Below are 55,510 nucleotides of genomic sequence, written 5' to 3' on the forward strand. Positions count from 1 at the left end.
CGTCGACGCCGAGCTGCGCGGCCAGCTCGCCGGGAGTGAGCATCTTGGGACGCTTGTGAGGGCCGGTCACTGGCACGATTCGCACCCCGTCTCCTCGGCCGGATCGACCGGCACCAGGTAGCCGTCGACCGCTGCGACGTCGGCCGCGCTCTGCTGCTGGCCGGGCATCAGTCGGCGTCCTTGGTGAGGGTGTCGACGACGGTCACCAGCTGATCCCGCTCCGCCACGTTGCGAAGTAGCCGCGGCCGATCCTCGTCCCTCGACGGGAGCGTGGTCGTGATCGTCGTGAAAGAAACCAGAGTGCTCATCGTGACGTCCTCTCCTTTGTGTGTGTCCGTCCGAAAGTGGGAAGTTCGGCGCATGCGCCGAGCTGCCTGCTTTCGGCGGAACACTTGCCGCCTTGCACGCAGTGGAGAGGCGGTCAAGGGGAGCCCGCAGGGCTCTCCCGGAGGGACGCGAAGCGCCCTTGACGGGCTCGGAGCGGAGTGCAACCCCGCATCGCGGGGGAACGCAACAGGCCCCGCACCGGAAGCCAGTAGCGGGGCCTGAGAGACGAACGAATCAGCCGACCGGCACAGCCTCCTCGGTCGACGTCTCGGCAGGCTCGGGCGTCGCCCTCGGAGCCGCAGGCTTACGCGCTGCGCGTCGCTTCACGCGCGCCTTTTTCTCGGGCTCGGGCAGGCCGATCTTGCGAAGCTCGTCGACACTCCACCCGGCGCTCTGCGCGGCGTTGTACGCGCGCACGTCGTCGCGCTCGGCATCCGCGATCCGATCTGCGATCCGTGCTTGCAGATCGGCCAGCTCGCGGGCCGTCTCCTCCTGCACATCGACGAGACGCTGTCGCGCCTCCGCGACCGCCCGAACCGCATTCAGCCGATCATCCTGTAGACGACGGGCGCGCTCGATTGCTTCCTCTGGTGTCAGTTGCGTAGCCATGCGTCCATCGTACGAATCACACACGTTCCCGTCGATCGTCACTGTCATCGAAAGAACTGGCCGCGGCGAAGCCGCGACCACTCCCGTCTGTCGACGTGAGCGATCCTGAGAGGCGTCTCACATGGAGCAAGCTATACAATCAGGTGCCCTGATTGGCTTGACCGTCTCGACAGGGGTCGGAGGGTGCGGCACACTAGACGTGTGGTCCCCGGTGATCCGGGGTCGCTGCGCTGGGCAGAGAGAGGGTGACGAGATGGCGGACGCGGAGGCCGATGGCGGCACGTCTCGCGACGGCCAGAAGCGTCGGCGCCGTGTCGCGGGTGGGCGTCAGCACCGTCACGTTGTGAAGGTGACGCCCGAGGAGGAAGGGCAGCTCTACTCTCTGGCGTTGCAGTACAAGGTGAGCGTTCCCAAGCTCCTCGTCGATTCGGCGCTCGCGGGCGGAGCGGCCGAGGCTGCGACGAACGCGAGCGTGCGGCACGAGGTCATCGCTCAGATGTTCTCGACGTATCGCCTGCTGGCGACGATCGCGAACAACGTGAACCAGATGGCGAAGGCCACGAACGCGACCGGAGAGACGCAGGCGGAGATAGTGGCGACGCTGCGCAAGGTGCGCGAGGTTGCCGACCGGATCGACGCTTTCGTCGACGAGCTGAGCGGTGCTAGCTCGTGATGCCGAACGTGACCCGCGGCGATCGCATGTCGGGTCTACTGACCTACCTCGCCGGTCCTGGCCGGTCGAACGAGCACGCCGAGCCGCACCTGGTCGCGGGCGACTCTGCGGTGATGGCGTGGCACGATGACGCCGAGCTGGGACGTGACGCTGCGCTGTCGATCGCGCGGCACCTCGACAAGCCGCGCGCGGCGTTCGGCGTCGACGTTCCGGGCGGCCCCGTGTGGCATTGCTCACTCTCTCTGCGCGCTGAGGAAGGGCTGCGCACGGACGAGGAGTGGCGCGATATCGCGAACGATTTCGTCAAGGCAATGGAGTTCGACGACCCGGACAACCCGCGTGCCCCGTGCCGGTGGGTTGCGATCCGGCACGGTGTGTCGACGAACGGGAACGACCACATTCACATCGCCGTGAACCTCGTGCGCGAGGACGGCACGAAGGCATCCGTTCACAATGACTTCCACCGCGCCCAGGTCGCCGCCCGCGCGCTCGAAGTCAAGTACGGGTTGGAGCAGTTGGAGTCGTCGCAGGCCGAACGTTCGACGCGCGGTTACGACCCCGCTGAGCGTGAGGCTCAGGCGCGCTCCCGCGCTCGCGCGAAGTACGAGCGCGACCGCACCACGGCGTCGTCGACGGCGCCCGCGTGGGAGCTGCTGGACGGCGCGGATCGGCAGGCGCGCATCGCGTCCGAGCTGCGCGCGGATCAGCCTCGCCAGATGCTCGCCGTGAAGGTCCGTGGGTGCGCGACCGCCGCGAGCGACGAGGGCGAGTTCGTACGCCGGATGCGCCGCTCGGGGTTGCTGGTGCGGCCCCGGTTCGCGGACGGCCGCACGGACGTCATCACCGGCTACTCGGTGGCAGAGCGCCCCCAGGCCGGCGAGCGTCCCATCTGGTACGGCGGCGGTCATCTCGGCCGTGACCTGACCCTCCCGCGACTGCGGGACGGGTGGCCGGATACACCCACAGGAGCGAGCGACGCGGCCGCCGAGTGGAACGCAGCGAAGCGCGGCCGGCGGGTCGTGGCACCCGGCCAGGAGGCACACGAGCCCGACCCCGAGCTGTGGTCACGGCGCAACGACGAGCTGCGCGAGCTGGTCGACCGGATGCGCTCAGTCCCGGTCGACGATAGGGACACGTGGGCGACAGTCGCACGACAAACGGCCGGCGCGTTCGCGGCATGGTCGAATGCGACCGAGGAGACGCCCGGCGACCTCGCCGCAGCGTCGGAGGCGCTGTCTCGTTCCGCTCAGACCTACGGCCGCACCGTGCGCCCGCATCAGGCACGCACGACCGCCATCTCCGATGCGGCGATGCTGCTGGCCAGCGCTGCCCGAGGCGGTCAGGGAACGGTCGCGCAGGCGGCGATGATTCGTCAGCTCCTCCGACTCGCCCAGGCCGTCTACGAGGCGTCTGTGGCCGCTCAGCAAGCCCGGCAGGCTCGCCTCCTTGCGGAGGACGTCCGGCCACGTCTGACGCGCGTGAGGGACGCTCTGCCGGCGCCGGCAACAGCGGGCGCCGTGGCCACGGCCGAGCGAACGCGGACGCTGGACCCGGAGACTCAGGCGATGTTGGATCGGCTGCAAGCAGGCCAGGCGAAGCCGGCGGCGGAGGCGGGCTCGCCGCTGCCGAATCCGATCGAGCCGGCACGGCCACGAGAGACGACAGGACCGGGCGCAGATCGCGGCCCGGAGCGATAGAGGAAGGGGCCGATGATGGTCGACGACACAGACGGGATCGAGGAAGCGATCACCGGGCAGATTCGCGTCGCGGTAACCGCGGCCGCGCAGGTTGGCCAGGCGATCGCACGCGCCCGAGAGGAAGCGCTGCGCAAGGCCGCCGCGGCCGACGAGCGTCAGGCGCGCGAGCTGCGCTCCCGGCTGGACGCTGAGCGCGGGGCGGCACGCGCGGAGGTCGCCCAGGTGAACCGCTCGGAGTGGTGGGACAACTCGACCCCTGAGCAGATCGGGCACACCTATCAGGTGGCCCGCGCCTGGCGCGGAGAGGATTCGGAGATCTCCCGCGCCGAGCAGCGCATGAACGACGAGCTGCGATCGCGCTACGGGATCGACCCGGAGGACACCGGGGCGAACGCTCAGGACGTGAGCCGGCTGATCCGCCTGCGGCCGGGGTCCTCAAACGCACGATCACGTTCTACGCGCGCCTGGGCGTGAGGGTCGAACGGGTCATCAGCGACAACGCGTTCGCCTACCGCCACTCCGCCGCGTTCAAAGCCGTGATCGACACGCACGCCATCAAGCAGCGCTTCATCAAGCCGCACTGCCCCTGGACCAACGGGAAAATGGAACGCCTGAACCGCACTCTCGCCACCGAGTGGGCCTACGCCCGCCCCTGGACCTCCAACGACGACCGCAGAGCAGGCTTGACGACCTGGCTCGACCACTACAACCTAGACAGAGCCCACCTCGGCATCGGCGGCAAGACCCCCATCGACCGAATCAACAACGGTCGAGGCCAGTACACCTAGCCGCGGCGGCCGGCCCGGCCGGGGCTAGCGTGGGAGGCATGGAGCACCGCCCGGGTCTCGACCCCGCCACCGCCGAGATCCGCCGCGCCGTGCGCGCGGCGCTGCAGAGCGTCGGCGGACCGGTGCTCGTCGGGCTGTCCGGGGGCGCCGACTCCCTCGCGCTCGCCGCCGCGGTCGCGTTCGAGGCGCCGAAGGCGGGCATCGCGGCGCACGCGGTCGTGATCGACCACGGCCTGCAGGAGGGCTCCGACCGGGTCGCGGCGCGCGCCGTCGGCACGGCGCAGCAGCTCGGGCTCAACGCCCATGCCGTGCGCGTCGAGGTCGCCGCACCCGAGGGCAACGGCGGCCCCGAGGCATCCGCCCGCGACGCCCGCCGCGCGGCACTGCTCGACGCCGCGCGCGCGGCAGGCGCCGTCGCGGTGCTCCTCGCCCACACCCTCGACGACCAGGCCGAGACCGTGCTCATCGGCCTCGCCCGCGGATCGGGGGCGGCGAGCCTCGGCGCCATGGCGCCGGAGCGGGAAGAAGAGGGCATCCGCATCCTGCGCCCCCTCCTCGACCTCCGCCGCACGCAGACCCGTTCGTCCTGCGCCGCGCTCGGCCTTCCGGTCTGGGAAGACCCGCACAACCTCGACCGCCGCTTCCTCCGGGTGCGGGTGCGGCAGGACGTCATGCCCGTGCTCGAGGCCGAACTCGGCCCGGGCGTCGCCGACGCCCTCGCCCGCACGGCGGAGCAGCTGCGCGAGGATGCCGCGGCGTTCGCCGACATGATCGACGAGACCATCGAAGACATCGTCGAGCACGCCGAAGCCGGCATCGCCGTGTCGGTGCCGGCGCTGGCAGCGAACCCGCCGGCCCTTCGTCACCGCATCATCCGGCACGTCGTGGCGAGCGAATTCGGCGTCTCGCTCACCCGCAGCCAGACCCTCGAGGTCGCGCGCCTGGTCACCGACTGGCGCGGGCAGGGCCCGATCGACCTGCCCGGCTGCCGCGCGGCGCGCGAAGGCACGCGCCTCGTCTTCACCACCCGGATGCCCGTCTGAAGCGCCGCGGCACGACCTCTGGCATCCGTCGCCTAAAATCGTGGAATGCGCGCGGCCGACATCGCTGACCAGCTGACCACCGTCCTCGTCACCGAGGAGGAGATCCACGCGAAGCTCGAAGAGCTCGCCCGCCGGGTCGAAGCCGACTACGCGGGCAAGGATCTGCTGCTGATCGGGGTGCTCAAGGGCGCGGTCATGGTCATGAGCGACTTCGCGCGCATGCTCACCCGCGACATCACGATGGACTGGATGGCCGTGTCGTCGTACGGCGCCGGCACCAAGTCGAGCGGCGTCGTGCAGATCCGCAAAGACCTCGACACCGACCTCACCGGCAAGCACGTGCTCATCGTCGAGGACATCATCGACTCGGGGCTCACCCTCTCGTGGCTGCTCGAGAACTTCGCCTCCCGCGGGGCGGCCTCGATCGAGATCCTGGCCCTCCTTCGCAAGCCCGCCGCCGCCAAGGTCGAGATCGACAGCCGCTACGTCGGCTTCGACATCCCGACCGACTTCGTCGTGGGCTACGGCCTCGACTTCGACGAGCGCTACCGCAACCTCCGCGACGTCGCGGTGCTCGCGCCGCACGTCTACAGCTGAGCCGCCCGCCCGCAGGCGCCCTCGCCCCCGCCCCGCTCGCGGTTCGCCTGTGGCGAATGCACAGACGCGCCATAGTCGGGCCGGGGTAGCCTGATCGCACCATGGATTTCAAGAAGCTCACGCGCAACCCGTTCGTCTACGTGTTGCTGATCGGCGCGCTGCTGCTCGCCGGCATGACGCTTATCTCGTCGCTGACGGGCGCGAAGCAGATCACCACCCAGGAGGGTCTGACGCTGCTGAAGGGCGGCACCGTCACCGAGGTGACCAACACCGATGGCGACCAGCGCGTGGACATGACGCTCTCGAGCGAGTACGAGGGCGCCACGCAGGTGCAGTTCTACTACGTCGGCGCGCGCTCCGATGAGGTCGTGGCGGCGATCGACGCCGCCGACCCGTCCGACGGCTTCAACGACGTGGTGCCGCGCACGACGTTCTTCGAGAGCATGATCTCGCTCCTGCTGCCACTGCTGCTGCTGGGCCTGCTGTTCTGGTTCTTCTTCTCGGCCGCGCAGGGCGGCAACAGCAAGGTCATGCAGTTCGGCAAGTCGCGCGCGAAGCTCGTGACCAAGGAGACGCCGACGGTCACCTTCGCCGACGTCGCCGGTGCCGACGAGGCGATCGAAGAGATGCAGGAGATCAAGGACTTCCTGAAGGACCCGTCGAAGTTCCAGGCGGTCGGGGCGCGCATTCCGAAGGGCGTGCTGCTGTATGGCCCTCCCGGAACGGGCAAGACCCTGCTCGCGCGGGCCGTCGCCGGCGAGGCGGGTGTGCCGTTCTACTCGATCTCGGGCTCTGACTTCGTCGAGATGTTCGTGGGTGTCGGCGCGAGCCGCGTGCGCGACCTGTTCAACCAGGCGAAAGAGAACTCGCCCGCCATCATCTTCATCGACGAGATCGACGCCGTCGGCCGCCACCGCGGCGCCGGCATGGGCGGCGGTCACGACGAGCGCGAGCAGACCCTCAACCAGATGCTCGTCGAGATGGACGGCTTCGACCCGAAGGTCAACGTGATCGTCATCGCGGCGACCAACCGCCCCGACATCCTCGACCCGGCCCTGCTGCGCCCCGGCCGCTTCGACCGTCAGATCGGTGTGGATGCCCCGGATCTCAAGGGCCGTCAGAAGATCCTCGAGGTGCACGGCCGCGGCAAGCCGCTGTCGCCCTCGGTCGACCTCTCGGTCATCGCCCGGAAGACACCCGGGTTCACCGGCGCCGACCTCGCCAACGTGCTGAACGAAGCGGCGCTCCTCACGGCGCGTTCGAACGCGCAGCTGATCGACATGCGCGCCCTCGACGAGGCGATCGACCGCGTCATCGCCGGCCCGCAGCGCCGCACCCGCGTGATGAAGGACCGCGAGAAGCTCATCACCGCCTACCACGAGGGCGGTCACGCGCTCGCGGCCGCGGCGATGAACAACACCGACCCGGTCACGAAGGTCACGATCCTGCCGCGCGGCAAGGCGCTCGGCTACACGATGGTTCTGCCGCTCGAGGACAAGTACTCGGTGACGCGCAACGAGCTGCAGGACCAGCTCGCCTATGCGATGGGCGGCCGCGTCGCCGAAGAGGTCGTCTTCCACGATCCGACCACCGGGGCATCCAACGACATCGAGAAGGCCACGGGTATCGCCCGCAAGATGGTCACCGAGTACGGCATGACCACCGAGGTCGGCCCCGTCAAGCTCGGCTCGTCGTCGGGCGAGGTGTTCATGGGCCGCGACATGGGTCACGGCCGCGACTTCTCCGAGCGCATCGCCGAGCGGGTCGATCAGCAGGTGCGCCTGCTGATCGAGCAGGCGCACAACGAGGCGTACGAGGTCATCAACGCGAACCGCGACGTGCTCGATCGCCTCGCCCTCGCGCTCCTCGAGAAGGAGACCCTCGACCACCTCGAGCTCGCCGAGATCTTCACCGACGTCAAGAAGCTGCCGCCCCGTCCGCAGTGGCTTTCGAGCAGCGACCGCCCCGTCTCGACCCTGCCGCCGGTCGAGGTGCCGCGCCGGCAGGACGAGGCCGGGCTCGCCGCCTCGGCCGCCGCCGTTCCCGAGCAGGTCGCCGGCACGGCTCCCGCGCGCCATCAGGCGGGCCAGGCGAGACCGGCGACCGCCTAAGCCGCCGTGGCCGTCGACCGTGAGCGTGTCGCCGCCGCCGTGCGGGAGATCCTCGCGGCGATCGGCGAGGATCCCGGCCGTCCGGGGCTGAAGGCGACCCCGCAGCGCGTCGCCGACGCCTACGCGGAGTTCTTCGCCGGCGTCGGTGAGGATGCCGCGGCCCCCCTCGCCCACACCATCTCGGTGTCTCGGGGGCCGGCTCCTGACACCCTTCCCTCCGGGGCGGTGGTGCTCCGCGACATCCGGTTCCGCTCGGTGTGCGAGCACCATCTGCTGCCGTTCGCCGGTCGCGCGCACATCGCCTACCTGCCCGGCGAGCAGGTGGTGGGACTCGGGGCGCTGCCGAAGGTCGTCGACGTGCTGTCCGCACGCCCGCAGGTGCAGGAGCGTCTCGGCGAGCAGATCGCCGACACCATCGCGGGGGCTCTCGACGCGCGCGGCGTGCTCGTCGTGCTGAGCGCCCACCACGAGTGCGTCACGATGCGCGGGGGCCGCCAGCCCGACGCGGCGACCGTCACGATCGCCGCGCGCGGAGAGCTCGCCGAGCCCGCGGCGCGCGCCGAGATCATGCTGCTGATCAGCGTCGGCGACGGCGCCGAGAGCGCCGCCGACGACTCCCGCGACGGTGGGACGGGCGGCTGAGATGACCGTCATCATGGGGATCGTCAACGTCACGCCCGACTCGTTCAGCGACGGCGGTCGCTACCTCGACTCCGACGCGGCGATCGCGCACGGACTCGCCTTGCGCGCCGCGGGCGCCGGCGTGCTCGATGTCGGCGGAGAGTCGACCCGGCCGGGCGCCGAGCCCGTCGACGCCGCGCTCGAGCAGGAGCGGATTCTCCCCGTCGTCGCGGGGCTCGTCGCGGCCGGCGCCGTCGTCAGCATCGACACGATGCACGCGTCGACCGCGCTCGCCGCCGTCGCCGCGGGGGCGAGCATCGTCAACGACGTGTCGGGCGGTCTCGCCGACCCCGACATGCTGCCCGCCGTCGCGTCGACGGGGGCCGACATCGTGCTGCAGCACTGGCGGGGGCCGTCGACCGACATGTACGCGCGCGCCGGCTACGCCGACCTCGCCGCCGAGCTGACCGGCGAACTCGAAGCGCGCCTGCGCGCGGCCGCGACCGCGGGAATCTCGCCCGACCGAGTGATCCTCGACCCGGGCATCGGGTTCGGCAAGCGCGGCGCGCAGAACTGGCAGGCCCTCCGCGCGCTCGACCGTGTGATCGCGCTCGGCCCGCGCGTGCTCGTCGGCACGAGCCGCAAGCGCTTCCTCGCCGAAGTGCTGACGGATGCTGAGGCCACCGCGACGGCGGCTGCCGGGGCCCCGGGCGATGCGCCCTCCGCCGATGCCGCGCCGGTCGATGCCGCACGGCTCGATGCCGCTCGGCTCGACCTCGCGACCGCGGTGACGAGCGTGCTCGCCGCACAGGCCGGGGTCTGGGCGGTGCGGGTGCACGACGTGGCCGCGACCCGCGACTCGCTCGCCGTCGCGCACGCGTGGAACGCGGGTGTTCCAGCGGAGACGACGGACGCTCGGGCGCGCACGGCCGACGCGCGGGGCGGCATGAGATGACCGGCGAACGACAGAACACAGGAGGAGACGTGGACGTCATCGACGAGATCACGCTGACGGGGGTGCGCGCGTTCGGCCGGCACGGCGTCTATGCCGAGGAGCGCGAGCGCGGGCAGGACTTCGTGGTCGATGCGACTCTGTTCGTCCAGACCGCGCGCGCCGCGGCATCCGATGACGTCACCGACACGATCCACTACGGCGAGGCGGCCGAGCGGATCGCCGAGATCGTCGCGGGGGAGCCCGTGAACCTGCTCGAGACGCTCGCCGGGCGCATCGCGGGCGACCTGCTCGCGCGGCCCGGCGTCGAGCGCGTGGCCGTGACGGTGCACAAGCCGCAGGCGCCGATCCCGGTGCCGTTCGCCGACGTCGCGGTCACGATCCGCCGGTCGAAGCCGGTGGATGCCGCGCCGCTGTCGCCGACGGAGGTGGCGCGGTGAACCGCCGGCTCGCGCAGGGCTATCAGGGCGATGCCCCCGCCCGCCCGTCCGACGAGACCATCGCCGTCGTCGCGCTCGGCGCGAATCTCGGCGACCGCGCCGCCACGATCGACGAGGCGCTGCGCGACCTCGCCCGGCTGCCGCTGACCACGGAGGTCGTCGCCGCCGCGCCGATCGAGTCGGTCGCGCTCACGCCGGAGGGGCCGGATGCCTCGGCTCCCGCCTACCTCAACACGGTCGCGCTCCTCACCACCCGTCTCGCGCCGAGCGTGCTGCTCGGGTATCTGCACGCGATCGAAGCGCGCCACGGGCGTCCTGCCCGCACCGCCGACCAGCCGCGCTGGCAGGATCGCACGCTCGACCTCGACCTCATCGCGTACGGGGACGTGCGGAGCGCCGACCCCGCGCTGACCCTGCCGCATCCGCGGGCCGCGGAGCGCGACTTCGTGCTCGCGCCGTGGCTGACGGTCGACCCCGATGCGGTGCTGCCGGGTGTCGGCCGGGTCGACGACCTGCTCGCGAGGCTCCGGGCCTCCGACTCGGCGGACGGCGCATGAGGCGCACGAGCGCGGGAGCGCTGATCGTCGCGGCCCTCATCGGCGGCGTCGTCGGATTCGGCATCGACCAGCTGTTGACCGGCGCGGGGCGGGCGACCTTCACGCCGTCGCTGCTGCTGCCGGTGCTGCTCGTGCTGCTGGGCGCGGCGACCGTCGCCTTCGCGCTGCCGATCCGCCGCGCGATCACGGGCCGGAGCGCCGAACCGATCGACCCGTTCCGCGCCGTGCGCGTGGCGATGCTGGCCAAGGCATCCAGCGTCGTGGGCGCGGTGATCGCAGGTCTCGCGGCCGGACTGCTCGTGTTCCTGCTCACCCGGCCCGTCGCCCCCGTAGGCTCGACGGTGGCGGTGATCGCGACGCTCGTCGGCGCGCTCGTGCTGCTCGCGGCGGCACTCGTGGCCGAGCACCTGTGCACCATCCGGAAGGACGACGATGACGAACGACCCGGACCAGACGAGCCCGGACTCGGTCTCTCCCACCACGACTGACGCGCTCGACGCGGGCACGCCTGCGGCGTCGGACTCGCGCGCGACGGACGCGCTCGACGCGGGCACGTACGACCGCGTACTCGAACCGCGGAGCGAGAACCGGCTGCCGCTCGGCGACGGCGTCTGGCATCAGATCTCGCGGCGCTACATCGCGGTGCAGCTGATCTCGACGGGCGCGTTCCTCGCGCTCGTCGTCGCGGCCGCGCTCGTGTTCTGGCTCGTGCTCGGGCAGGTATGGATCCTCATCCCCGCCGCGATCGTGATCGTGATCACCCTCTGGACGCTCGCGATCCTGCCGCGGCAGGCCCGCGCGTACGGCTATCAGCTGCGCGCCGACGACCTCGTGTTCCGCCGGGGCATCCTCTGGCAGCGGATGGTCGCCGTGCCCTACGGCCGCATGCAGCTCGTCGACATCACCCACGGGCCGCTCGACCGCGCCTTCGGTATCGCGCAGCTGAAGCTCGTCACGGCCGCCGCCGCGACCGGCGTCACCATTCCGGGGCTCAGTCAGCAGGGCGCCGAGCAGCTGCGCGACACCCTCATCGCCGTCGCCGAGACCCGCCGGACCGGCCTGTGAGCGATCCTTCGGCAGACGGGGGCGCCGCTCCCGCATCGGGCGCGGCGGCGGGTTCCGGCGCGCCGGCGCCCGGGCCCGGGCTCGGCCCGGGGTCCGACCTCGGGCACGGGCTCGGCCCGGGGCGCGACCTCGACATCGACGCCGAGCGGGGCGTCGACGGGCACCTGGCGCCGTCGGCCGTCGCCGAAGTGCGCTCGCCGCTCAGCGACGGGCAGTGGCACCGGCTGCATCCGCTCACTCCGGTGCTGCGCGGCGGGCTCTTCCTGATCGTCGTGATGGGCATCGTCATCACGAACCTCCGCGACCGGATCGTCGTGTGGCTGCTGCCCGGCCTCGCCGAGTGGGAGCGGTACGAGGGCGGCGACCCGGTCGACTACGTGTGGCAGAACAACCTGTGGCTCGCGGCCGGGCTCGGTGTGCTCGGGGTGCTGCTGATCCTCCTCGGCATCTTCTGGCTGTCGTGGCGCTTCCACACCTTCCGCATCACCGGCGACGACGTCGAGGTGAGAAGCGGGGTGCTCTTCCGCACGCAGCGCCGCGCGCCGCTCGACCGCGTGCAGGGCGTCAACCTCACCCGTCCGATGGTCGCGCGCCTGCTGGGCGCGGCGAAGCTCGAGGTCGTCGGGGCGGGCATGGATGCCAACGTCAAGCTCGAGTACCTGTCCACCGCCAATGCCGAAGCCGTCCGCGCCGACATCCTGCGCCTCGCGTCGGGTCGGAGGCTCGCGGCCGCGCAGACGGCCGAACGCCGCGGCGTCCCGATCACGCGCGCGGCAGCGGGCGCCGTCAGCGCGGGGATCACGGGGCTGATCGACGGCGTCGACGCCGATGCTGTCGAACCGGCATCCGTCGTGCACATCCCCACCGGGCGTCTGATCGCCTCGCACCTGCTCTCGGGGGCGACGATCTGGCTGCTCGCGCTGATCGCCGCGGTGGTCGTCGGATCGATCGTCGGCACGCCGTGGGTGCTGTTCACCCTCGTGCCGACGATGATCGGATTCGGCGCGTACTGGTTCCGGTCGATCACGCGGTCGCTGCGCTACTCGATCGCGCCGACTTCGGCGGGGGTCCGCATCACGTTCGGGTTGTTCACGACGATCACCGAGACGCTGCCGCCGGGGCGCGTGCACGCGTTCGAGGTGCATCAGCCGCTGCTCTGGCGCCCGTTCGGGTGGTGGTCGATCCGCGTGAACCGGCTGTCGGGCCGAGCGGCGAGCGACACCCAGTCGCAGCTGTTCGCCGACGTGCTGCCGGTGGGCAGCACCGACGACGTGGAGCGCGTGCTGCGCCTGTTCCTCCCCGACCTGACCCACGACGAGGCCGCCGCGCTCATCGCCGACGGGATGCAGGGCACGGGGCGGGCGGGGGAGTCGGGGGAGTCGGGTCGCGACGGGGTGCGGGGCGATGCCGACGTCGCCCCCGGCGGTGTCGACGGTGCGTCGGGCGATGTCGACGCCGGCGCACGCGACCCGTACACGACCACGCCGCGCCGCGCCTGGTGGCTGCGCCCGCTGTCGTGGCGCCGCAACGGCCTGCTGCTCGCGCGCGGCGCGCTGCTGCTGCGGCGGGGCGTGCTGCGGCGGGCGCTGATCATCCTGCCGCTCGCCCGCCTGCAGTCGGTGCGCATCTCGCAGGGTCCGGTCGATCGCGCGCTGCGCGTCGCGAACCTCACCGGCCACACCGTGCTCGGGCAGGTGTCGGGCGCGATCGGCATCATCGACCGCGACGACGCGCTCCTCGCGTGGCAGCAGGTCGAGGCGGCGGCGATCGCCGAGGCCGCCTCCGACCGGTCGCACCGGTGGGACGAGGCGGCCGCCTTCGTGGATGCGGCGGAAGATCGCCTCATCCAGGGCGACCAGATGCAGGCGGGCGGCGTGCAAGCCCGGGAGGAGGAGCGGTGAATCAGGCGAGCAGACTCGGCGTCGGGATCATCGGCGCGGGCCGGGTCGGTCCCGTGATCGGGGCGGCGCTGGCCGGGGCGGGGCACGCGCTGACGGGCATCACCGCGAGCTCCGATCCCGATCGCGTCGAGGCGATCCTGCCGGGAGTGCCGGTGCTGCCCGCCGACGAGGTGGCACGGCGGAGCGAACTCGTGATCGTCGCCGTGCCGGGCGCCGAGCTCGCCGCAGTCGTCGCCGGTCTCGCCGAGGTCGGCGCGTGGCAGCCCGGGCAGCTCGTGCTGCACACAGATCCGGCGCACGGCGCGGGGGTGCTCGCGCCCGCGGCATCCCGCGGCGCCATTCCGCTCGCCGTGCACCCGGCCATCGCGTTCACCGGTACGACGATCGACCTCCGGCAGCTGCGCGAGGCGTTCGCCGCCGTCACCGCGCCGGCCGCCGTGCTGCCCATCGCGCAGGCGCTCGCCGTCGAGCTCGGCTGCGAGCCCGTCGTCGTCGCCGAGGAAGACCGTGCCGCCTACGGCGAGGCGATCGCGACGGCGACCGAGTTCTCGGCATCCATCGTCCGGCAGGCGGCGCGTCTGCTCGAGGATGCCGGGGTTCCCGCCCCCGGTCGCTACCTCGCGCCGCTCGTGCACTCGACGGCCGAGCGCGCCCTCGTCGAGGCGGGCGACGGCGCCCCCGCCGACGACGACCTGCCGTAGCCGCGGCGGCGGTGCGCCGCATCCCGCCGACTTGTGGACACTCGTGGCGGGGTCGACGCGGCCCAGGCCGCCACACGTGGCCAGGAGTCGCTCGAACGGGGGTTCTTCCTCGCCTCGCTCTCGTATGCGGCCGTCGAGCGGGCCCGCGACACGCCACCGCGCGGCCGCGCCGCGGCGGACGGTGCGAGCGGATACCGGCCTGGTGATGTCGCCGACGGGCCGCGTCGCGTATGCCGTGCTCGTCAACTGGCCTTCGGGTGCTCCCGCGCGCGACGAAGCGCTCGCCGTCATGCGCACGGCCGGTGATGTCCTGCGGAGCTGGCTTCGGGGCTGAGTAGTGCACTGCCGCGGACACGTCGGGCGGGCCGACCTCGCGAGGCGGCCCCGGTAGGATCGGAGGCGACTTTCGAGGAGCCCCACCCATGACCGATGCGCCCGCATCCGCGCCCAGCGACGTCCCCGCCGACGACGACGTTCACGAGCAGAAGGCGGTGCGGCTCGGCAAGCGTGATCGGCTGATCGCCGAGCGGGTGGATGCCGCGGGCGGCGCCTATCCCGTCGCCGTGCCCGTCACCGACACGATCCCGGCGCTGCGCGCCCGGTTCGCCGAGCTCGAAGCGGGCGACGAGACCGGCGTGACCGCGTCGGTCGCCGGACGGGTGGTCTTCAGTCGCAACACCGGCAAGCTGTGCTTCGCGTCGCTGCAGTCGGGCGACGGCTCGCGCATCCAGGCGATGGTCTCGCTCGCCGAGGTGGGCGAGGAGTCGCTGCAGGCGTGGAAGGAGCTCGTCGACCTCGGCGACCACGTCTCTGTCACCGGTCAGGTGATCTCGAGCCGCCGCGGCGAGCTGTCGATCATGGTGTCGGACTGGGCGATCGCCTCGAAGGCGCTTCTGCCGCTGCCGAACCTGCACACCGAGCTCTCCGAGGAGGGCCGGGTGCGCTCGCGCTTCCTCGACCTGATCGTCCGCGACCAGGCGCGCGACAGCGTCATCGCGCGGGCGAAGGCGAACGCCTCGCTGCGTCGCACGTTCGACGAGCACGGCTTCCTCGAGGTCGAGACGCCGATGCTGCAGATCCAGCACGGCGGCGCCGCGGCACGGCCGTTCGTCACCCGCTCCAACGCGTTCGACGCCGATCTCTACCTGCGGATCGCCCCCGAGCTCTTCCTCAAGCGCGCCGTCGTGGGCGGCATCGACCGCGTGTTCGAGATCAACCGCAACTTCCGCAACGAGGGCGCCGACTCGACCCACAGCCCCGAGTTCGCGATGCTCGAGGCCTACCAGGCCTACAGCGATTACAACGGCATCGCCGACCTCACGCAGGAGCTCATCCAGAACGCCGCCGTCGCGGTTGCCGGCTCCACCACCGTGACCTGGGCCGACGGCACCGAGTTCGACCTCGGCGGGCAGTGGGAGCGCCTCTCGATGTACGGCTCGCTGTCCGAGGCATCCGGCCGCACGATCACCCCCGAGACCCCGCTCGACGTGCTGCGCGCGCTCGCCGCGGAGGTCGGCGTCGAGGTGCCCGAGAAGGTCGCGACGCACGGCAAGTACGTCGAGGAGCTGTGGGAGCACTTCGTCAAGGGCTCGCTCGAGCGTCCGACGTTCGTGATGGACTTCCCGCTCGACACCTCACCGCTCGTGCGTGAGCACCGCACGATCCCGGGCGTCGTGGAGAAGTGGGACCTGTACGTCCGCGGCTTCGAGCTGGCGACCGGATACTCCGAGCTCGTCGACCCCGTCATCCAGCGCGAGCGGTTCGTCGAGCAGGCGAAGCTCGCCGCGCGCGGCGACGACGAGGCGATGCGCGTCGACGAGGAGTTCCTGCGCGCCCTCGAGCATGGCATGCCGCCCACCGGGGGCATGGGCATGGGCATCGACCGGCTGCTGATGGCCCTCACGGGTCTCGGCATCCGCGAGACGATCCTCTTCCCGCTCGTCAAGTAGCGCCCGCGCGCGATGGCGGCCTCGCTCTGGCTCACGCTGCTCGTCGCGTGCATCGTGATCAGCTTCACCCCGGGTGCCGGGGCCATCAACACGATGGGCAACGCGCTGAACCATGGATTCCGGCGCGCCATCTGGGGCATCCTCGGCCAGCACGCGGCCCTGATCGTGCACATCGCGATCGTCGCGCTCGGCGTCGGCGTGCTCGTGGCCTCCTCTCCCGTGCTGTTCAACGTGATCCGCTACGCCGGCGCGGCCTACCTCGCCTACCTCGGGCTGCGGCTGCTCGTGCAGCGCCCGTCGCCTCAGGCGGAGGGCGCCGAGGCCTGGTCTGCGAGCGATGAGGTGACGGATGCCTCGGTGGGTGCGGTCTCGGTGGGTGCGGTCTCGCCGGGGGCGGTCTCGCCGGGGGCGGTGTCAACGGGGGTGCTCGCTCCTCACGCGGACGCGCGTCGCGCGGAACCGACCGGCGCCGCGCCCGTTGCCGCGCCCGTCGAGACGCGCTGGTCGATGTTCCGGCGCGGGCTGTGGGTGAATCTGCTGAACCCGAAGGCGATCGTGTTCTTCCTGGCCTTCCTCCCGCAGTTCATCCGGCCCGCCGATCCGCTGCTGCCGCAGTACGCGACCGTCACCGCCACCGCGGTAGCCGTGGACATCGCCGTGATGTGGGGCTTCTTCGCGCTCGCGGCGCAGGGCTTGCGCCGGTTCACGCGCACCCCGCGCGGGCAGCGCATCATCGACCGGGTGTTCGGCTCGCTCTTCCTCGCCGTCGCGGTGCTGCTCGCACTCGTCCACTGACCCGCGCCGGTCGGCGCCGCGCCGCAGCCGCGCGGCCCGCCACGCGCCGCTCCGCGCCCCGGATCACCGCAGCCGGAACGCCCACTCGGGCAGATGTCCCGCCCGCACGAACGAGCGCACGATGTCGGCCAGCCCGTGCCGGCGATCGATCGCGAGTGCCATCGCCGCGTAGCGGTCGGCGTGCGACGAGCGGCCGAGCGCCCACGAGATCCACGCGCACAGCGCGAGCGGGCCCGGTCGCTGCGTCTTCGGCACGAGCGCCGCGACCTCCCGCACGAGGGCCAGGGCGCGCTCGAGGCGCTCGGCGTCGGGCCGCGGACCCTCGCCCCACATCACCGAGGCGAGATCGGCGGGGTACTCGGCACCGTCCTCCCACCGGCGCTGCGCCTCCATCGCCAGGTCGCCGCCGGCGACGTCGGTCGCCCACTGCACGAGCGCGACATCCCGCAGCGACGGACGGGCCAGGCACCATCCGAGCATCGCCGTGCGCATCGGCGCGTCCGACGGATGCCACGTCAACGCGTCCTCGTACAGCGTCGGCAGGTCGTCGAGCTCGCACGCCGCCTCGAGCGCCGCCGGGTCGATGCGGGGGCTGTTCTCCGCTTTCGCCCTGCCCGTCCCCTTCGTCTCGCGCGACGAGCCGCGCGTGCTCTCCGACACCGACGGGATGCCGCAGATCGCCTCGAGCGCCGCCGACAGCGCGCCCATGCCCTGCGCCACCGCCTCTCTCATCTGCGCGTCGACCGGCGGCAGCGTCGCCCCCGACGCCTGATCGCCGTGCGGCGAGGCATCCACCCCCGCCTCATCGAGCGACGCCGCGTCGGCCGCGTGCACGCGCAGCCCGTCGAGCGGATGCCCGCCCGGCGGCAGATCGGGGTCGTCGTGCCCGCCCCACCCGTCGGTCGCCACGGTCAGCGCATCGATGACGTGGATGCCACAGGCATCCGCGTGCGCGTCGAGCGCGTCGATCAGGGCGCGGCCCGGGAGGCGGAATCCCGTCTCCGACGGGAGTCCGAACGCCGCGCCGGGTCCGCTGCCGATCGCCTCGTCGGTGTAGATGACGGCGATGACGGCCTCGGCGTCGGCGATGCGGCAGATCATGCCGATCGCGCGCGAGGCGAGGGTGTCGACGAGGTCGTCGGGCGGCAGGTCGAGGCGCATCGCGCCGAGACTTCGGCCGCGCGCCATCGGCACGAGAACGAGGCTCCGCGTCGGCGTGAAGCCGAGGAGCCGGGGGACGAGAGACAGGAACTGCGCCGCATCGGCGGCTTTCACGGTAACGGACATGCGCTCGAGCGTGCTCGCTCGCGGGGGCGGGTGGGAGCGGCGAAGACCCGATTGTGGAGGCCGAATCGACGCCTGTGGATAACTTCCGTACGATGGAGCCATGGATTCGTATTGGGCCGCCGTCGTCTGGTCGCTGCTGCCCACCGTCGTGGTGCTGGGGCTGTTCGCCTTCGTGCTCCGATCGATTCTGCGCATGGACCGGAGCGAGCGCCGCGCCTACGCGCGGATCGAAGAGGAGGAGCGCGCCAAGCGCGGCCTCCCGCCCGCAGGATCCGATCACCGGGCCGCCTGAGCCGGGCCGCCTGAGCGCGACCGACGCGCCGGGTGAAGCCCGGCCGACTCCCCGCGTGAACACTCGCCCGATACGCTGAGCAGACCATCGGGGGCAAGGAGAGCGCGTGGATCAGACCGGCTGGGCACTCGTCTGGGTGATCTTCGTCTTCGTGCTCGATACCACCGTGCGCATCCTGGCGATCATCTTCGTGCCGCGAAACCGTCGCCCCACCGCGGCGATGGCCTGGCTGCTGGCGATCTACTTCATTCCGATCGTCGGCGTGCTGCTGTTTCTGCTCATCGGCAACCCGCGCCTGCCGCGCAAGCGCCGGCGCAAGCAAGAGGTCATCAACGAGAGCATCCGGCAGATGAGCCGCGGCCTCAACCTCGGCACCCTCCGCCCGAACGCGCCCGACTGGTTCCGCTCGCTCGTGCGCCTGAACCGCAACCTCGGCGCCATGCCGATCTCGGGCGACAACGGCGCGATCCTGATCTCCGGCTACGAGGAGTCGCTCGACACGATGGCCGAGGCCATCCGGCAGGCGCAGGAGTACGTGCACGTCGAGTTCTACATCCTGCAGGCGGATGCCACGACCGAGGGCTTCTTCGCGGCGATGGAGGAGGTCTCGGCGCGCGGCGTCAAGGTGCGCGTGCTGCTCGACCACTGGGCGAACCGGGGCAAGCCGTACTACAAGCAGACCCTCCGCCGCCTGGAGGCGATGGGCGCCGACTGGCACCTGATGCTCCCCGTGCAGCCCTTCCGTGGCGCGTACACCCGCCCCGACCTGCGCAACCACCGCAAGCTCCTCGTCGTCGACGGCAAGGTCGGCTTCACCGGCTCGCAGAACGTCACCGACTCCACCTACAACCTGAAGAAGAACATCAGGCGGGGCCTGCACTGGGTCGACATGATGACCCGCGTCGACGGGCCCGTCGTGGCATCCATCAACGCCGTCTTCCTCTCCGACTGGTACAGCGAGACCGACGAGATCATCGACGACATCGAGCTGTTCGATGTGCGCACCGGCAGCGGTGATCTCGACTGCCAGGTCATCCCGTCGGGCCCCGGGTTCGAGTTCCAGAACAACCTCAAGCTGTTCATGTCGCTGCTGTTCGCGGCGCAGGACAAGATCATCATCGTCTCGCCGTACTTCGTGCCCGACGAGGGGCTGCTCCTCGCGATCCAGACCGCCTGCCAGCGCGGGGTGCACGTGGAGCTGTTCGTCTCCGAAGAGGGCGACCAGGCGATGGTCTACCACGCGCAGCGCAGCTACTACGAGGCTCTCCTGCGCGGCGGCGTGAAGATCTACATGTACAAGAAGCCGTACATCCTGCACTCCAAGTCGATGTCGGTCGACGACGAGGTCGCCGTCATCGGGTCGAGCAACATGGACATGCGCTCGTTCGGTCTCAACCTGGAGATCTCGTTGCTCGTACGGGGCGAGGAATACGTACGCCAGCTGCGCGCCGTCGAAGACCAGTACCGCGCGTCGAGCCGCGAGCTCACCCTCGACGAGTGGATGAAGCAGCCGCTCCGCTCGACCGTGCTCGACAACCTCGCCCGGCTCACCTCCGCTCTGCAGTGAATCGTGAGACGATCCGCCGCGGCCCGACACTGTAAGGGTGGATGCCGAGGCGCACGCCTCGCGCGCTGCATGCCGTTTCCGGCATCCGTTCAGCCGACCACGCGAGGATGACACCATGAACCCCGCACCCCGTTCTCTCTCGCTTCTGGCACTGCTCGGCGCGGGGGTGCTGCTGTTTGCCGGATGTGCCTCCGGCACCGCCGGGGCAGGGGCGGGCTCCGACGCGTCCGACGGGTCGGCGTCGCCGACCGGCTCCGAGCTCGAGGTCGAGGCCGGGTGGCTCGACGGCGGCCGCCAGATCGCGCTCGTCACGTGGGGATCGTCGGGCTGTGTGCCCACCGCGACGGATGCCACGGTGCAGCCCGACGGCGCGCTCGCGGTCACCATCGACGACGGGGCGGGCGACGGCGCCAAGGCGTGCACCGCCGACTATGCGCCGCGGGTGACGCTCGTCGGCGTGCCCGAGGGCGTCGACCCCTCGAAGGACCTCGACCTCGTCGTGACCGATGCGCACGGCAGCCGGGGCGACACCGACATCGACGGCGTCGCCGGGCTCGCCGCGGGCGGTGAGACCGACTACGCGCCGTCGGCCGGCTGGATCGACGACGACCTGATCGCCGTGCTCACCTGGGGCTCGTCGAGCTGCGCCCCGCAGGTCGAGACCGTCGAGGCATCCGACGCCAAGCACGTCGCGGTGACCTTCGCCGACCTCGGCGACCGCCCGTGCACGATGGACATGGCGCCCCGCGCCACGCTCGTCTCGGTTGCGGGCCTCGGTGTCGACGACGATGGCACCACGCTCACCCTCTCTGGCGGCGACGCGCAGTTCGCGACGCCGGTCGAGGTCTCGGTCATCGGCGGCTGATCCGCGCGCTGGGTTCAGCGCGCCGCGCGCTGCGGTCGGCGCGACAGCAATCGGCATCCGCTACAGGAATCTCCTGGCACGGATGCCGATTCCTGTAGCGCGAGCGCGCCGAAGCGCGGCGAGGCGCGGCTGGCGCAGAGTGGATGCCGGGGCATCCGCCCGTGGCGAACACGGGCATACCGGCATCCACCGCTCGTTAGCCTCTACGTAGGTGCCAGAAGACTGGGCACCCGGAGGAGCCAGACATGTTCGAGAGATTCACGGACCGTGCCCGTCGTGTGGTCGTCCTCGCCCAAGAAGAGGCGAAGATGCTCAACCACAACTACATCGGCACCGAGCACATCCTGCTCGGTCTCATCCACGAGGGCGAGGGCGTCGCCGCCAAGGCGCTCGAGAGCCTGGGCATCTCGCTCGACGCCGTGCGCGAGCAGGTTCAGGACATCATCGGCCAGGGGCAGCAGCAGCCGACCGGCCACATCCCCTTCACGCCGCGCGCGAAGAAGGTGCTCGAGCTGTCGTTGCGTGAAGCGCTGCAGCTGGGCCACAACTACATCGGCACCGAGCACATCCTGCTCGGCCTCATCCGCGAGGGCGAGGGCGTCGCCGCGCAGGTGCTCGTCAAGCTCGGCGCCGACCTCAACAAGGTGCGCCAGCAGGTCATCCAGCTGCTCTCGGGCTACCAGGGCAAGGAGCCCGCGGGCGTCGCGACCGGCGCCGGCGAGCAGAACCAGCAGTCCGCGCAGGGCGGCTCGGCGGTGCTCGACCAGTTCGGCCGCAACCTCACGCAGGCCGCGCGCGACAACAAGCTCGACCCCGTCATCGGGCGCGAGAAGGAGATCGAGCGCGTGATGCAGATCCTGTCGCGCCGCTCGAAGAACAACCCCGTCCTCATCGGCGAGCCCGGCGTCGGCAAGACCGCCGTCGTCGAGGGCCTCGCGCAGGCGATCGTGAAGAACGACGTCCCCGAGACGCTGAAGGACAAGCAGGTCTACTCGCTCGACCTCGGCTCGCTGATCGCCGGTTCCCGCTACCGCGGTGACTTCGAGGAGCGCCTGAAGAAGGTCACCAAGGAGATCCGCACGCGCGGCGACATCATCGTCTTCATCGACGAGATCCACACCCTCGTGGGTGCGGGCGCCGCCGAAGGCGCCATCGACGCGGCATCCATTCTGAAGCCCCTCCTCGCCCGCGGCGAGCTCCAGACGATCGGTGCCACGACCCTCGACGAGTACCGCAAGCACTTCGAGAAGGATGCCGCGCTCGAGCGCCGGTTCCAGCCGATCCAGGTGGCCGAGCCGAGCCTGCCCCACGCGATCAACATCCTGAAGGGCCTGCGCGACCGCTACGAGGCGCATCACAAGGTGCAGATCACCGACGGCGCGATCGTCGCGGCGGCGAATCTCGCCGACCGCTACATCAGCGACCGCTTCCTCCCCGACAAGGCCATCGACCTGATCGACGAGGCCGGCGCCCGCCTGCGCCTGTCGATCCTGTCGTCGCCGCCGGAGCTCCGCGAGTTCGACGAGAAGATCGCCAACGTCCGCGAGGACAAGGAGATGGCCTCCGAGGAGCAGGACTTCGAGAAGGCCGCGTCGCTGCGCGACGAGGAGAAGTCGCTGCTCGCCGAGCGGCTGCGCCTCGAGAAGCAGTGGCGTTCGGGCGACGTCGCCAGCCACGCGGTGGTCGACGAGGGTCTGATCGCCGAGGTGCTCGCGCAGGCCACCGGCATCCCCGTCTTCAAGCTCACCGAGGAGGAGACCAGCCGTCTCGTCTTCATGGAGAAGGCGCTGCACCAACGCGTCATCGGGCAGGAGGAGGCCATCGCGGCGCTCTCCCGCACGATCCGTCGCCAGCGCGCCGGCCTCAAGGACCCGAAGCGTCCCTCGGGCTCGTTCATCTTCGCCGGCCCCACCGGCGTCGGAAAGACCGAGCTCGCCAAGGCGCTCGCCGAGTTCCTCTTCGACGACGAGGGCGCGCTGATCTCGCTCGACATGAGCGAGTTCGGGGAGAAGCACACGGTCTCGCGACTGTTCGGTGCCCCTCCCGGGTTCGTCGGCTTCGAAGAGGGTGGCCAGCTCACCGAGAAGGTGCGCCGCAAGCCGTTCTCGGTCGTGCTGTTCGACGAGATCGAGAAGGCCCACCCCGACATCTTCAACTCGCTGCTGCAGATCCTCGAAGAGGGTCGCCTGACCGACGGTCAGGGCCGCGTCGTCGACTTCAAGAACACCGTCATCATCATGACGACCAACCTCGGTTCGCAGGCGATCGCCGGCGGCCCGGTCGGGTTCCAGGTCGAGGGCAACGCGCAGACGACGTACGAGCGGATGAAGGGCAAGGTCGACGAAGAGCTCAAGCGGCACTTCAAGCCCGAGTTCCTCAACCGCGTCGACGACGTGATCGTCTTCCCGCAGCTGAACAAGGAAGAGCTCCGGCAGATCGTCGGCCTGTTCACCAAGCGTCTCAGCGAGCGTCTGCTCGACCGTGACATGACGGTGGAGCTGACGGATGCCGCGAAGGACAAGCTCATCGAGATCGGCTTCGACCCGACGCTCGGCGCACGGCCCCTGCGCCGCGCGATGCAGCGCGAGGTCGAGGATCAGCTCTCGGAGCGGATCCTGCACGGCGAGCTGACCCCTGGCGACCACGTGAAGGTCGACGTCGAAGACGGCAAGTTCGCCTTCGAGCACGGCCCGCGCGGCGAGAAGGTCGCGGTCGGTGTCGGTGCGGCGACGCCCGCGATCGAGGCGACGCCCGACATCGTCGCCGGCGGCTGACCCGCTCTGCTGACCCGAAGGGGGTCGGATGCCTCGGCATCCGACCCCCTTCTTCGTGCGCGGGCGGGCGGGTGCGGGGGTGGTTGTGCGGGTGGGGGCGTACCGTTTGCAGGATCGACGAGGTCGGCACGGAGATGGATCCCCGGGATTCCGCGGGTCGGGCGGCCGGTTGGTGTGGTCTGATCCTGCAAACGGTACGCGCGCGCGGGCGTACGGCGCGGCTGGGGGCGTGGCCGCGGCCGAGGCCGGGGTCAGGGGATGTGGTAGATCCAGACCTGGGAGTCGGTGTGCTCGACGTGGAGCACGGTGGTGAGGTCGCGGTACTCGCCGTCTTCGTTGTGGCTGATGAACGACACTTTCGGGGGCCCGCCCGGCACGTACTCGACCTTCGAGACGGTCATGGTGTGGTCCATCTGGGTGTCGAGCTCCCCCCAGCTGAACAGGCCGATGTCGCCGACGCGCACCCGGTCGAGGTCGGCCTCGGTCGAGTAGCTGAGGCCGAGCGCGTCGAAGTACTCGCTCATCTGCACGGTGCCGATCCACGCCTCCGACGCCGTCCACATCTCCCCGTCGGAGTACCACGTGTCGTCGGGCTGCCAGCCGCGGGCGATCAGGCCCTAGCTGTACTGACCCAGATCGTTGTTGACGTAGGAGAGACCTCCGGGGTCGAGTTGGAGCTGTCTAAGTTCTTCAGCTCAAACGCACGGAGGTCTCTCTTGTCTCACGCTAATGCCCGGCTGACTCCGGCCGGCCGGTTGATCATGGTTCAGCGCATCCAGTCGGGGCGTGCGGTCGCGCATGTTGCCGCGGAAATGGGGATCTCCCGCACGACCGCGTGGCGGTGGTGGCGCAGGTTCCGGGAGTGCGGCCCGGCGGGCCTGATCGATCGTTCCAGCGTCGCCCGCTCCCACCCTCGCCAGACCAAAGCGTGCGTGGAGGCGAGGGTGCGGATCATGCGGCACCTCACTCGGCGTGGGCCGGTGTTCATCGCTGACAAGCTCGGCTTGCAGGCCTCAACGGTCGGTAGGGTGTTGCGCCGCCACCACGTGCCGTTGCTGCGGGAGCTGGACCCGGTCACGGGGTCCGTGATCCGCGCGACCCGCCGATCCGCGCAGCGTTACGAGCATGATCATCCCGGGTCCCTGATCCACGTTGATGTGAAGAAACTCGGCCGTATCCCCGACGGCGGCGGATGGCGTCTGCATGGCCGCGGGCAACGTCCTGCGCGCAAGCGGGGCCTGGGTTACGACTACGTGCACACCGTCATCGACGACCATTCCCGAGTTGCTTACGCGGAGATCCACGACGACGAGAAAGGCACCACCGCCGCGGGTGTGCTCGAGCGGGCGATCGCGTTCTACGCGCGCCTCGGCGTCACAGTCGAACGCGTCATCAGCGACAACGCGTTCGCTTACCGCCACTCGGCCGCGTTCAAGGCCGTGGTCGACGCGCACGGCATCCGACAGCGGTTCATCAAACCGCACTGCCCCTGGACCAACGGGAAAGTCGAACGCCTCAACCGCACCCTCGCCACCGAGTGGGCCTACGCCCGCCCCTGGAGCTCGAACGACGACCGAAAAGCAGGGTTGACGACCTGGCTCGACTACTACAACCTAGACAGGCACCACCTCGGCATCGGAGGCCGCACCCCCATCGACCGAATCAACAACGGTCGAGGTCAGTACACCTAGCTCGCGTAGTTCGTGCAGTCCCCGCCGTACGGGTTGTAGTCGCCCCACTGCGCGCTGTTGTAGTCGAAGACGTACTGGTGCAGATAGCTCATCTGGGCGGCGACGTCGCCCCCGGTCGGCTGGGTGTTCGTGGCGGCGGATGCCTCGACGAGCGAGGCCCGGTACGCCTCCGCGTCGGCGCGCACCGCGTCGGCGGCCTGAGCGGTCGCGGCGAGCGCGGCGTCGGCCTCCGCGGCGGTGGCGGTGGCGCGCAGGACCTCGGATGCCTCGTACAGCGCGTCCTCGGTGGCGCGGGCCGCGTCGGAGTAGCCCGCGAGGGTCGTCATCGCCTCATCGGCCGCGGCGGCGACGTCGAAGGTCGGCGCGTCGGCCGCCTGCGCATCCGATGCGGCGAGCCTCTGTGCGGTCGGCGCCGGCGCCGCGCGGGCGCCGCGTGGATCCTCGTCGAGCGAGCCGATGAACCCGAACACGCCGACGGTCAGCGCCCCCACGATCACCGTGGACGCGCCGCCGGCCACGACCCGGCGACGCCGGGTGAGGCGTTGGCGCCGGGCGGCGCGGGAGGACGGAGCGGGGGGCATGGCGGCCACGCTAACAAGCGCATTTATGCGTTCCTATAGAAAGCCCGCACAATCCGCCGGGTGTTCGCCGGGGCGGTTCATCCGCCGGATCGCCGTCGTCGGTCGTCGGCGCTCAGTCGTCGAGGGGTGCGACGTCGACCGAGACGCGCAGCGTGGAGCGCTTCGCCTTCGTGAAGATGATGCCCTTCACCGGCGAGACGTCGCCGTAGTCGCGGCCCCAGGCGACGGTGACGTAGCGGTCGTCGGCCCACTGGTCGTTCGTCGGGTCGATCGCGAGCCACTGGCCGCCGGCCAAGCCCTCACCGCCGGCACCGCCCGACCCCCCACCGCCCGACCCCTCAGCGCCTGATCCCTCAGCGCCCCGGGAACCCCCGTCGACACCGCCCTCCCCGACCGGCGGCAGCCACACGGCCAGCCACGCGTGCGAGGCATCCGCTCCGAAGGCGCGCTCTTTGCCGGGCGCCGGACGCGTCGCGAGGTACCCCGACACGTACCGCGCGGCGACGCCGTGCGAGCGCAGGCAGGCGAGAGCGATGTGGGCGAAGTCCTGGCACACCCCCGCGCGGGCCTGCATCGCGTCGGCGACCGTGCTCGTGACCGTCGTCGCGGTCTTGTCGTAGTCGAAGTCGCGGAAGATGCGCCGCATCAGGTCGGTCGCCGCCTCTCCGAGCGGGCGGCCGGGCGTCAGTGACTGCGCGCCGTAGGCGACCGCCTCGGGCGCGTGGCGGGCGCGCGCCGATTCGAGCGCGTACTCGGTCGCCGCCCAGGCGCCGGGAACCTCGGGGTGCATGAGCGGGCGCGCGCGCTCCCACGGCTGCGCCAGCGCGTCCGGGTCGTAGGCGGGCACGTCGACGACGACGTCGCTCGACGCCGTGATCGTGAGCTCGGAATGCGGGTCGGTGAGGTGGAAGTAGGTCGACGAGTTGCCGAAGTAGTCGCGGTCGGCGGCGAGGTCGCCGGGCATGGGGTCGACGACCACATCGGATGCCTCGAGCCGCTGCCACGGCAGGTCGCGCGGCACCAGGTGGAACTGCCCCACGCTGTCCTGCACCGGCTTCGCGTAGCTGTAGGCGGTGCGGTGCCACACCCGGTAGCGGGTCATGCGCGCGCCTCCATCACTTCGATGAGCGAGAGCTCCGACAGCGGCACCGCGGGCGGACCGCTCTCGAAGTGCAGGTGCCGCACGGCGTCGGAGAGTCGCTCGAGCTGCTCGGTCACGTGCGCGAGGTAGTCGACGAGCGCCTCGCGCCGGGCGGTGCCGCCGACGGAAGCCGCGCCGGAAGCCGCGCTGACCGCGGCGAGCGCGGTGACGTCGAGGGCGGCCACCTCGGTGTCGAGGTGGTCGAGCAGCCGCTCGGCGCGACTCGAGCCGGTCGAGGCGGGCATGGCCGCGAGGTGGGTGCGCAGCTCGGCGAGCGCGAACGTGAGCGAGCGCGGGTTGCTGCCGTCGAGGAGCAGCAGATCGAGCACGTCGGCGGCGCGCACCGACCCGCGGTAGCGGCGCCGGTAGGTGACGACGCTCTCGGATGCCAGGAGCACCGCCTCGAGCACGTCGCGCGTCGTGCGGGCGTCGTGCCGCTCGGCGAGACCGGCGGTGAGCAGTTCGCACAGCTGCAGTCCGCGCTCGAGGTAGCGGCCCGCCTCGATCATGTGCCAGCCGGTGTCGCGGATCATGTTCGCCGTGACGCCGTAGAGCGAGAGCATCGCGGCCAGCATCCGGCCGCCCGACTCGGCCGTGCGGTGCGGGTGCGCCGAACTGCGGAGGGCACGGGTCGCGCGGTCGATGTTCGCGAACACCCGCCACGTGTCGCCGGAGAGCTGGTCGCGCACCCCTTCCATCGCCTCGCGCAGCCGCGCGATCGAGTGGGCGGCGGAGCCGGGGCGGGCGGCGTCGAGCAGCAGCGAGCGGAGCTCGGCCTCCGGGTCGAGGGAGCGCATGCCCGCGAGGCGCGCGAGCGCGTCGAGCAGCACGCGCGGCGGCTCGGCGAGCGCGCCGGCGGTGTAGGCTCCGGGCTGGTCGAGCTCGGCCTGGACGGCCAGCAGCAGCCGCAGCAGGTCTTCGGTGCGTTCGGCGTAGCGACCGGTCCAGAACATGTCGGCGTGGGCGCGGGGCGCGAGCGGCGGGATCGTCCGGGCCGACGAGCCGGCGGGCAGCGGCGAGGTCTCACCGAGGTTCTGGTCGGGGTCGGCCTCCGAGGCCTTCAGCACCCAGACGTCCTTCGTGCGGGGCAGGGCGTCGGCGTTCTCGCGCACGGTCGCGAGCCCCCCGACCAGCGGCCGATAGGTCGAGCCGTAGCGCAGCGCGAACGCGCGCAGTGTCACCGGCTGCGCGGCGGCCCGCCCGGTCCGCGGCGTCGCGCTCTCCCCGGCGCCGCGGCCGGCACCCTGACCGAGGCGCGCGGGCGACCACACCGGCGTCTGCGACAGCGGCAGGTGGTCCTGCCCGACGTAGCGGTGCGGGGTCGCCCGGATGCGCGCGGCGAGCTCTGCCGGAGAGAGGTGCTCCAGCACCTTCCGCGGCTCGTCGATCGTGCGCACGATCAGCGTAGGGTCGCCCGCGTCGAGGCGGGCGAGGACGAGCTCACGGGATGCCTCGTCACCGCACCACCACGTGGGCACCGAGGGCAGCCGCAGCTGCTCGCCCAGCAGCGCCTCGCACGCCGCCGCGAGGTAGGGCATGAGCGCCGGGTTCTCGAGCACTCCGGCGCCGAGTCCGTTGACGAGCCGCACTCTGCCGCGGCGCACCGCCTCGGTGAGGCCCGCGACGCCGAGCCGAGAGTCGCCGCGCAGTTCGAGCGGGTCGCACCACGCGGCATCCACGCGGCGGATGATCACGTCGATGCGGTCCGTCGGCCGCCGCGCGGGCCAGCCGGCGGGCTTCATCCACACGAACCCGTCGCGTACGACGAGGTCGCTGCCCTGCACGAGCGGCAACCCGAGCGCGTTGGCGAGGAACGCCTGGTCGAACGCGGTCTCGCTGAGGGTGCCGGGGGAGAGGATCACGACGCGGGCGTCATCGACCGAGCCGAGCGTCGACGAGAGCAGCGCCGCGCGCAGTGCCGCGAAGTACGGGTCGAGGTGGTGGAGGCTGCTCTCCTGGAAGAGGTCGGGCATGACCTGCGAGATCACGCGCCGGTTCTCGGCGGCGAAGCCCAGCCCCGACGGCGCCTGCACGCGGTCGGCGAGGGCGTGCCATTCGCCGTCGGCGTCGCGCCCGAGATCGACCGCCGACAGCAGCAGCGGCTGCGGATCGACGGCGCTGCGACGGGCGAGCGGGCGCAGGTACCCGGAGTGACCGACGACAACCGCCGCCGGCACGATCCCCTCGCGCAGCAGACGGCGCTCGCCGTACAGGTCGACGAGGATCGCGTTGAGCAGTTCGGCGCGCTGCGCGAGCGCGACCTCGAGGGGTGCCCAGGCCGCCGCGTCGAGCACGAGCGGCACGGGGTCGAGCTGCCACGGCTGGGCACCCGCGTCGGGCCGGGCGTAGGAGACGCCGTCGTCGGCGAGGAAGCGCACGATCTCGCCGTCGACGCGGTGCAGATCGTCGGCGCTCAGCGCGAGCGCGTGCGCGGCGAGCGCCTTCCAGCCCGGCCGGAACGACCCGTCGGTCTCGACGACCTCGTCGTAGCGCGCCGGCTCGCCCGCTCCGGCGAGGGGCAGCGTCGGCTGCGACACGGTCGCGGCATAGTCGCGCAGCACACTCACGTCGGTCACCTCCCGTCGCACCGGTTTCGCGGGCGCCGGCGGCCAGCATCCCCAGGTGACCAGCGTAGGGGGCGTGGATGCCGGTGCGGCGCATCCGATCGGCAATACAGTGGGGTCGTGTCCGCCGTCACCGTCCGTCCCGCCCGCACGTCGGATGTGCGTGGCATCCTCGCCCTGCTGCAGCCGTGGGTGGAGCGCCGGATCCTGCTCGGCAAAGACGTCGTCACCGTCTACGAGGCGGTGCAGGAGTTCGTCGTCGCGGAGGTCGACGGCATCCTCGTCGGGTGCGGCGCGCTGCACGTGATGTGGGAGGACCTGGGTGAGATCCGCACGCTCATCGTCGCGGATGCCTGGCTGCACCACGGCGTCGGCGGCGCGATCGTCGACCGGCTGCAGCTCAACGCCCGCGAGCTCGGACTCTCGCGCCTGTTCTGCCTGACGTTCGAGGTCGACTTCTTCACGCGACGCGGGTTCGCGCCGATCGGCGAGCACATCGTCGACCCCGACGTGTACTCGCAGCTGCTGCGCAGCCCCGACGAGGGCGTCGCGGAGTTCCTCGACCTCGCGCACGTCAAGCCGAACACGCTCGGCAACACCCGCATGCTCAAGGAGCTGTGAGCAGGGGGCTGCGGCTTAGCCTGGACGGGTGAGCACTCCCACCCGGCGCCGCCCCTCGCCGGCCGTCTACCGCCGGCGTCGCCTCGTGGCGCTGCTGCTCGCGTTGATCGTGGTCGGCGGCATTGTGGCGCTGGTGCTCGCGCTGTGGCAGCCGTGGCGGGATGCGCCGGTGTCGCAGCCGACGCCCTCGGTCTCGACGACGGCCGCCACGCCCGGTGCGGCGACGCCCGCCGAGAGCACACCGGCAGCGGATGCCACCGACACGCCCGCCGCCGAGGAACCGGACCCCGGGGCATCCGGCACCGCCCCGGCGATCGCGGCGTGCTCGACGTCGGACATCACGGTGCTCGCCGTCACCGACAAAGACGTCTACGCCGCCGGCGAGCAGCCGCAGCTGTCGATCACACTGTCGAACAACGCGGCGACGCCGTGTCTGATCAACGTGGGCACCGCGACGCAGTCGTTCGTGATCACGAGCGGCTCCGACACGTGGTGGCGCTCGACCGACTGCCAGAGCGAGTCGAGCGATCAGGTGGTGCAGCTCGCCGCCGGCCAGACGGTCTCGAGCGTCACGCCGGTGGTGTGGGATCGCACCCGCTCGTCGGTCGACTCGTGCGGGTCGTCGCGTCCGCAGGCGCCGGCGGGGTACTTCCACCTGCAGGTCTCGATCGGGGGCATCGAGGCGGCCGACACCCGCATGTTCGAGCTGCGCTGATCGTTGATGTGGGCGTATTGCTCGTCTGAGAGAATTCTCATCCTCTGAACTACCTGCCAGGGTGCCGATGCGGCGGAGAGATGCGTACCCTTCAATACAGCTCCTGCGGTGCGTCCCCGTCGTCCCCAGCTTCGGTTTCGACGCCAACCCCAGTGGTCTCGATATTTTGGATACTGCGCCGCAGTGAGCTTTGGCTCTCTCGATTCTCCCAGTCCCCAATGGGGGGATCGAGAGGGCCCCCCTTTTCCCCAGCCCCGAGTGCTCTCGTAGTCTGGGACCATGGCCGGCAAGAAGCGCGCGCAGGCGCCCCTGGAGTTCCGCAACCCGCAGCTGGCCGACGCCCTGCAGACGCAGGACATGGCTGCGCTCGCGTTCGCGCTGCGGCACGGGCCGACCGTGGTGCCGCTGATGCGTGCCGGTCAGCGCGATGATCCACAAGACAGCGGCGAGGTGTGGACCTACCGCGACCGGAACACCGGCGACGTCGCGCTGCTGCTGTTCAGCGACGCCGCGAACAAGCCGGCGGCGCTCCCGGCCGCCGTCGGACTGCAGTCGCCGGCGTGGTTGCGCGCCTTTCTCGGGGCGCACGCCGACGAGATCACGACGGTCTTCTTCGACATCGCCGGTCCGCACGCCATGCAGGCCGCTCCCGCCGACGTGATCGCCGCGCTCGACGCCTGACGGCCGCGTCTCGACGGCGGACGGCCGCTCAGAACCCGGGTTCGTCGCCGGGTTCGACCGGATGCAGCCGCGGCAGATCGCGGAGGGCGCTGCGCAGGTCGGGCGAGGCGGTGTCGACGATCGTGCGGTAGCCGAGCCGGGTCGCCTCCGCGCGCCGCTGCTCGTGCTGCGTGACGGCGCGCACCTCGCCGGCGAGGCTCAGCTCGCCGATCGCGACGAGCTTCGCCGGGTTCGGCCGGTTCGAGACCGCGCTCGCGACGGCGAGGGCGATCGCGAGATCGGCGGCGGGCTCGGTGAGGCGCACCCCGCCGACGGTTGAGACGTAGACATCCTGGTCGGAGAGGCGGAGCCCCGCGCGCTTCTCGAGCACCGCGAGCACCATCGCGACCCGCGCCCCGTCGACACCGCTGACGATCCGCCGCGGATTCGGGCCCGAGCCGGGCAGGGTGAGCGCCTGCACTTCGACCGGCAGTGCGCGGCGGCCCTCGAGGGCGATCGTGACGCAGGTGCCCGGTTCGCGTGAGCCGTGGCCGAGGAAGAGGGCGCTCGGGTCGGGCACCTCGGCGATGCCGTGCTGGGTCTGCTCGAAGCAGCCGACCTCGTCGGTGGCGCCGAAACGGTTCTTCAGCGCGCGCACGAACCGCAGCGCGGTCTGCCGGTCGCCCTCGAAGTGGCAGACGACGTCGACGAGGTGCTCGAGGATGCGCGGCCCCGCGACCTGGCCGTCTTTCGTGACGTGCCCGACGAGGATGACCGGCAGCCCACGATCCTTCGCGACGCGGATGAGCGTGGATGCCACTTCGCGCACCTGACTCGGATGCCCGGCCGCGCCGTCGATGAGCCCCGACGAGACCGTCTGCACCGAGTCGACGATGAGGAGGCCGGGTGCCGTCTCGTCGACGTGGCCGAGGATCGTGGCCAGGTCGGTCTCGGCTGCGAGGTAGAGCTCGTCGTGCAGGGAACCGGTGCGCTCGGCTCGGAGCCGCACCTGGGCGAGCGACTCCTCGGCGCTGACGTAGAGCACGCGCCCGCCCGCGGCGGCGGTGCGCGCGGCGACCTCGAGCAGCAGGGTGGACTTTCCGACGCCGGGCTCGCCAGAGAGCAGGATCGCGGCGCCCGGCACGATGCCGCCGCCCAGCACGCGGTCGAACTCGCCGATGCCCGACGTGCGCCGCGGGGTCTCGCGGGTGTCGATCTCGGTGATCGGGCGTGCGGAGCGGCTCGGCGCGAGGGGCGTCACCGCGGGGGAGGCGATGCCGGTGGACGTCGCCGCCTCGACGACGGTGCCCCACTGCTGGCATTCACCGCAGCGACCGACCCACTTGGCGCTCGTCCACCCGCACTCCGTGCAGCGATAGGCCAGCGTGCTCGCCGCGCGTTTGGATGCCATGGAACCAGGCTATCCGTGGCATCCGACACCGCCCTCGTGCGCGCCGTGCGCCGCACCATCGATCGCGCCGCCCGCACCACAACTGCAAGGCGCAGCGCGCGACACGCCGCGGATCCTCGCCGCGCGGCGGCGTGTCGCCCGCGCGACCTTGCAGTGAGGGCGGACCCGGATCGGCGCAGACGGGATCAGCAACGCCGCGAGGACAGCGCCGCCGGGGGAGCCGCTCGCGTCAGCGGATCGAGTCGGCGACCTGGCGCAGCGCCTCGGCGGAGCGGTGGAACAGCTCGAGCTCGTGCTCGGAGAACGAGGTCTCGCGGATCGGCACGGCGCCCGCCGCCGAGACGACGGACGGCACCGAGAGGGCCACGCCGCTCACCCCGTGGAAGTCTTCGAGCACGGTCGAGACGGGCATGACGGCGTGCTCGTCCTCGAGGATCGCCTCGACGATGCGCGCTCCCGACAGGCCGATCGCGTAATTCGTCGCGCCCTTGCCCTGGATGACCTTGTAGGCGGCGTCGCGCACGTCGATCGCGATCTGGTCGAGTTCGTCGACCGTGAACTTCGGCTGTCCGTCGAGGGGCTGCCAGTCGAGGATCGGCACCGAGCCGATGGTCGCGTGCGACCAGAGCGGGAACTCGGTGTCGCCGTGCTCGCCGACGATGTAGGCGTGCACACTCGAGATCGAGACGCCGGCGCGCTGACCGAGCTTCCAGCGCAGGCGCGACGTGTCGAGCACGGTGCCCGAGCTGAACACGCGCTCGCGCGGCAGCCCGCTGACCTCCTGCGCGACGACGGCCATCACGTCGGCGGGGTTGGTCACGATGACGAAGACCGCGTCGGGCGAGCGCTCGAGCAGCGACGGCACGAGAGAGCGCAGGATGCCGGCGTTGACGCCCGCCAGGTCGGTGCGGGTCTGCCCCGGCTTCTGCGCGGCGCCCGCGGTGATCACGATGACGTGCGAGTCGTTCGTGACGTCGAGGTCGGCGCCGCCGATGATGTCGCTCGTTCCGGTGAACTGCGAGCCGTGGGCGAGGTCGAGCACCTCGGCTTCGACGCGGGCGGTGGCGATGTCGTACAGCGCCACGTGGCGCGCCGACTCGCGGATGAGGGCGGCATAGGCGACGGACGAGCCCACCGCACCAGCGCCGACGACGGTCAGTTTCGAGTTCTCGATCGCGCTCATGCGCCCAGTCTGGCAGTGCGCCCTGCGTCGCGCCACTGCCGTCGAGGACTCGCGTCACGGGCAGCATCGCCCCCGCCGTCGGTGCCGACACGGTGGGGGCATTGCCGGTGTCGGTGGGACGCGCGAGCATGGAAGGGCATCCGTTCGAAGGAGAATCGCATGGCCGTGGCATCCGCTCTTCCCCCGGTCGTCGACGCGGAGACGTGGTGGCGAGATCTCGAAGCGCTGCGCGTGCGCGAGAAGGCGGCGACGCGCGAGCTCGACGCGGTGGCGGCGCAGCGGCGGCGGATGCCGATGGTCGAGCTGCCCGAGTACACGCTCGACGGCCCCGACGGGCCGGTGACGCTCGCCGAGATATTCGGCGACAAGACGCAGCTGATCGTCTACAGCCACATGTGGTTCCCGGGGAAGACGTGGCAGTGCCCCGGCTGCACGGGGTGGACGTCGCAGTTCACGCGGCTGGAGTTCCTCGACGACTACGACGCGCGGTTCGTGATCGTCACGCAGGGGCCGATCGAGGAGGCGCTGGCCTACAAGGAGCGGGTCGGCAACGAAATGGAGTGGTACTCGACCGCGAACAGCCCGTTCGGCGCCGACATGGGTGCGCCGCCGGAGGAGGGGTTCGCGGTGAACGTGTTCCTGCGCGACGGCGACACGGTCTATCGCACCTGGCACACCGACGGGCGTGGCACCGAGCAGCTCGGGCACATGCACGGCCTCGTCGACGTGCTGCCGTACGGGCGGCAGGAGGAGTGGCAGGAGGTTCCCGACGGCTGGCCGCAGCATCCGACCTATGAGGGCGGGGCGACCTCGCAGGACATCGCCGCCGCGTACGGGCGTGCCCCGGCCGCCGCCGACCGCGAGGCCGGGCAGGAGAGCTAGACCGGCCGCGACGCAGCTACGGCCCGGTGGCCTCCGCGGTGGATGCCTCGCTCTCGCGCGGCGGGTTGCGGATGCCGAGCAGCGAGACGACGCCCCCGATGACGAGCAGGATCGCCGTCACCACGGCGGCGCGGTGGAAGCCGGCGAGGTCGAGCGCCCCGCCGGTGATGGCGCCGAGCGCCGCGATGGGCAGCAGCCCCGCGACGCGGGCGACGGCATTGTTGACGGCCGACGCGATGCCGGCCCGCTCCGAGTCGGCCGCCCCGAGGATCGCCGCGGTCAGGGGCGAGACCGTGAGCGCGAGCCCGAACCCGAACACGACCATCGCGGGGAACACCTGCCACCAGTAGTCGAAGTCGGCCGCGACGGTCAGCAGCAGCACGGCGCCGACGGCCATGATGAGCGGCCCGACGGTCATGAACAGGCGCGGCCCCCAGCGCCCGGCGAGCGCACCGGCGCGGGGGCTGAGCACGATCATGACGATCGTCGTCGGCAGGCTCGCGAGGCCCGCCAGGGTGGCGGTGAGGCTGGCGCCCTGCTGCAGGTAGACGGCGAGCACGAAACCGTTGAGGGCGAGCGCGGCGTAGACGAAGAAGGTGGCGAGGTTTCCGGCCGAGAACGTGCGGCTGCGGAACAGGTCGAGCGGGAGGATCGGGTCGGCGACGTGGCGTTGTCGCCAGACGAAGGCGACGAGCAGGGCGAGGCCGCCGACCCCGGGCAGCCAGATCCACGGCGCCGACCAGCCGGCGTTCGGCTGTTCGATGAGCGCGAAGACCGCGCCGCCGAGGCCGAACGTGCACATGAGGGCGCCGACGATGTCGACACGGGCATCCGGTCGTCTCGTCTCGCGGTGGTCGAGGCGCGTCAAGAACCAGAGCGACACTGCGATCGGCAGCACGTTCAGCAGGAACGCCCATCGCCAGGAGAGGTGGTCGACGATGAGGCCGCCCAGGAGCGGGCCGACGATCATCGCCGCCGTCGTCGAGGCGGTCCAGATGCCGATGGCGCGCGAGCGCAGGGGCTCGACCATCGTTGAGGTGATGAGGGCGAGCGAGCTCGGCACGAGGAAGGCGCCCGCCGCGCCCTGTGCGGCCCGGGCGATGACGAGGAAGACCGCGTCGGGGGCGAGTGCGACGGCGATGGATGCCACGCCGAAGGCGATGAGGCCGATGCGGAGGACGAGGATGCGGCCGAACGCGTCGCTGACCGCGCCGGCGACGAGGATGAGCGCGCTGAGGGTGATGAGGTAGGCGTCGACGGTCCACTGCTGCGTGACGAGCCCGCCGCCGAGGTCGCGCGCGATCGCGGGCAGGGCGACGTTCACGATCGTGGAGTCGAGGAACGCGACGAACGAGCCGAGGATCGCGATCGTCAGCACGAGGCGCTGCTGGCCAGTCATCCGTTCCGTCATCGCGCACCCCTCCGTGCGACACGCTACGCCGCCTCGGCGACATCAGGCTCGGGCCATGGCTTCTGTGCGCGGCGCCCACCTGGTCGGCAGCCTCACCTACCCCGACGCGGAGTCGGCGATGATCGCCGCCGCGGAGAACCTCGGCGGCCTGCTGCGGCGCATCCCCGACGGCGAGCCGGGCGACCGGTTCCACTGGATCATGTTCCAGCCCGACGTGCTCGCGCGGGCGGAGGGCATCGAGCGGGTGGGCGATGAGCCGATCATGATCGGACACCTCGACGGGCGGCCGCTGCGCATCGCCGACGGGGTGGATGCCGCGGACATCCGTCTTCCCGAGCTCGGCTACGCGCGGGCGGCAGCGGAGTCGTACGAGGTCTTCACTCGGCTGCGCGCCGAGGGCGTGATCGCCCCGGGACGCGCGTCCAGGTGGCGCTGCCGACGCCGACGGCGGTGATCGGCGCGTTCTTCACGGGGGAGGACCGGCAGGCGATCGAGCCGGTGTATCGCGACCTGGTCTATCGCGAGCTCGACGGTGTGCTCGCGGCCGTGCCGAACCACGACCTCGCGATCCAGTGGGACTGCGCCGTCGAGTTCGCCGTCATCGAGACGCACGCCCATCCCGGCGGGTCGACGCCGTGGTGGACGGGCGACGTGTGGGAGGGGCTGGTGGCGCGGGCGGCCGACGCGATCGACCGTGTGCCGACCGACGTCGAAGTCGGCGTGCGCCTCTGCTACGGCGACGTCAGCGAGCGGCACTTCGTCGAACCGCGCGATGCCGCGAACCTCACGCGTTTCGTGAACGAGCTGACGGATGCCACCACCCGCCCGATCACGTGGATCCACCTACCGGTGCCGATCGAGCGCGACGACGACGCGTACTTCGCGCCGCTCGAGGAGCTTGCGATCGGGGACGCGGAGCTGTATCTCGGGCTCGTACACCGCGAAGACGGTGTCGCGGGCGCCGCGCGGCGGATCGAGGCCGCGGGTCGCCACGTCGAGGAGTTCGGCGTCGCCACGGAGTGCGGCATCGGCCGCGCCCCGCAGGATGCCACGGCGGACATCTTCCGCACGCACGTCGCGGTCGCGGCTGGCCGCTGAGCCGGTTCGCGGCATCCTTCTCGGTGTCGTAAGATGGACGACGGTGACGTGTCCGAGCGGCCGAAGGTGCAACTCTCGAAAAGTTGTGTAGGGTAACCCCCTACCGTGGGTTCAAATCCCACCGTCACCGCCAAGTGAGTCACGTTGGAACCCCCCTGTAAGCGGTAGCTTGCCGGGGGTTTCTGCGTGACGGGCTCCTGCGGTTTCGGCGCTTCGCCCGCCCTGTAGGGCCGCTGCTGCGCGCAGCTGCCCCTTTCCGGGCACAAGTCCAGCTACGGCCGCAACCGGCGCGGAAAGCGCCCCGTTCACGCGTGCCACGGCCTCGAACGTGGCCTGGGCGAGCGTCTCACCGTCTTTGTCGACGAGGTCAATCTCGAAGTAGTCGAAGAGGGCTTGGTTGAGACTTCGCCTCGTCTCCTCATTGCCGCGCTCGTAGACACGCGCTGCGTGTTCTAGGTGTACTGACCCAGATCGTTGTTGACGTAGGAGAGACCTCCGGGGTCGAGTTGGAGCTGTCTAAGTTCTTCAGCTCAAACGCACGGAGGTCTCTCTTGTCTCACGCTAATGCCCGGCTGACTCCGGCCGGCCGGTTGATCATGGTTCAGCGCATCCAGTCGGGGCGTGCGGTCGCGCATGTTGCCGCGGAAATGGGGATCTCCCGCACGACCGCGTGGCGGTGGTGGCGCAGGTTCCGGGAGTGCGGCCCGGCGGGCCTGATCGATCGTTCCAGCGTCGCCCGCTCCCACCCTCGCCAGACCAAAGCGTGCGTGGAGGCGAGGGTGCGGATCATGCGGCACCTCACTCGGCGTGGGCCGGTGTTCATCGCTGACAAGCTCGGCTTGCAGGCCTCAACGGTCGGTAGGGTGTTGCGCCGCCACCACGTGCCGTTGCTGCGGGAGCTGGACCCGGTCACGGGGTCCGTGATCCGCGCGACCCGCCGATCCGCGCAGCGTTACGAGCATGATCATCCCGGGTCCCTGATCCACGTTGATGTGAAGAAACTCGGCCGTATCCCCGACGGCGGCGGATGGCGTCTGCATGGCCGCGGGCAACGTCCTGCGCGCAAGCGGGGCCTGGGTTACGACTACGTGCACACCGTCATCGACGACCATTCCCGAGTTGCTTACGCGGAGATCCACGACGACGAGAAAGGCACCACCGCGGCGGGCGTCCTCGACCGCGCGATCGCGTTCTACGCGCGCCTCGGCGTCACAGTCGAACGCGTCATCAGCGACAACGCGTTCGCTTACCGCCACTCGGCCGCGTTCAAGGCCGTGGTCGACGCGCACGGCATCCGACAGCGGTTCATCAAACCGCACTGCCCCTGGACCAACGGGAAAGTCGAACGCCTCAACCGCACCCTCGCCACCGAGTGGGCCTACGCCCGCCCCTGGAGCTCGAACGACGACCGAAAAGCAGGGTTGACGACCTGGCTCGACTACTACAACCTAGACAGGCACCACCTCGGCATCGGAGGCAAAACCCCCATCGACCGAATCAACAACGGTCGAGGTCAGTACATCTAGGGCATTCAGCACGGTCTCGAGTCGGGCGAATAGCTGCGCTCGGTCGTCTTCGGCAGAGAGTAGCTGGCCCTTGGCGTCAGCGATCTCTCGCTCGACCTGCATCTGCCGAGGCTTGAGGTCTTCGCCGGAGATGGCATCGTCCAGATACGCATCGATGAGCTTCTGCTTCTTTCGCTCCAGTGTCACCAGCCGTGCTTGTTGCCGGGCCAGGTTCTCGGCGCTGTCTTTCAGATATTCATCCAACTGTCGAGTGGCGGCTGCGCGAGCTTCTTCGACTTCGTCGCTGGTGAGCAGTCCCTTGCTGTACCACTCCTGCAGCGTTGCATCCTCGGCTTTCTCGACCGCGATGTACGGCAGGTCGCAGGTAGTGCGGCCAGTGTGTCGTCCAAGGCAGAAGAAGTACTCATACTCCCCGCCCTTGCCTCGGCTTTTGCCGTAGCCCATGCGACCACCACACCGGGCGCAGCGAAGTGAACCCTTGAGTGGATGGTTCATCTTCCATGAGCGATCGCCAGAGATGCGACGCCCGGCGAGTAGGTCCTGACAGTGAAACCACGTCTTCTCGTCGATGAGCGGTTCATGCGCGCCGGGCAGCACCGTTCCTTGGTAGACGATCTTCCCGATGTAGTACGGGTTTTTCAGGAACCGATGCACCTGAGCGTCGCTGAGGGGTGTGCCTCGATATTTCTGCGTCACCCGGCTACGGAGTCCTCGTTCTTCGAGAGCATCACGCAGAGTCGAGATGCTCCAGTCGCCGGTCGCGTAGGTGCGAAACGCCCAGGCGATGTGCGGTGCTCGCTCCTCATCAAGCTGAATGCCTTTGACCTCTTGCCCGTTGACGCGTGCGAGCGTGTTTGTGTAGCCGATCGGTGCGACGCCGTGCGGGCCACCGTTTCGCGCCTTCTGGGCCATCCCCTTCTTCGACTCGTTCGACAGGTTCGAGGAGTAGTACTCGGCGAAGCCCGCCAGGATGGCGTGCATCAGCTTGCCGCTCGGCGTCTCGTCAATCAGCTCACTGACCGACACCAGCGTCGCCCCGGCTTCTTGGATGGCCATCACGATTTGGACGTCGTCGACGCGGTTCCGTGCCAGGCGGTCGAGCTTGTGGACGATGACGTAGTCAACGCCCGCGCCGAGCCCCGCGACGTCCGCCAGCATCTGCTGTAGCTGTGGCCGCCCGGCGGTTCTGGCCGACTCCCCGGCATCGATGTACTCGCCAACAACCTCTGCGCCAAGCTCTCTCGCCTTCTGGCGGCAGTACTCGCGTTGTTGAGGGATGGAGTATCCCTCGGCCTCGCCATTCTTCCGGGCTTGCCTGGGTGTACTCACGCGCAGGTACAGGAACGCCCGCTTGAGCGGGAGGGCGTCTGGAACTGTGAGGCCGATCTGAGAAACGGGCTCTTCGGACTTTAGGTGGGGGTGGTGGGGTCGAGGCCGCCGGCGATGAGGAGCATGCGGAGTCGGTAGTTGTCGTAGTTGCGGAAGCCGCGGGCGACGCGGCGGGCGAGTTCGATGAGGCCGTTCACGGCCTCGGTGCCGCCGTTGGATGACCGGTCGGTATCCCAGTAGGACAGGAACGCGGCCCGCCACTGACGCAGGGTGCGGCCGAGTCGGGCGATCTCGGGGATCGGGCAGGTCGGGAGCGATTCGAGCACGTGCTCGGCGATCTTGCGCCCGGTGGCGAGGTCGGCATGCCGGTAGGCGTCGCGGAGTTGCTGCGCGGCCTGCCAGGCGACGTCGACCTCGACGTGCTCCTCGCGCTGCGTGAACGCGGCATCGAGCCGGGCCTTCTGCCGGTCGGTGAGTCGTTCCTGCCCGGCGCGGAGGATGTTGCGGATCCCGTAGAGCGCATCACCTCTGCGTCCGCGGTGCCCGAGGGTGTCTTGCTGGACGCGGCGGCGGACCTCATCGACCGCGGTGGTGCCGAGCTTGACGACGTGGAACGCGTCGAGCACCGCGACGGTATCGTCGAGCTCGTCGTCGAGGGCCTTCTTGTAGCCGGCGAACGGGTCCAGCGTCGCGACCTGCACCCCGTCGCGGAACTCCTGCCCGCGCTCTTGCAGCCAGTCGGCGTAGGCCTTCGCGCTGCGCCCGGGCACGAGGTCCAGCAGGCGGGCCCTCACCCGCCCGGACGCATCGCGCGACAGGTCGACCATCCCGGTCAGTTCCTTCGGACCCCGCCCGCCATCGGCGACGGGTCTGGTGGACACGTGGTGCCAGAGGTGCTCGTCGACGCCGAGCGTGGTGACCCCGTCGAAGCGGGACCCGTCCGCGGCGCGCGTCTCGAGCACCGGCCTGACGTGTCGCCAGACCGTGCGCCACGACACCCCGAGCTGGCGGGCGACGCCCTGCACCGACGCGTTCTCCCTCCGCATCTGCCCCACCGCCCAGATCACCGCTCGGGCCGTGAGCTTGGCGCGAGGCGCGGCGACCAGAGCGTTCTGCTCGGTGAACGACTCCCTCGGGCACGCCTCATCAGCGCACCGGAACCTGCGCTTGCGCCACCGGACCCGCACCGCAGCGGCGCTCATCGGCGCATCGACCAGCACGAGCGCCTTCCGGCCCCGCGACTCGGCGACCTGCCCGCACCCCGGGCACCCGACCGGCCCCGGCGGGGACTCGACGTCGATCAGGAGCACGCCGTCGCGGCAGCGCTCGACAGCCACCACGTGCAGCCCGCCGAGGCCGACGAGCACATCGCAGCGATCACAGTAGACAGCAGAAGACGGGCACGCAGCGGCGCACCCCGTAGCATCGGGCACGGGTCGAGGTCTCCGAACGGAAAGGAAGCTTGATCGCTACCGATCCTCGGGGCCTCGACCCGCCCCACCCCGTCACCACGCGGCCCCGCACATCACCCACCCCCACCTAAAGTCCGAAGAGCCCAAGCGGCTCTTCGGACATTCGGTGGGGGTCATGGGGTGAGGCCGCCGGCGGCGAGGAGCATGCGGAGCCGGTAGTTGTCGCGGTTGCGGTAGCCGCGGGCGAGGCGGCGGTGGAGCTCGATGATCCCGTTCACCGCCTCAGTGCCGCCGTTCGATGATCGTCCGGTCGTGAAGTAGGCCAGGAACGCGGCTCGCCAGCGGCGGAGGGTGCGGCCGAGGCGGGCGATCTCGGGGATCGGGCAGGTGTGGAATGTGTCGACGACCTTCTCGGCGATCCGCCGCCCCTCGGCGAGGTCCTTCTGGTGGTAGGCGGAACGCAGTTGCTGGGCGCACTGCCATGCGACGAACACCTCGTCGTGCGCGGGGTCGGCCTCGATCGCTGCCGCGAGCCTGGTCCGCTGCTTCTCGGTGAGGTTCTCGGCGCCGGCGCGGAGGATGGTCTGGATCCCGTAGAGCGGATCGCCCTTCCGGCCGCGGTGACCGAGGGTGTCCTGCTGGACACGTCGGCGGACCTCGTCGACGGCGGCGGTGCCGAGCTTGACGACGTGGAACGCGTCGAGCACCGCGACGGCGTCCTCGAGCTTGTCGTCGATCGCGGTCTTGTATCCGGCGAACGGGTCCAACGCCGCGACCTTCACGTTGTTCCGGAACGCGTCGCCGCGCTCGTCGAGCCAGGCCGCGTAGGCCTTCCCCGATCTGCCCGGCACGAGGTCGAGCAGCCGGGCACGGGTGCGACCGTGCTCATCCCGGGTCAGGTCGACCATCCCGGTCAGCTCCTTCGGGCCGCGCTTGCGGGAGTCGACGTGATGCCAGATGTGCTCGTCGACGCCGAGGGTGGTGACGTTCTCGAACCGGGACTCGTCGGCAGCCAGCTTGACGAGTTCGGGCTCAACGGCCCGCCACACCGTCTTCCACGACGTGCCCAGCTGTCGGGCCAGGCCCGCGATCGTGGCGTGCTCGCGGCGCAGCTGCCCGATCGCCCACGTCACCGCGCGCATGGTGATCGACCCGCGCGCGGCGACCAGGGTCGGGACCTGCTCCACGAACGTCCTCCTCATGCAGTCGGGATCATCACAACGCCACACCCGCTGCCGCCAGATCAGTCGCACCCGCGTCGCGCCGGGCACGTCGTGAAGAACGCGGCGGCGGCGACCCCGACCGACAGCGAGCACCCCGCACGACGGGCAACCGGCCGGCGCCGCGGGGCTCGAGACCGTCACCACCAGCAGCCCGTCCAGACGCTCGACCGCCTCGACATGGACGCCGTCGAGACCGAGCAGCAGATCGCAGCGGGAGCACGGGCAAGCGGCAGAGCGCGCATCAGCGCACCCCGAACTATGGTGAGACACGTCGAGGTCCTCGGTTGGAGCAGCAGTTGGCGCTACTGATCCTCGGGGACCTCGACCCCTACCCGCCCGAACTCACCCGGCGAGCCTCACCCCCACCGGAAGTCCGAAGAGCCCGATTTGTATCCGTGTCGGTGCCGTTGATATAGGGCAACTCAGCGCCGTCGGGACCGTACTTTGCGCCTCTCCCGACTGATACGAGTCACCAAGGGGCAACATATGCACCCGCATCATTCGACGGGTCGCCGCTGGGAGCAGTGAACGTCAGGTTGTCGATCGCCCAGCCTGCAGGCTCGGACCCGGATGTGAAGACGAGGAACGCTGCGATATTCGGGTGGGTCACGTTCACTGTCACGATGCCCGTGAGACTCACCGGCACGGTGACCAGTTCCAGGCCGCGGGAGTCGAATGCGCGGATCGAGACCGCGTTCGCGGCATCCAAGTAGCCGATGTCCACGCTGAAGTGATCAACAGTGAACGGGCCGTCGGCGTTAACGAACGTCCCCGTGATGTCTCCCTGGAATCGGGGAGAACCGCTGAGTACCGGACTGGTGGGGTTAGCTCCGTCGGTGGCGATGAAAGCAGTCGGACCGAATTGAACGCCGTGGGTGGCCACATAAAGGCTCTGCACGTAGGTGCCGACCGGGTTCTCCGAGAACGTGATCCGTGTAGGCGTGGCAACCGACATGCGCGCGCGAGCGTCCGGCTGCGTCGGCGTCTCACCGAGGACGTTGTACTCGGGGTCGCCGACGACATTCGACGTGCTACCCGACTCAGCCTCATCGGCGGCGCTGGCGGGGAGAACTCCCGCCAACACAAGCGCGATCGAAGCCGCAACCGCCGCCGTCATCCGCTTGAACCGCACCGTGCCCCCAGTAATTCGCGATCAGATTGACCGTTACGCTATTGCACGCGGCAGGAAAGATTAAAGCGTTCTCATGCGATATATCACTTCGACGCATCGACCTATGGATCCGTCAACTGACGGGGCGTCTGTTTCCCGCACGGACCGACTTCAGCGAATCGACATCCTCGACGCGATCCGCAAGCGGGCAGTGCGCGCTGAAGGCACCTGGCGGGCATCATCAGTTCCCCGTGGTCGACGCCGCAGGCGCGGTGTCACCGGGTTCCCTTCCTGTCCTTGTCGGCGGCCCACGCGATGATGGTGCCGTGACGATTGATCGGATAGCTGCATACGCAGCGGTTGACGCCCTCGCAATGTGGTCGGATTGGAAGTCATTCGAGATCGCCGCACCGCACGCACCACTGGTGCCCGGGGTGTATCAGATGCGCAAACGAGACGGCTTGATCGTCTATGTGGGAATGGCTGGTGAGCGCAGGGGCCAGGGTATCCGCGGACGTCTTTCGATCTACCGCCGCGGCAAGGGCGCCGTGGGCGGGTTCGGTGAAGCCGCGCTTGACCGCGCACTCGCGGGGACGCCAATGCTGACGGAATCGATCACCGACCGCATCATCTCCTTCGCCTTCTTCTTGTCGGGTTCGCGGTAGGCGGCGACGATGCGCTGGTAGATGCCCCAGGTCGCTTCGACCTCGACGTGCTCCTCGACCGCGAACACCGCGTCCAGCCGTGCAGTCTGCTTCTCGGTGAGGAAGCTCACGCCGGTGTGGAGGGTGCGGCGGACCCCGTAGAGCGGGTCCCCGGCTGACCGCGGTGCCCGAGAGTGTCCTGCTGAACCCTCTGCCGGGTCCGGTCCAGGCCTGGATCGTGTCAGTTTAGTGCCCCACGCCCGGCCGGAGTGCGGCGATGATGTCGGCGGCTTCCCCCGTTGGCGGGGTGGTCGCGGTGAGTTCGTGTCCGTCGATGGTGATCGTGACGTCACGCAGCGGGCGCAGCGCGCGGACGATACGGCGGACCGTCACGCCGGTGGTCTTGTAGAGGTGCCGGCTGATCGCGAGAGCGCAGAACACGACGGTGAGGTGCGCGTGGATCGAGTCCGCGGTCGACGCGAACATCGGCCTCGCCCGCAGGTCGGTCTTTGCCATCCGGAACGTCGCCTCGACCTGGAACAGGTCATGGTAGGCCGCCACGATCTCTGCAGCGGAAGCCGTCGCGGTGCTGAGGTTGGTGACGTACCCCTTGAGGCCGATGTATTCGCGGGCCTTCTCGACTCTTGCCCAGTTCACGCCGGGCCCCGTGCCGAGGGTGACGAACCGGTCCTTCTTCGCCGGGCGGGTGCCGGCAGCGATCTGCTCGGCGCGTTCGATCTGCTTGTTCAACGTGATGTTGTCGCGGATCTTCCGCTTGTGGGAGTACTGCCACACCACTCGCCGCTCCCGCGCGTTCACACCCGCACCCATGGTTCGGGTGGTCTCGACCGTCTCCCCATCGGTGACGATGTTCCCGACGGTCGCGTAGTGCTCGGCGAGATCGTATGGCGCGGAGGAGGTGCGGGAGCCGACGATGAAACCGAACCCGGCGTCCTCCAGCCGGTTCAGGTTCGCTGCGGACAGCATGCCGGCGTCCGCGACGACCACGACCTCGGTCGCGGAGTGACGTTCGCGGAACTGGTCGAGGACGGGCAGCAGGGTGAGGGTCTCGCCCCTGTTGCCCGCGAACTCGTGGACTTCGAGGGGGAACCCGCCCTGGTCCACGAGGAGGCCGACGAGGATCTGCGGGTCGACGCGGCGCTCTTTGCTCATCCCGACCTTGCGGAGCTTGTCTTCACGCTCCGCCTCGAAGTAGAGGGTGGTGACGTCGTAGAGCACGACGGTGAGCGGGCCAGATCGGGTCGCATGCGCGTAGGCTGCGGCGGCGATCTTCGACCGCCAGTCCTGCTCAACGCTGCGGGCGAGGGTCCGCCACACGGTCGACAGCGACGGCGCACCCGGGACACCGAGCTCGTCCCACACCCGCAGCGTGTCCGCCTTGCTGGTCGGCTCGACGACGCGGGCCAGGACCAGCTTCTTGAATGTGTCGTTGCCGACCGCGTCGAACCCGAGACGGGCGTAGGCGTCCTCGAGGACATCCCACAACAACCTGGACCTCGACCCGGTCACCGTCGGCGCGGTCGTGGCCGGCGGCGTCGCGCCCAGCCCGTCCAGATCGAACGGGACATGCCCGGCCAGCTCCGCGATCCGCTCCCGCGCGATCGCGACCAGCACCGCGAGCTGCTCATCGTCGTGCGCGGAGCCGAGGTGCTCCACGATCGTCCGCACACCACGGGTCTTCGACGCGATCTGCACCGCCGTCGCACCCGACGCGGTGCGCACCTTCCGCACGAACCACCCCACCGAGCGAGTCTAGATCGACGCCGTTAGTGCCCCGCACGAGGCACCAACACCCCCGGAAAATCAAGCCTCAACGATCCTCAACCCGCGAAATCACCCGACGGTGACACGATCCAGGCCAGGGCGTCACCGGCGAGCCGGACGACATGGAACGGATCCATCACCGGGACCGCGTCGGGGAGTTCCTCGGACGCGGCGGTCTTGAACCCACTGAACCCATCCATCGCGACTACTTCGATCTGCTTCGACCACTCCTTGGGCCGGGCGGCGAGCCACTGCTTGAACACCGCCTTCGACCGACCCTCGACCATGTCCAGCAGCCGTGCGGGACCTGTCTTGTTGCGGGCGGGCGTGAGGTCGATGATCACGGTCACGTACTTGTCACCGAACCGGGTGTGACGCCAGACGTGCTCGTCGACGCCGATCGTGGTGACGCCGTCGAACCTGGCCGGATCGTCGATCAGCCGCCGCTTGCCCTCGGCGAGGATCGCGGTGTTCGCGGTGTGCCACGACACCCCCAGGCCTGCCGCGGCGCGGGAGACGGTGAGGTGGTCGACCACGATCGCCTTCAGCGCCCACCCGACCCCGCCGCGGGAGATCTTCGCCCGCGGCGCCGCCGCGTTCGTCGTGTCCTGCCGCCAGGTGCGGCGGCAGTGGCCGCACCGGTAGCGGCGTACCCGCACCAGCAGCGTCGTGGGCCGGTGACCGAACGGCTCGTGCGCGAGCGGACGCGTCACGGTGTCGCGCGGCACGCCCTCGGCGCCACACTTCCGACACCACGGGTCATCGTCAACGACGCGGCACTCGAGTACCGCCCGGTCGGGCTCGATCAACTGGCCGATGGCTTCGAGGCCGAGCTCATCGAGACGGCAGAACGTGGTGAGGTCAGGGGTCGCGAACGTAGGGTGGTGCAAGTCGAGGTCTTCCGGCAGATGGGCAGTGTGAGAACTTCCATCCTGGAAGACCTCGACGTCTATCCGCGAACCAGCCGCCGACCCTCGACTACACCCTCAACTGCGAAGAGCGGTTTACACCGAAAGTCTACTCACGACAAGGGGCCTGCTCCGTCGCTGCCGGTAGGCGTAAGACTGGGTCCACGAGTCGAACTGATCGGCCCGGGAAGGGACAACTCATGTCGGACAGTTATGGGAGCGTCAGCGCGGGCGACTCGGTCGGTGGAAGCTCCGACGCGTCGGCGAAGGTCGATACGGCGAAGCAGGAGGCGGCGGACCTGAAGGACACGGCGACGGCGGGCGCCAAGGACGTCCTCGGCACGGCGAAAGAGGAAGCGTCATCCGTCGTCGGTGAGGCGAAGGTGCAGGCCAAGGACCTCTACGCGCAGACTCAGCGCGAGTTGAAGGATCAGGCGGGCGTGCAGCAGCAGCGCATCGCCGCGGGGCTGCGGTCCGTCGGTGACGAGCTCGGTTCTATGGCTGCGAACTCCGACGGCAGCGGGATCGCCAGTGACCTGGTCCAGCAGGTCTCGACCCGGTTGTCGGGGGCGGCCACGTGGCTCGGCGATCGCGATCCGAGCGCCGTGCTCGACGAGGTTAAGAGGTTCGCCCGCCGCCGACCGGGGACATTCATACTCGGAGCGGCCATCGCCGGGATCGTGGTCGGTCGACTGACGCGCGCCCTCGCGGCGAACGCGTCGGACGACTCCTCAGCGACAGAGGGTCGCGCGCTCCCCCCGGCACCGGCGCCCGCGCCGATCGAGCGCGACGCATGGTCGGCGAGCCCCGCGGGAACCGCGGGAGTCGACGTCGAGGCGCCGCTGTACGCACAGGCAACGTCGGGACGTCCCGACATCCTCGCGGAGGACGGCGATGACCGACCCGACACCGTCTGAGGCCAAGGCCGCGTCTACGTCACTCGGGGACCTGCTCGGCGAGGTGTCCCGCGACATCTCGACGCTCATGCGCCAGGAAGTTGCCCTCGCGAAAGCGGAGCTGAAGCAGTCCGCCACGAAGTCGGCGAAGGGCGCCGGGCTGATGGGAGCGGCCGGCTACGGCGCGCTCATGGCCGTGTTCTTCCTCTCCGTGGCGCTGTGGTGGGCCCTCAGCACGCTCATGGGCGGTGGATGGGCGGGCGTCGTCGTGGCGGTGATCTGGGCGATCATCGCCCTGATCCTTTTCCTCGTCGGGCGGAGCCAACTGAAGAACGTCGAAGGGGCGCCGCAGACCGTGGAGACCCTCAAGGAGATACCGGAAACGTTGAAAAGGAATGAGGAGAACCGATGAGCGATTCACCCGATGAGATCCGCGCGAACATCGAACGGACCCGCAGCGAACTCGGCAGCGATGTCGACGCGCTGGCCGACAAGGTCAACCCGTCCAAGATCGTCGACCGTCAGGTCGATAGAGTGCGCGGCGTGTTCGGATCGGTCCGTGAGCGGGTGATGGGCGTCGCGGATGATGCGGGCTCGTCGCTGTCGGGCGCCGCGACGAGCGTGGGCGATGTGAAGGACCGCGTCGCGGCGAAGGCGGAGGGCAGCCCGCTCGCGGTCGGTCTGATCGCCTTCGGCGTCGGCCTCATGGTGGCCTCGCTGATCCCCGCTTCGGCCAAGGAGAAGGAGCTCGCGGATACGGTGAAGGAACAGGCGCAGCCGCTCGTGGACCAGGTGACGGACGCTGCCAAAGAGGTCGGTGAGCATCTTAAGGAACCCGCGCAAGACGCTGTGACCGCCCTCAAGGAATCCGCGCAGGGCTCGGTGGCCGCCGTCAAGGACGAGGCGCAGACCGCCGCCAGCGAGGTGAAGGACCAGGCGCAGCACGCACGCGAGAACATCTCCGAGAGCTGATCGCCACGATCGGGCGGGCCCACGGCAGCGTGGGTCCGCCCGCTTAGTTTAGGAGCAGTCATGAGCAATACCGCCATTGCCTCCGATCGCGACGGCTCGCCCGACCGGGAGTCATCCCGGAAGCCCGATTCGCCGACCGATCTGCACCCCCGATCGTGGAAGTACGTTCTGCGGAAGACGATCCGCGAGTTCTCCTCGGACCAGTGCACCGATATTGCGGCGGCGCTGACGTACTACGCGGTGCTGTCGGTGTTCCCTGGTCTCATCGCCGTCTTCTCCCTACTCGGCGTCGTCGGGCAGGGGCAGGCGGCCAGGGACGCCGTGCTGGGCATCGTCGACCAGGTCGCTCCGGGCGATACCGCCGACGTGATCCGTGGGCCGATCGAACAGATCGCCGGATCGCCCGCCGCCGGATTTGCGCTGATCAGTGGCATCGTGCTGGCCATCTGGTCGGCGTCCGGGTACGTCGGCGCGTTCGGTCGGGGAATGAATCGCATTTATGAAATAGATGAGGGCCGGCCGTTCTGGAAGCTCAAGGCGACGCAGCTCCTCGTCACGGTCATCGTGGTTGTCCTGCTCGTCGTCGCCGCCGTCATTCTCGTCGTGTCAGGGCCGGTCACCGAGGCCGTGGGCAGCGTGCTGGGGCTGGGCGACGTGGCGCAGACGATCTGGTCCATCGCCAAGTGGCCGGTGCTCGCACTCATCGTCGTACTGATCGTCGCGATCCTTTACTACGCGACGCCGAATGCGAAGCAGCCGAAGTTCCGGTGGCTCAGCATCGGCGCACTGCTCGCGATTATCGTGCTTGCGGTCGCGACACTCGGCTTCGGCTTCTACGTGGCCAACTTCTCCCACTACGACCGCACCTACGGGTCGCTCGCCGGGGTGATCGTCTTCCTACTGTGGCTCTGGATCGCGAATCTCGCGCTGCTGTTCGGCGCCGAGTTCGATGCTGAACTCGAGCGTGGGCGGCAGCTGCAGGCGGGGATCGCCGCGGAAGAGGACATCCAGCTACCACCGCGCGATACGCGCAAGAGCGACAAGCTGGCTGAGAAGGAGCGCGAAGATATCGACACCGGACGAGACATCCGTACGCGCGCAGCTGACGAGACGTCACAGAGTACCGCGGCCGATTGATCTCGCGGTCCCGAGAAGGATGATCACGGATGCCCCGACCGCCCAGAGGCTCATGATCACCAGCCCCGGCTTCACCCAGGACGGATTCGTGGTCCACGCCGGCCCGTCGATGCCGACGGTGCGCAGTGCGGAGTTGATGAGGCCGTTCTGCCCGTTGAACAAAAGCAGGAACAGGATGCCGACGGCGACGGGCGGCGTCATCTTCGGCAGGAAGAAAATGGTCCGGAAGAAGCCGGCGCTGCGCCCCGCCCGTTGGAGAAGCAGTGCGAGCGCCAGGGAGATCACGACGTACAGCGGGACTTGAACGAGTGTGAAGAACGCGGTGTTGCCGAGCGCGAGCGCGACCTTCGAGTCGGCGAACAGCTCGGCGTAATTGTCGGAGCCGACGAATCGGGGCGAATTGATGACGTCGTAGTCGGTGAGCGACAGATAGAGGCTCTACACCAGCGGCCACGCGGTGAAGACGACGAACCCGACGATCCACGGCGACAGGAACAGCAGGGCCGACCGCGCGGTGCGGCGTGCGGCGCGTCGGCGCGCCCGCTCGCGTCCGGCGGTCGCCCGCTCGCCGGTGATCGTCACGATCAGTCCTCGGACTCGAGCTTCGTCCACGCATCGTCGAGCGCCGACTGCGCGGTCTTCTGGGCCGCCTGCAGCGCCTCCTCCGGGGTGGACTGGCCGTTCAGCACCGCGTTGACGGCATCCTGCAGTGCCGTCTTGAACTCGGCATCAGCGGGATTGGCGGGCAGTGAAAACGTGGCGTCGTTGGCCTCGTACATCTTCGCTACGGCCGTGTCCCACGGCTCGCCACCCGATGTCACCATCCCCTGGATCGTCTCGTCGGCCTTTGTGTTCCCGGTCAGCAGTCCGGTGAAGGGCTTGCCCTCCTCGGTGCGCGCGGCCAGCCGCGCATCAGCTGCGGCCTTCCAGGATCCGTCGACGTCATCACGCGCGCCCAGCGGCACGCAGCAGCGGGATTGTCGCTGCCGGCGGGGATCGCCCATGCCGAACCGGACGCGTACGCCAGCGTGTTGCCGTCCCGGTCGCGCACGGTGTCGAACGCCATGGGGGCATCCGCCGACACGTCCGCGAGGACGTTCACGTACCACTGCTCCATCGGCATGGCACCGAGGACCCCCGTCGCGAACTGGTTGCCGGAGCCGAAGAAGTCCGCCGAGTCCCGGTATGCCTTGACGGCGCTGAACCCGCCCTGGTCGTCGTAGATCGACACGGTCCACTCGAGCGCCTCGACGACCTTGGGGTCATCAAGCTGCGCCGTGCGTCCGTCTGCCGAGATGAGGTCGGCGCCGTTCGCCTTCGCCCACAGCGGCAGAACTCGGGCAGCTTGCTGTCGGAGCCGATCACCGACAGGCCGCCTCCCGCCGACTTCATCAGCGCCTGATTCGCGGCGCTCACCGCCTCCCAACTCGACCCGTTGACATCGTCGATCGTGAGCCCCGCGGCGCCCAGCAGATCGGCGTTCGCCATCGTCAGCTGCACGGTGTTGAACTCGGGAATCCCGTACACGTGATCGTTCAGGGTGACCCGCGCGAGTCCCGACGGGACGAAGGCGTCGGTGTCGATACCCTCGCCCGCGATGCAGTCGTCGAGCGGAATGATCGCCCCTCGGGCGGAGAGCGAACCGATCTGGTCGCGGTTGGCGTAGAGGACCTCCGGCGGCTTGCCCGAGGCGACAGTCGAGAGGAACTGCTGCCGGTCGAGGTCTCCTTCGATGAGGTTGACCTTCACGTCGCCGAGAGTATCTTCGGCGAGGTCGACGCGCGAAGTCGCGACCTCATCGACGCCCGAGAACCCCATCACCGACAGTGACCCGGACAGTTCCTGGTCGGGGTCGTAGGTCGCATCGGAATCGTCGCCCGAACCCGTTCCGACGGCGCAGGACGCGAGCGCGGCGGTGCAGACGAGCGCGGTTGCAACGGCGATGGCGCGACGGGGTGAGCGGTTCATGATGCGAGTCCCTCCGGAGAAGTGAACGGTGGTCTGGACGTAAGAAACGCTCGTCGCATCGGCGCAGGTCTTGACGACGAGCCGACGGAGGAGTACCTCGCATGCGCGCCCGGGGCAGTATCCGCGTCGGCAGTCAACCCCACTCGCCGATCGCCCGGTGCCGTGCTGAATGGAGAGAAGGAAACCGGACAGAAGGAGCGCACTATGGTGCAGATCATCGAGACCATCGACGTCGACGTGCCCGCCGAGGTCGCCTACAACCAGTGGACGCAGTTCGAGAGCTTCCCGCACTTCCTCGACGAGGTCGAGTCGATCACCCAGATCGACGACACCCACAACCGCTGGAAGGTGCGCATCGGGGGCGTCGAGCGCGACTTCAAAGCCGAGATCACCGAGCAGCACCCCGACGAGCGCGTCGCCTGGAGGAGCACCGGCGGCGACACCGATCACGCAGGTGTCGTGACGTTCCACCGCCTCAGCGACGCGTCCACGCGGGTCGCCGTCCAGCTCGAATGGCAGCCGGAGGGATGCTCGGCATCATCTCCATCGTCGCGATCATCGCGTTCGTCGTCGTCGAGTTCTTCGTCGCCGAGCCGATCGTGCCGATGTCGCTGTTCGCCAACCGCACGTTCACGCTGTCGGTCATCGCCTCGATCGCGGTCGGCGTCTCGATGTTCGTGACCTCGGTGTTCCTCGCCCAGTACTTCCAGCTCGCGCGCGGCGCGACACCGACCGAGTCGGGCCTCATGACCATCCCGATGATCATCGGCCAGATGGGCGCCTCGATCGTGATCGGCCAGCTCGTCAGCCGGTTCGGCAAGTGGAAGGGCTGGATGCTGCTCGGCTCCGTCCTCACCCTCGTGGGCGTGGCCCTCATGTCGACGCTCCGCTACGACACGTCGTTCTCGCTCGTCGCGGTCTACATGTTCGTCCTCGGCGCGGGCCTCGGCATGGTGATGCAGAACCTCACCCTCATCGTGCAGAACGACACGTCGCCCACTCAGCTGGGCGCGGCCTCGTCGAACGTGAACTTCTTCCGCACGATCGCCGGCACCATCGCCGTGACGATCATGGGGTCGATGCTCGCGACCAAGGTCACCGACTACATGATGGGTGGCCTCACCGGCTTCACCCCGACGAACGAGGCCGAGGTCAGCGCGCTGAAGGCCCTCGGCTCGGGTGACGTGCCCAAGGTCTCGGCGCTGCCCGACTCGATCCGCGCCATCATCGAGAGCGCCTACGGGCACGGCATCGCCGACGTCTTCGTCATCGCGATCCCGCTCGCCGTGATCGCGATCATCGCGATCGCCTTCCTGAAGAACAAGCCGCTGTCGACCAAGACAGCCGCCGAAGAGCTGCGCGACCAGGCCGAAGAGTCGGCCATCGGCGTCGCCGAGGCCGAGGTCGGCGCATCCACAGCCACCGGCACGGTGCGGCTGCTCGCCGCCGCCGAGGGCGACGGCGTGACATCCACGGGCAGCGTCGCGGTGCTCACGGATGACGAGCCGGGGCGCCGGAGCTGACATGACCACGGCAACCGGGGCACTGGCCGAGGCCGAGACGACCGAGCATGAATCGGACGACTCGCTCGCGGAGTTCCAGTGGCGGCTGAGCGTCGCGTTCAGCCGCGCCCGGCTGCTGTGGAAGGAGTCGGCGGCGCGCATCCACCCCGACCTGCAGCCCTCCGGATACAAGCTGCTCGGGTTCGTCGCCCGCGCCGGTGAGGCCAACGCGCACCACCTGGCCGAGGCGTTCGAGATGGACAAGTCGGTGGTCAGCCGTCAGGTGCGCGCCCTCGAAGAGCTGGGCCTCGTCGTCTCGCGCCCCGACGCGGACGACGGGCGCCAGCGCGTCCTCGCCGCCACCCCCGCCGCCCACGAGGCCCTCGAAGCGCTGCGCGCCGACCACCTCGCGCGCATGCGCGCGGTGCTGGCGGGCCTCACGCCCGACGAGCTCGCTGCGGCCGGCAAGGTGATCCGCTGCCTCTCCGAGCTGTGAGCGCGGGATGCTCTGAGCTTTGGGTTCAGACCAATGGACACTGACCCCTGGGCGCTGACCGCTTTCGCCGTACACTGGCGAACATGACCGCGACCACGGCAGAGCCGGCCTCGGCAGACGCGGTGGCTTCGGCCGGCACGGCCGAAGCCACCGCCGCCGCGCCGAACACGCCCGACGCGGCCGCCCAGGCACGCGAGGGCGCGATCCTCCGGCTCGAGCAGGAGCTCGGCGGCGTCATCGGGCGCATCCGCGCGAGCTGGCGCGACGCGGCGGCGGAGGTGCACCCTGACCTGCAGCCCCTCGGCTACCAGGTGCTCGTCGCGATCGCCGGCGGCAAGGCGACCTCGGCGACCGCGATCGTCGAGCGGCTGCAGTCGGACAAGTCCGCGGTGAGCCGTCAGGTGCGGCACCTCGAAGACCTCGGCCTCGTCGAGAGCCGTCCCGACGCCGACGACCGGCGGGCGCGCGTCCTCGCGGCGACCCACGTCGCCCGCGAGCGCCTCGCCGCCGCGCGGCGGAGATACCAGCACCGAATGAGCGACCGGCTCAGCCAGTGGAGCGTCGACGACCTCGGTCGCGCCTCCGACGTGCTGCGTGATCTCGCCCGCTGACCGGGCGGCTGATCCATGGAACCCGCGACCTGGACCTTCGTGATCCTCGGGGTCGCGGTCGTCGCGTTCGTCAGCGGGCGCGTGCCGCTCGCGGTCGTGTCGCTGGGCGTCGCGCTGGCCCTCTGGGCGACGGGCGTGCTCACGCTGAACCAGGCACTCGCCGGCTTCGGCGACCCGACCGTGCTCTTCATCGCGAGTCTGTTCGTCGTGAGCGAGTCGTTGGATGCCACGGGAGTGACCGCCTGGCTCGGTCAGCAGGTCGTCACGAGAGCAGGGCGGGGGCGTGTGCGCCTCACCGTCGTGATCGGCGCGATGGCCGCGGTGCTCGCCGCCTTCATCTCGATCAACGGCGCCGTCGCGGCGCTCCTCCCGGTCGTCGTCGTGGTAGCGGTGCGGGCGGGCATCGTGCCATCGAAGCTCC

The 55,510-nt window shown here is 70.1% G+C and carries 57 protein-coding genes, 1 tRNA gene and 4 pseudogenes (2 of these 62 running past the window's edge); 40 read left to right on the plus strand and 22 right to left on the minus strand.

Annotation, left to right across the window (positions count from 1 at the left end):
* The 3 genes from FHX68_RS10375 to FHX68_RS10380 all read right to left on the minus strand — a co-directional run.
* Positions 1-43 carry the beginning of a helix-turn-helix transcriptional regulator gene (locus tag FHX68_RS10375; RefSeq protein WP_141381524.1) on the minus strand. Its footprint begins 185 nt before the window's first position, so the window shows 43 of its 228 coding nt (coding positions 1-43); the start codon lies at positions 41-43; its stop codon lies beyond the left edge, outside the window.
* A 124-nt stretch (positions 44-167) separates the two neighbouring features.
* Positions 168-308, minus strand: coding sequence for a hypothetical protein (locus tag FHX68_RS15240; protein ID WP_170214306.1), 141 nt, complete (start codon positions 306-308; stop codon positions 168-170).
* 253 nt (positions 309-561) lie between these two features.
* Positions 562-984 carry a hypothetical protein gene (locus tag FHX68_RS10380; protein ID WP_229661651.1) on the minus strand — a complete coding sequence of 141 codons (423 nt, stop codon included), beginning with the start codon at positions 982-984 and terminating at the stop codon, positions 562-564.
* Positions 985-1,189: 205 nt separating this feature from the next.
* Here FHX68_RS10380 and FHX68_RS10385 point away from each other — a divergent pair, with 205 nt between their 5' ends.
* The 18 genes from FHX68_RS10385 (at position 1,190) to FHX68_RS10470 (ending at position 16,826) form a co-directional block, all read left to right on the plus strand.
* Positions 1,190-1,609, plus strand: coding sequence for a MobC family plasmid mobilization relaxosome protein (locus tag FHX68_RS10385; protein WP_141381523.1), 420 nt, complete (start codon positions 1,190-1,192; stop codon positions 1,607-1,609).
* On the plus strand, positions 1,606-3,306 hold the full coding sequence (locus tag FHX68_RS10390) for a relaxase/mobilization nuclease domain-containing protein (RefSeq protein WP_141381522.1): 1,701 nt from the start codon (positions 1,606-1,608) through the stop codon (positions 3,304-3,306). The genes FHX68_RS10385 and FHX68_RS10390 overlap by 4 nt, the downstream gene beginning before the upstream one ends.
* A 12-nt stretch (positions 3,307-3,318) precedes the next feature.
* Positions 3,319-3,780 carry a hypothetical protein gene (locus FHX68_RS10395; RefSeq protein WP_141920203.1) on the plus strand — a complete coding sequence of 154 codons (462 nt, stop codon included), beginning with the start codon at positions 3,319-3,321 and terminating at the stop codon, positions 3,778-3,780.
* Positions 3,777-4,094, plus strand: a complete 318-nt coding sequence (locus FHX68_RS10400) for an integrase core domain-containing protein (protein WP_244926854.1) — start codon at positions 3,777-3,779, stop codon at positions 4,092-4,094. The genes FHX68_RS10395 and FHX68_RS10400 overlap by 4 nt, the downstream gene beginning before the upstream one ends.
* Positions 4,095-4,132: 38 nt before the next feature.
* Positions 4,133-5,137 (plus strand): tRNA lysidine(34) synthetase TilS, encoded by a 1,005-nt coding sequence (gene tilS / locus FHX68_RS10405; protein WP_170214265.1) that lies wholly within the window; start codon positions 4,133-4,135, stop codon positions 5,135-5,137.
* A 45-nt stretch (positions 5,138-5,182) separates the two neighbouring features.
* On the plus strand, positions 5,183-5,734 hold the full coding sequence (hpt, locus tag FHX68_RS10410) for a hypoxanthine phosphoribosyltransferase (protein ID WP_141381041.1): 552 nt from the start codon (positions 5,183-5,185) through the stop codon (positions 5,732-5,734).
* A gap of 101 nt (positions 5,735-5,835) precedes the next feature.
* On the plus strand, positions 5,836-7,845 hold the full coding sequence (gene ftsH / locus FHX68_RS10415) for an ATP-dependent zinc metalloprotease FtsH (RefSeq protein ID WP_141381040.1): 2,010 nt from the start codon (positions 5,836-5,838) through the stop codon (positions 7,843-7,845).
* A gap of 6 nt (positions 7,846-7,851) precedes the next feature.
* Positions 7,852-8,487 carry a GTP cyclohydrolase I gene (folE, locus tag FHX68_RS10420; RefSeq protein WP_141381039.1) on the plus strand — a complete coding sequence of 212 codons (636 nt, stop codon included), beginning with the start codon at positions 7,852-7,854 and terminating at the stop codon, positions 8,485-8,487.
* A gap of 1 nt (position 8,488) precedes the next feature.
* Entirely contained in the window at positions 8,489-9,421 is a 933-nt protein-coding gene (folP, locus tag FHX68_RS10425; RefSeq protein WP_141381038.1) for a dihydropteroate synthase, read from the plus strand.
* 29 nt (positions 9,422-9,450) lie between these two features.
* Positions 9,451-9,858, plus strand: coding sequence for a dihydroneopterin aldolase (gene folB / locus FHX68_RS10430; RefSeq protein WP_141381037.1), 408 nt, complete (start codon positions 9,451-9,453; stop codon positions 9,856-9,858).
* Positions 9,855-10,415 carry a 2-amino-4-hydroxy-6-hydroxymethyldihydropteridine diphosphokinase gene (folK, locus tag FHX68_RS10435; protein ID WP_141381036.1) on the plus strand — a complete coding sequence of 187 codons (561 nt, stop codon included), beginning with the start codon at positions 9,855-9,857 and terminating at the stop codon, positions 10,413-10,415. The genes folB and folK overlap by 4 nt, the downstream gene beginning before the upstream one ends.
* Positions 10,412-10,903, plus strand: coding sequence for a DUF3180 domain-containing protein (locus tag FHX68_RS10440; protein ID WP_141381035.1), 492 nt, complete (start codon positions 10,412-10,414; stop codon positions 10,901-10,903). The genes folK and FHX68_RS10440 overlap by 4 nt, the downstream gene beginning before the upstream one ends.
* Positions 10,848-11,480, plus strand: coding sequence for a PH domain-containing protein (locus FHX68_RS10445; protein WP_141381034.1), 633 nt, complete (start codon positions 10,848-10,850; stop codon positions 11,478-11,480). The genes FHX68_RS10440 and FHX68_RS10445 overlap by 56 nt, the downstream gene beginning before the upstream one ends.
* 188 nt (positions 11,481-11,668) lie before the next feature.
* Entirely contained in the window at positions 11,669-13,381 is a 1,713-nt protein-coding gene (locus FHX68_RS10450) for a PH domain-containing protein (protein ID WP_141381043.1), read from the plus strand.
* Entirely contained in the window at positions 13,378-14,082 is a 705-nt protein-coding gene (locus FHX68_RS10455) for a Rossmann-like and DUF2520 domain-containing protein (RefSeq protein ID WP_141381033.1), read from the plus strand. The genes FHX68_RS10450 and FHX68_RS10455 overlap by 4 nt, the downstream gene beginning before the upstream one ends.
* Positions 14,083-14,287: 205 nt before the next feature.
* Positions 14,288-14,416, plus strand: coding sequence for a hypothetical protein (locus FHX68_RS16165; protein WP_255314035.1), 129 nt, complete (start codon positions 14,288-14,290; stop codon positions 14,414-14,416).
* Between the two features lie 88 nt (positions 14,417-14,504).
* Positions 14,505-16,031 (plus strand): lysine--tRNA ligase, encoded by a 1,527-nt coding sequence (gene lysS, locus FHX68_RS10465; RefSeq protein ID WP_141381032.1) that lies wholly within the window; start codon positions 14,505-14,507, stop codon positions 16,029-16,031.
* Between the two features lie 12 nt (positions 16,032-16,043).
* Entirely contained in the window at positions 16,044-16,826 is a 783-nt protein-coding gene (locus FHX68_RS10470) for a LysE family transporter (protein WP_141381031.1), read from the plus strand.
* A gap of 63 nt (positions 16,827-16,889) precedes the next feature.
* Here the strand turns inward: FHX68_RS10470 and FHX68_RS10475 are convergent, their stop codons facing one another.
* Positions 16,890-18,113, minus strand: a complete 1,224-nt coding sequence (locus FHX68_RS10475) for a DUF4192 family protein (RefSeq protein ID WP_141381030.1) — start codon at positions 18,111-18,113, stop codon at positions 16,890-16,892.
* Positions 18,114-18,213: 100 nt separating this feature from the next.
* Here FHX68_RS10475 and FHX68_RS10480 point away from each other — a divergent pair, with 100 nt between their 5' ends.
* From FHX68_RS10480 to FHX68_RS10495, 4 genes are all read left to right on the plus strand, one after another.
* A complete protein-coding gene (locus tag FHX68_RS10480) occupies positions 18,214-18,405 on the plus strand; it encodes a hypothetical protein (RefSeq protein ID WP_141381029.1) in 192 nt (63 codons plus the stop codon).
* A gap of 106 nt (positions 18,406-18,511) precedes the next feature.
* Complete coding sequence (gene cls / locus FHX68_RS10485) at positions 18,512-19,972, plus strand: cardiolipin synthase (RefSeq protein WP_141381028.1); 1,461 nt, start codon at positions 18,512-18,514, stop codon at positions 19,970-19,972.
* 115 nt (positions 19,973-20,087) lie between these two features.
* Positions 20,088-20,837, plus strand: a complete 750-nt coding sequence (locus FHX68_RS10490) for a hypothetical protein (RefSeq protein ID WP_141381027.1) — start codon at positions 20,088-20,090, stop codon at positions 20,835-20,837.
* 245 nt (positions 20,838-21,082) lie between these two features.
* A complete protein-coding gene (locus FHX68_RS10495; RefSeq protein WP_141381026.1) occupies positions 21,083-23,611 on the plus strand; it encodes an ATP-dependent Clp protease ATP-binding subunit in 2,529 nt (842 codons plus the stop codon).
* Positions 23,612-23,862: 251 nt separating this feature from the next.
* On the opposite strand, the gene FHX68_RS10500 is transcribed toward FHX68_RS10495, so the two are convergent.
* Positions 23,863-24,174, minus strand: coding sequence for a hypothetical protein (locus FHX68_RS10500; RefSeq protein ID WP_141920206.1), 312 nt, complete (start codon positions 24,172-24,174; stop codon positions 23,863-23,865).
* Positions 24,175-24,327: 153 nt separating this feature from the next.
* Between FHX68_RS10500 and FHX68_RS10505 the strand changes: the two genes are divergently transcribed.
* Positions 24,328-25,302 (plus strand): IS481 family transposase, encoded by a 975-nt coding sequence (locus FHX68_RS10505; RefSeq protein ID WP_141920208.1) that lies wholly within the window; start codon positions 24,328-24,330, stop codon positions 25,300-25,302.
* Here FHX68_RS10505 and FHX68_RS10510 read toward each other — a convergent pair.
* The 3 genes from FHX68_RS10510 to FHX68_RS10520 all read right to left on the minus strand — a co-directional run bounded on the left by FHX68_RS10510 (position 25,299) and on the right by FHX68_RS10520 (position 29,591).
* Positions 25,299-25,883, minus strand: a complete 585-nt coding sequence (locus FHX68_RS10510; RefSeq protein ID WP_141381349.1) for an amidase domain-containing protein — start codon at positions 25,881-25,883, stop codon at positions 25,299-25,301. The two genes, FHX68_RS10505 and FHX68_RS10510, sit on opposite strands and share 4 nt — an antisense overlap.
* Positions 25,884-25,995: 112 nt before the next feature.
* Positions 25,996-26,985, minus strand: a complete 990-nt coding sequence (locus tag FHX68_RS10515; RefSeq protein WP_141381350.1) for a transglutaminase family protein — start codon at positions 26,983-26,985, stop codon at positions 25,996-25,998.
* Positions 26,982-29,591: a circularly permuted type 2 ATP-grasp protein gene (locus FHX68_RS10520; protein ID WP_141381351.1), complete on the minus strand. Its 2,610-nt coding sequence runs from the start codon at positions 29,589-29,591 to the stop codon at positions 26,982-26,984. The genes FHX68_RS10515 and FHX68_RS10520 overlap by 4 nt, the downstream gene beginning before the upstream one ends.
* Before the next feature lie 117 nt (positions 29,592-29,708).
* On the opposite strand from FHX68_RS10520, the gene FHX68_RS10525 reads away from it, so the two are divergent.
* From FHX68_RS10525 to FHX68_RS10535, 3 genes are all read left to right on the plus strand, one after another.
* A complete protein-coding gene (locus FHX68_RS10525) occupies positions 29,709-30,209 on the plus strand; it encodes an amino-acid N-acetyltransferase (RefSeq protein ID WP_141381352.1) in 501 nt (166 codons plus the stop codon).
* 28 nt (positions 30,210-30,237) lie between these two features.
* Positions 30,238-30,924, plus strand: a complete 687-nt coding sequence (locus tag FHX68_RS10530; protein WP_229661632.1) for a hypothetical protein — start codon at positions 30,238-30,240, stop codon at positions 30,922-30,924.
* A gap of 279 nt (positions 30,925-31,203) precedes the next feature.
* Positions 31,204-31,605 (plus strand): dehydrogenase, encoded by a 402-nt coding sequence (locus tag FHX68_RS10535; protein ID WP_141381353.1) that lies wholly within the window; start codon positions 31,204-31,206, stop codon positions 31,603-31,605.
* A 28-nt stretch (positions 31,606-31,633) separates the two neighbouring features.
* Here FHX68_RS10535 and radA read toward each other — a convergent pair whose 3' ends face one another.
* Together radA and FHX68_RS10545 are read right to left on the minus strand one after the other, a co-directional pair.
* Positions 31,634-32,995, minus strand: a complete 1,362-nt coding sequence (gene radA / locus FHX68_RS10540) for a DNA repair protein RadA (protein WP_141381354.1) — start codon at positions 32,993-32,995, stop codon at positions 31,634-31,636.
* 229 nt (positions 32,996-33,224) lie between these two features.
* Positions 33,225-34,178, minus strand: a complete 954-nt coding sequence (locus FHX68_RS10545) for an L-lactate dehydrogenase (RefSeq protein WP_141381355.1) — start codon at positions 34,176-34,178, stop codon at positions 33,225-33,227.
* Positions 34,179-34,337: 159 nt separating this feature from the next.
* On the opposite strand from FHX68_RS10545, the gene FHX68_RS10550 reads away from it, so the two are divergent.
* A complete protein-coding gene (locus tag FHX68_RS10550; protein WP_141381356.1) occupies positions 34,338-35,060 on the plus strand; it encodes a DUF899 domain-containing protein in 723 nt (240 codons plus the stop codon).
* A gap of 16 nt (positions 35,061-35,076) precedes the next feature.
* Here the strand turns inward: FHX68_RS10550 and FHX68_RS10555 are convergent, their stop codons facing one another.
* Positions 35,077-36,471 (minus strand): MFS transporter, encoded by a 1,395-nt coding sequence (locus FHX68_RS10555; protein ID WP_141381357.1) that lies wholly within the window; start codon positions 36,469-36,471, stop codon positions 35,077-35,079.
* Positions 36,472-36,526: 55 nt separating this feature from the next.
* Between FHX68_RS10555 and FHX68_RS15940 the strand changes: the two genes are divergently transcribed.
* The 4 genes from FHX68_RS15940 to FHX68_RS10570 all read left to right on the plus strand — a co-directional run bounded on the left by FHX68_RS15940 (position 36,527) and on the right by FHX68_RS10570 (position 39,095).
* Positions 36,527-36,925 carry a hypothetical protein gene (locus FHX68_RS15940; protein WP_229661633.1) on the plus strand — a complete coding sequence of 133 codons (399 nt, stop codon included), beginning with the start codon at positions 36,527-36,529 and terminating at the stop codon, positions 36,923-36,925.
* Positions 36,898-37,569, plus strand: a complete 672-nt coding sequence (locus FHX68_RS15945; protein ID WP_229661634.1) for a hypothetical protein — start codon at positions 36,898-36,900, stop codon at positions 37,567-37,569. The genes FHX68_RS15940 and FHX68_RS15945 overlap by 28 nt, the downstream gene beginning before the upstream one ends.
* A gap of 42 nt (positions 37,570-37,611) precedes the next feature.
* Positions 37,612-37,702, plus strand: a tRNA-Ser gene (locus tag FHX68_RS10565).
* 418 nt (positions 37,703-38,120) lie between these two features.
* A complete protein-coding gene (locus FHX68_RS10570) occupies positions 38,121-39,095 on the plus strand; it encodes an IS481 family transposase (protein WP_141920012.1) in 975 nt (324 codons plus the stop codon).
* Here the strand turns inward: FHX68_RS10570 and FHX68_RS10575 are convergent.
* The 7 genes and pseudogenes from FHX68_RS10575 to FHX68_RS10610 all read right to left on the minus strand — a co-directional run.
* Positions 39,018-40,481 (minus strand): recombinase family protein, encoded by a 1,464-nt coding sequence (locus tag FHX68_RS10575; protein ID WP_280525040.1) that lies wholly within the window; start codon positions 40,479-40,481, stop codon positions 39,018-39,020. The two genes, FHX68_RS10570 and FHX68_RS10575, sit on opposite strands and share 78 nt — an antisense overlap.
* A 23-nt stretch (positions 40,482-40,504) precedes the next feature.
* Positions 40,505-41,857 carry an ISL3 family transposase gene (locus FHX68_RS10580; RefSeq protein WP_425325858.1) on the minus strand — a complete coding sequence of 451 codons (1,353 nt, stop codon included), beginning with the start codon at positions 41,855-41,857 and terminating at the stop codon, positions 40,505-40,507.
* A gap of 152 nt (positions 41,858-42,009) precedes the next feature.
* Complete coding sequence (locus FHX68_RS10585) at positions 42,010-43,329, minus strand: ISL3 family transposase (RefSeq protein ID WP_425325860.1); 1,320 nt, start codon at positions 43,327-43,329, stop codon at positions 42,010-42,012.
* Between the two features lie 199 nt (positions 43,330-43,528).
* Positions 43,529-44,191, minus strand: a complete 663-nt coding sequence (locus tag FHX68_RS10590; protein WP_141381645.1) for a hypothetical protein — start codon at positions 44,189-44,191, stop codon at positions 43,529-43,531.
* Between the two features lie 562 nt (positions 44,192-44,753).
* Positions 44,754-45,043: pseudogene (locus tag FHX68_RS10600) on the minus strand (transposase); the annotation flags it as partial.
* Positions 45,044-45,060: 17 nt separating this feature from the next.
* Positions 45,061-46,578 carry an IS1634 family transposase gene (locus FHX68_RS10605; RefSeq protein ID WP_141920091.1) on the minus strand — a complete coding sequence of 506 codons (1,518 nt, stop codon included), beginning with the start codon at positions 46,576-46,578 and terminating at the stop codon, positions 45,061-45,063.
* 116 nt (positions 46,579-46,694) lie between these two features.
* Positions 46,695-47,489: pseudogene (locus tag FHX68_RS10610) on the minus strand (ISL3 family transposase); the annotation flags it as partial.
* A 218-nt stretch (positions 47,490-47,707) separates the two neighbouring features.
* On the opposite strand from FHX68_RS10610, the gene FHX68_RS10615 reads away from it, so the two are divergent.
* From FHX68_RS10615 to FHX68_RS10630, 4 genes are read left to right on the plus strand one after another with little or no spacing between them, the layout of a single operon-like run.
* The gene (locus FHX68_RS10615; protein ID WP_141380883.1) at positions 47,708-48,424 is read left to right on the plus strand and encodes a hypothetical protein; all 717 of its coding nucleotides are present in this window, start codon (positions 47,708-47,710) and stop codon (positions 48,422-48,424) included.
* On the plus strand, positions 48,402-48,815 hold the full coding sequence (locus FHX68_RS10620) for a phage holin family protein (RefSeq protein WP_141380884.1): 414 nt from the start codon (positions 48,402-48,404) through the stop codon (positions 48,813-48,815). The genes FHX68_RS10615 and FHX68_RS10620 overlap by 23 nt, the downstream gene beginning before the upstream one ends.
* Positions 48,812-49,375 carry a DUF3618 domain-containing protein gene (locus FHX68_RS10625; protein WP_141380885.1) on the plus strand — a complete coding sequence of 188 codons (564 nt, stop codon included), beginning with the start codon at positions 48,812-48,814 and terminating at the stop codon, positions 49,373-49,375. Before FHX68_RS10620 ends, FHX68_RS10625 begins: the two co-directional genes overlap by 4 nt.
* A gap of 60 nt (positions 49,376-49,435) precedes the next feature.
* The gene (locus FHX68_RS10630; RefSeq protein WP_141380886.1) at positions 49,436-50,512 is read left to right on the plus strand and encodes a YihY/virulence factor BrkB family protein; all 1,077 of its coding nucleotides are present in this window, start codon (positions 49,436-49,438) and stop codon (positions 50,510-50,512) included.
* Here the strand turns inward: FHX68_RS10630 and FHX68_RS15570 are convergent.
* The 4 genes and pseudogenes from FHX68_RS15570 to FHX68_RS16175 form a co-directional block, all read right to left on the minus strand.
* Positions 50,489-50,797: a carbohydrate ABC transporter permease gene (locus FHX68_RS15570; protein WP_174799160.1), complete on the minus strand. Its 309-nt coding sequence runs from the start codon at positions 50,795-50,797 to the stop codon at positions 50,489-50,491. The two genes, FHX68_RS10630 and FHX68_RS15570, sit on opposite strands and share 24 nt — an antisense overlap.
* Positions 50,798-50,950: 153 nt before the next feature.
* Entirely contained in the window at positions 50,951-51,094 is a 144-nt protein-coding gene (locus tag FHX68_RS15575; protein ID WP_174799162.1) for a hypothetical protein, read from the minus strand.
* 277 nt (positions 51,095-51,371) lie between these two features.
* The gene (locus FHX68_RS16170; protein WP_255314030.1) at positions 51,372-51,938 is read right to left on the minus strand and encodes an extracellular solute-binding protein; all 567 of its coding nucleotides are present in this window, start codon (positions 51,936-51,938) and stop codon (positions 51,372-51,374) included.
* A gap of 5 nt (positions 51,939-51,943) precedes the next feature.
* Positions 51,944-52,480: pseudogene (locus tag FHX68_RS16175) on the minus strand (ABC transporter substrate-binding protein); the annotation flags it as partial.
* A 204-nt stretch (positions 52,481-52,684) separates the two neighbouring features.
* Here FHX68_RS16175 and FHX68_RS10645 point away from each other — a divergent pair.
* The 5 genes and pseudogenes from FHX68_RS10645 to FHX68_RS10665 form a co-directional block, all read left to right on the plus strand.
* Positions 52,685-53,008, plus strand: a pseudogene (locus FHX68_RS10645) (SRPBCC family protein); the annotation flags it as partial.
* On the plus strand, positions 53,008-54,003 hold the full coding sequence (locus FHX68_RS15955) for an MFS transporter (protein ID WP_141380888.1): 996 nt from the start codon (positions 53,008-53,010) through the stop codon (positions 54,001-54,003). The pseudogene FHX68_RS10645 and the gene FHX68_RS15955, both read left to right, overlap by 1 nt.
* 1 nt (position 54,004) lies before the next feature.
* Positions 54,005-54,478 carry a MarR family winged helix-turn-helix transcriptional regulator gene (locus tag FHX68_RS10655; protein WP_141380889.1) on the plus strand — a complete coding sequence of 158 codons (474 nt, stop codon included), beginning with the start codon at positions 54,005-54,007 and terminating at the stop codon, positions 54,476-54,478.
* A gap of 83 nt (positions 54,479-54,561) precedes the next feature.
* Positions 54,562-55,089 carry a MarR family winged helix-turn-helix transcriptional regulator gene (locus FHX68_RS10660; RefSeq protein WP_141380890.1) on the plus strand — a complete coding sequence of 176 codons (528 nt, stop codon included), beginning with the start codon at positions 54,562-54,564 and terminating at the stop codon, positions 55,087-55,089.
* 15 nt (positions 55,090-55,104) lie between these two features.
* Positions 55,105-55,510, plus strand: partial view of an SLC13 family permease gene (locus FHX68_RS10665; RefSeq protein ID WP_141380891.1) — the 5' portion only. The gene runs 1,187 nt beyond the window's last position; only the first 406 of its 1,593 coding nucleotides appear in the window; it begins with the start codon at positions 55,105-55,107; its stop codon lies off the right edge, out of view.

It is taken from the genome of Microbacterium lacticum, assembly GCF_006716815.1.
Lineage (GTDB): Bacteria > Actinomycetota > Actinomycetes > Actinomycetales > Microbacteriaceae > Microbacterium > Microbacterium lacticum.

What these genes read in the sequence shown, in the direction of transcription:
- FHX68_RS15240 (WP_170214306.1), bottom strand. Translation starts at nt 308, where the DNA reads ATGAGCACTCTGGTTTCTTTCACGACGATCACGACCACGCTCCCGTCG.
- FHX68_RS10380 (WP_229661651.1), bottom strand. Translation starts at nt 984, where the DNA reads ATGACAGTGACGATCGACGGGAACGTGTGTGATTCGTACGATGGACGC.
- FHX68_RS10385 (WP_141381523.1), top strand. Translation starts at nt 1,190, where the DNA reads ATGGCGGACGCGGAGGCCGATGGCGGCACGTCTCGCGACGGCCAGAAG.
- FHX68_RS10395 (WP_141920203.1), top strand. Translation starts at nt 3,319, where the DNA reads ATGATGGTCGACGACACAGACGGGATCGAGGAAGCGATCACCGGGCAG.
- tilS (WP_170214265.1), top strand. Translation starts at nt 4,133, where the DNA reads ATGGAGCACCGCCCGGGTCTCGACCCCGCCACCGCCGAGATCCGCCGC.
- hpt (WP_141381041.1), top strand. Translation starts at nt 5,183, where the DNA reads ATGCGCGCGGCCGACATCGCTGACCAGCTGACCACCGTCCTCGTCACC.
- ftsH (WP_141381040.1), top strand. Translation starts at nt 5,836, where the DNA reads ATGGATTTCAAGAAGCTCACGCGCAACCCGTTCGTCTACGTGTTGCTG.
- folP (WP_141381038.1), top strand. Translation starts at nt 8,489, where the DNA reads ATGACCGTCATCATGGGGATCGTCAACGTCACGCCCGACTCGTTCAGC.
- FHX68_RS10440 (WP_141381035.1), top strand. Translation starts at nt 10,412, where the DNA reads ATGAGGCGCACGAGCGCGGGAGCGCTGATCGTCGCGGCCCTCATCGGC.
- FHX68_RS10445 (WP_141381034.1), top strand. Translation starts at nt 10,848, where the DNA reads ATGACGAACGACCCGGACCAGACGAGCCCGGACTCGGTCTCTCCCACC.
- FHX68_RS16165 (WP_255314035.1), top strand. Translation starts at nt 14,288, where the DNA reads ATGTCGCCGACGGGCCGCGTCGCGTATGCCGTGCTCGTCAACTGGCCT.
- lysS (WP_141381032.1), top strand. Translation starts at nt 14,505, where the DNA reads ATGACCGATGCGCCCGCATCCGCGCCCAGCGACGTCCCCGCCGACGAC.
- FHX68_RS10470 (WP_141381031.1), top strand. Translation starts at nt 16,044, where the DNA reads ATGGCGGCCTCGCTCTGGCTCACGCTGCTCGTCGCGTGCATCGTGATC.
- FHX68_RS10475 (WP_141381030.1), bottom strand. Translation starts at nt 18,113, where the DNA reads ATGTCCGTTACCGTGAAAGCCGCCGATGCGGCGCAGTTCCTGTCTCTC.
- FHX68_RS10480 (WP_141381029.1), top strand. Translation starts at nt 18,214, where the DNA reads ATGGATTCGTATTGGGCCGCCGTCGTCTGGTCGCTGCTGCCCACCGTC.
- FHX68_RS10490 (WP_141381027.1), top strand. Translation starts at nt 20,088, where the DNA reads ATGAACCCCGCACCCCGTTCTCTCTCGCTTCTGGCACTGCTCGGCGCG.
- FHX68_RS10495 (WP_141381026.1), top strand. Translation starts at nt 21,083, where the DNA reads ATGTTCGAGAGATTCACGGACCGTGCCCGTCGTGTGGTCGTCCTCGCC.
- FHX68_RS10500 (WP_141920206.1), bottom strand. Translation starts at nt 24,174, where the DNA reads ATGTGGACGGCGTCGGAGGCGTGGATCGGCACCGTGCAGATGAGCGAG.
- FHX68_RS10510 (WP_141381349.1), bottom strand. Translation starts at nt 25,883, where the DNA reads ATGCCCCCCGCTCCGTCCTCCCGCGCCGCCCGGCGCCAACGCCTCACC.
- FHX68_RS10515 (WP_141381350.1), bottom strand. Translation starts at nt 26,985, where the DNA reads ATGACCCGCTACCGGGTGTGGCACCGCACCGCCTACAGCTACGCGAAG.
- FHX68_RS10535 (WP_141381353.1), top strand. Translation starts at nt 31,204, where the DNA reads ATGGCCGGCAAGAAGCGCGCGCAGGCGCCCCTGGAGTTCCGCAACCCG.
- radA (WP_141381354.1), bottom strand. Translation starts at nt 32,995, where the DNA reads ATGGCATCCAAACGCGCGGCGAGCACGCTGGCCTATCGCTGCACGGAG.
- FHX68_RS10545 (WP_141381355.1), bottom strand. Translation starts at nt 34,178, where the DNA reads ATGAGCGCGATCGAGAACTCGAAACTGACCGTCGTCGGCGCTGGTGCG.
- FHX68_RS10550 (WP_141381356.1), top strand. Translation starts at nt 34,338, where the DNA reads ATGGCCGTGGCATCCGCTCTTCCCCCGGTCGTCGACGCGGAGACGTGG.
- FHX68_RS10555 (WP_141381357.1), bottom strand. Translation starts at nt 36,471, where the DNA reads ATGACGGAACGGATGACTGGCCAGCAGCGCCTCGTGCTGACGATCGCG.
- FHX68_RS15940 (WP_229661633.1), top strand. Translation starts at nt 36,527, where the DNA reads ATGGCTTCTGTGCGCGGCGCCCACCTGGTCGGCAGCCTCACCTACCCC.
- FHX68_RS10615 (WP_141380883.1), top strand. Translation starts at nt 47,708, where the DNA reads ATGTCGGACAGTTATGGGAGCGTCAGCGCGGGCGACTCGGTCGGTGGA.
- FHX68_RS10620 (WP_141380884.1), top strand. Translation starts at nt 48,402, where the DNA reads ATGACCGACCCGACACCGTCTGAGGCCAAGGCCGCGTCTACGTCACTC.
- FHX68_RS10625 (WP_141380885.1), top strand. Translation starts at nt 48,812, where the DNA reads ATGAGCGATTCACCCGATGAGATCCGCGCGAACATCGAACGGACCCGC.
- FHX68_RS10630 (WP_141380886.1), top strand. Translation starts at nt 49,436, where the DNA reads ATGAGCAATACCGCCATTGCCTCCGATCGCGACGGCTCGCCCGACCGG.
- FHX68_RS15955 (WP_141380888.1), top strand. Translation starts at nt 53,008, where the DNA reads ATGCTCGGCATCATCTCCATCGTCGCGATCATCGCGTTCGTCGTCGTC.
- FHX68_RS10655 (WP_141380889.1), top strand. Translation starts at nt 54,005, where the DNA reads ATGACCACGGCAACCGGGGCACTGGCCGAGGCCGAGACGACCGAGCAT.
- FHX68_RS10660 (WP_141380890.1), top strand. Translation starts at nt 54,562, where the DNA reads ATGACCGCGACCACGGCAGAGCCGGCCTCGGCAGACGCGGTGGCTTCG.